The organism is Streptomyces sp. H27-H5 (genome assembly GCF_026627505.1).
Taxonomy (GTDB): Bacteria; Actinomycetota; Actinomycetes; order Streptomycetales; family Streptomycetaceae; genus Streptomyces.
The window spans coordinates 1-56,023 of record NZ_JAPNLK010000051.1 but is presented as its reverse complement, the minus strand read 5'-3'; the positions used below and the strand labels follow the sequence as shown (position 1 = coordinate 56,023).

The following is a 56,023-nucleotide window of genomic DNA, read 5'->3' as shown; positions in this document are numbered from 1 at the left end:
AGTTCATCGGACACGCACGACCGGGGTTGGGGGCGGCCAGCAGGCGGTCGAAGGAGCCACCGGTGGCTTTGAGGGCCGTACAGGCGGCCTTGGGGTCGGGGTGCGTGCCCTGCGCGCTCGGTGCGCAGCTGAGGGTGGCCGCCCGGACGACGGTCGCCGCGGAGTCGTCTCCCTGGGCGAGGGTGAAGACCATGGCGGACGGGGCGTACAGGCTCGCGGGCTGCGCCTCTGCCGCGCCGGCGGCGCCGGCAAGGCTGAGGAGGGCAGCGGCAGAGACAGCAGCGAAGCGGTGACGCACGACTAGCTCACTTTCGATTCAAAGGTTGAGCACGACGATTATTTGCACTATCGCGCTTCGATGAGGTCAACCCTGTCTGATCTGAAGGGCCATTGCACATCGATGGCCGCTTTACGGACACACCGTTCGAATACCGGAGACCGAATGACCGTTCGGGCAGCTCAGGGGGGATGTGCGCGCTCCGTAGTGGTGCGTCAACACGGGGTGACCATGGGCATGACGTGCCGTCCTGAGGCTTCTGACCTGCTGCCGGCCGCGCGCGGTTCATCGGACGGTCATTCAGCTTGGCCGGATCGGGACGATCCGAACACCCGGCCGGGCCCGCGACTCCTCGTCGGGGCGCGGCCGGGCAGGGCGTGGGGCGGGCGGTCAGGGCGTCGTGCGGCCCACGTGGGCGCCCCTTCTCGCCGCCCCGGGTGTCCACCCCCTGCACCCCTCCGGGCGATATCCGGTCCCAGGGCGAGCACACGGCTGTGACCAGCCACGACATCGGCCGACGGGATCGCCGTGGACGGCGGGGTGTGGGCCGTTCGGAGGCAGGACGAGATGTCGCCCCGCCGCGTCGGGGCTACGTTCCGCTGGTATGACGTACGCACCACCCCACCACGAGTCCGGTCCCACTCGCCGTGCCCTCCTCGTCGCCGGCGCGGGGGCGGGGGCGGCGCTCGCCGCGGGCTGCGCTCCGGGGGGCGAGAGCGGCGCTCCGGCGGCCACGTTCAGCGGCTCCGCCTCGCCCCGCCCGGCCGCGGAGGACCCCACTCCCGGTGCGATGACGCTCTTCAAGGACCCGGCGTACAACTTCAACGGTCTCCTCGCGCTGGGTGCCGCCGGGGCCGGGGCCAGTGAGGTCGGCGAGGTCCTCACCGCCGTGAACGCGATCAACCAGGCCGGCCTCTCCGCGCAGACGTACGTCGACACGTTCCGCAAGCTCGGCGACAAGCTCCTGAAACCGCCGCCGGGCGCTCCGGCGGACGACCAGACCAAGCGGTTCCGGGCCTTGCGCGCCGCCCAGTACTACGGGCAGGCGCTGTTCTTCGTCCTCGGTTCGAAGGATCCGGGGTCCGAGGAGCAGCTGTACACGTCGGGACGCGGTGCCTGGGACGCCTTCTGCGACCGGTGCGAGCCCGCCCCGGTCAAGGCCTCGGTCCCGTACGGCACGACGCCGCTGCCGGTGTGGTTCTTCCGCCCCGACGAGTCGAACGCTCCCCGCCCCACCGTGATCCTCACCAACGGGAGCGACGGGCAGAACGTCGACATGTGGACCTACGGAGTACCGGCCGCGCTCGCACGCGGTTGGAACGCACTCGTCTACGACGGGCCGGGGCAGGGACAACTGCTCTTCGTCGACCGGGTGGTGTTCACCCCCACCTGGGAGAAGGTCGTCACCCCGCTCGTCGACTGGCTGTCCGCCCGCCCCAACGTGGACCCCGGCAAGATCGCTCTGACCGGTCTGAGCATGGCGGGCGATCTCGCTCCCCGGGCGGCGGCCTTCGAGCACCGGATCGCCGCGCTCGTGGCCATGCCGGGCTGTGTCGAACCGTGGCTGGGTTTCCCGCCCGAGATCCGGGAGATCCTCACGGGCGACAAGGAGGAGACGAACGACATCTGGAACAAGAAGGTCGTTCCCGAGCTCCCTCCGGACGCCGCCGCCGTGATGAAGAAGCGCTTCGAGCCCTTTTCGATCCCGGCGATGCTCCAAGCCCGGCAGGGCAAGCTGTTCACCGACTTCTACACCCCCGCGACCCGCATCCAGGCACTGGCGATCACCTCGGTCGTCAGCCGGATCAAGGCACCGACCCTGGTCCTGGACTACGACGACGAGCAGTTCTACCCCGGCCAGCCGCGCCAGATGTACGACAAGCTCACCTCGCCCAAGGACTACCTGAAGCTGACCGCCGCGGAGGGCGCGCAGCTCCACTGCTCCCCCATGGCCCCACAGCTGCACTGCGAGGTCGTCTTCGACTGGCTCCAGGACACCCTGTCGGGCAACTGACCCCGCCCCCGACCGGCCGGGTGGCCGGTGGTACCAATTCCTACGTGAAGGAACAGACTCAGGGCTCGACCGTCCGCGTGTTCATGGCGCTCGCCCCGCCCGACGAGGCGAAGGACGAGCTGGCGCGGGAACTGCGGCCCGCCTACGAGGCGTACCCGCGCATGCGGTGGAACCGCATCGAGGACTGGCACATCACCTTGGCGTTCCTCGGGGAGCTACCGGCCTCGACCGTGCCGCTGCTGCGGCCGCCGCTCGCCGCGTTGGCCGCTGTGCGTCGACCCCTGCGCCTGGCCATGCGCGGCGGCGGGCACTTCGACGAGCGGGTGCTGTGGAGCGGGATCGAGGGGGACCTGGAGGGGCTGCACGGACTCGCCACCGAGGTGCGCGCCCTGGCCCGGGAGTGCGGCGTGGACTTCGAGGAGCGGCCGTTGCGGCCTCATCTGACGCTGGCCCGATCCCGCCGCGACGACCCCTCCAGCGTCGTGAAGGTGGCCGCCGAACTCGCCGGGTTCACCGGTCGTCCCTGGCAGACGGAACGCCTTCACCTGGTGGGCAGCAACATCGGGCGCGGCCCGGGGGCGATCCACTACCGCGACATCGAGTCGTGGAGCTTCGACGGGCACTGACCGGTCCCGGGCGACGTTCTCGGCCGATGCGGGGTGCCGTCGGGGCGCGGGTCGCGCCGCGCCCCGACGGTGGAGGTGGGGGCCGGTTCCAAGAGCCCCTCACGGCGTGATTCGGAGCTCGACCGCGGTCGGATGGGTGTGTGTCGCGGGCTCTTTAGCCGGCGAGCATTCCGGTGCGCAGGCGGGTGAGGGTGCGGGTCAGGAGGCGGGAGACCTGCATCTGGGAGATGCCGAGTTCGGCGCCGATCTCGGCCTGGGTCTTCTCCTGCCCGAACCGCATCGACAGGATCTGCCGATCCCGCGGCGCCAGGTCCTTCAGGAGCGGAGCCAACGTGTGGAAGTCCTCGAACAGCTCCATCGCGGGATCCACGTCACCCACGGTGTCGGCCAACGAACGCGGCTGCGCGGACGGCCGGCTCCCCGAGGACGTCGACTCGTCGATCGACCCGCTCGTGTAACCGTTGGCCGCCACCATGCCCTCGACGACCTGCTCCTCCGACAACTCCAGATGCTCGGCCAGCTCCCGAACCGTCGGCGCCCGACCGAACACCTCCGTCAACGCCTCCTGGCTCTTGGCCAGCTCCGTCCGCAGCTCCTGCAACCGACGCGGCACATGCACCGCCCACGTCGTGTCACGGAAGAACCGCTTGATCTCCCCCGTGATGAACGGCAACGCCAACGTGGAGAACTCCACCTCACGCTCCGGATCGAACCGGTCGATCGCCTTGATCAGACCGATCGTCCCGACCTGGATGATGTCGTCCAACTCGATCCCACCACCCCCGGTGGCACGCCCCCGAAAACGCCGGGCCGCGAAGTTCACCAACGAGATGTTCATCTCGATCAACGTGTTCCGCGCGTACTGGTACTCGCGCGTCCCCTCCTCCAACGACCGCAACCGCACCAGGAACAGACGCGACAACTCCCGCGCGTCCGAAGGCGCCACCGCACGCGCGTCATCGATCCGCGGCAACACCGACGAACCGGAACCCTCGACCACCGACCCGACAGGCGGCACGACCTGCACATCGAGAGCGGGGCTGACAACTGCGGCGGCGTGGGACATGGAACCGTTCCTCCCCTGGACGGATGACTTGCAGGGCCCGTCTTCCCATGCGACGCGTTCTCACACCCCGCACTCGCGCTTTTTCTTTCGAGGGGAAGACGGGCCTGCGGCTCCCCGTCACCGGGGCCGGACGTCGAGGGTGGCCGCCATCTTCCGCAGAACGCGGTGCTGCCGAGTGGCGGTCCATGCCATCCAGCCCAGGAAGCCCGCCGCGAAGACCGCGAAGACCACGGTCTGAAGGCCACCGGCCGTGAACCCCACCAGGACCACGATGGCCGTGAACATCAGGGCCAGGAACGCCAGCGCCACACGACGGTGCCGGGTCGCCCGCAGCCTCTCCTGGACCAGGCGCCCCATGTCAGCCCGTTCGTCGGCCGATTCGGGGACCTCGCCGTGGCGCAGTCGGTCGTCCAGCGACGCGTACTCCTCGTTGGAGACGCCCCCGGCCGCACGGCGCTCGCGGCGGCGGGCGAGGAACAGGACGCCCAGCGCCCCCACGGCACCCACCGCGGCACGTACGACGGCCTCCATCGGGGACCGTCCGGGGCTGAGGAGCAGGATCACCCCCGCACCGATCGCGACCATGAACAACGCCTGGGCCCACAGGTGTGTGGCCAACCACTTGTTCAACGCTCTCACGCGTCTCCCCCAACCCTCTTGTACGGCAACGACTTTGAGCCTCGTGTGCCCATGGCCGGTGCGCCCATGCGAAGAGGTGTGGCGGCTGGTGCGTGGCGGCCGGCGGGCCGCGGAGGGTCGGCGTGCGGTGCGCGATCCGGCCCGTCACTGCTCGCGCATGCCCCACGGGGATCCGTAGGCGGTGAGCAGGTCCAGGAAGGGGCGGGCGGGCAGGGCCTCCGGGCCCAGGACGCCGGCGCCCTTCCAGACGCCCGAGGCGAGGAGTTCCAGGGCCACGACGGGGTTGACGGCCGTCTGCCAGACCACGGCCTGGCAGCCGTACTCGCCCATGGACCACTCGTTGTCGACGACGTGGTAGAGGTACACCTCGCGCGGGGCGCCGTTCCTGGTGCCCTTCACCCAGGTGCCGGCGCAGGTCTTGCCGGACATGCGGTCACCGAGGGTCGCCGGGTCGGGCAGGCAGGCGGCGACCACGTCCCGGGGGGAGACGCGGACGGGGCCGTCCGGGCCGGGCACGGTCACCGGTTCGGTGCTGTCCAGGCCCAGCGCGTGGAGGGTCTTGAGCTTGCCGATGAAGTCCTCGCCCAGGCCGTACTTGAAGGTGACCCGCCGGGCCTTGAGCCACCGGGGCATCAGCAGCACCTCCTCGTGCTCGACGTTGACGCACTCCACGGGCCCGATGCCCTCGGGGAAGTCGAAGACCTCGGCCTCGCTGAACGGTTCGGTGGTGAACCAGCCGCGCCCCTCCTCGTACACCACGGGCGGGTTGAGGCATTCCTCGATGGTGGTCCAGATGTTGAAGGAGGGGGCGAACTCGTATCCGTCGACGGTGAGGTTCGCGCCGTCGCGGACCCCGAGTTCCTCGATCTCGTCGAAGAGCTCGTCCGCGGCGTGGCGGGCGAAGACGTCCGACAGGCCGGGTTCGACGCCCATGCCGACCAGGGCGAGACGGTCCGCCGTGCGCCACGCGTCGGCCAGCTCGAACTGGGCGTCACCGAGGCGTACGCCGCACCGCTCGTAGGGGCGGTCCGGGTCCGGGTACGACAGGGACATGGCCATGTCCAGGTAGTGCGTGCCGGCGCCGAGGGCTGCCCGGAACAGGGGCATCACGAACCGCGGATCGGTGGCGTTGAGCAGGACGTCGTAGCCGCCGGAGGAGAGCAGGGCGGTCACGGCGGCCTCGTCGGAGGCATTGGCCCGGACGGCGTCGAAACGGGTCTCGGCCGGGTCGAGGGCGGCGACGGCCGCCTCGGCGCGGGAGAGGTCGTAGTCGGCGACGGTGACGTGGGTGAGGAACGTGCGGCGGGCGGCGATCCGGGAGATCGCGGTGCCGACGCCGCCGGCACCCATCAGGAGGACGCGCATGGTCAGACCCTTCTTGCGGGTGGGGAGGGGTGGAGGACGGCATCAAGGCCTTCCCTCGGGGGATCAAACCCGCGCCGCCGAGGTAACGTCAATGGTGTTGGCGTAAGGGTGCGCATGGGTGGAGGAGGAGTCGATCGTGGCCAAGCAGGTGGTGCCCGAGGAGGGGCGCAGGCGACGGCGTCCGACGCGCACGGGAACGGTGTTGTCAGAGCGGCTGATCGTGGAGACGGCGCTGCGGATGCTGCGTGAGCACGGCAGCGCGGGGCTGAGCGCGCGCAGGTTGGGGGCGGCGCTCGGCGCCGATCCGAGCACGTTGTACCGGTACTTCACGGGCATGGACGAGCTGACCCGGGCGATCGGCGAGGAGCTGATCGGGCGGGCGCTGGACGGCTGGGTCGCCGGCGGGGACTGGCGGGCCGACCTGCGCGAGCTGGGGCTGCGGATCCACCGTGCGTACCTGGCACATCCGCAGGCGGCGGTGCTGACCGCGAGCCGGGTGAGCGGACGGCCCCGGGAGATCGCCGCGGACGAGGCGGTGCTGGGAGTCCTGCGGACGGCCGGTTTCGAGGATCCGGCGGCCGTGCGGATCTATCACGCGTTCATCGACCAGAGCCTGGCCTTCTCCGCGCTGGACGCCGGGGCCCTGGCGCTGGCCGAGGAGGACCGGTCGGCGGACGAGGCGATGTGGGAGACGACGTACGCGGCCCTGCCCGCGGACCGTTACCCGCACATCGCTGCCACGGCGGGGCTGCTGGCGGCACGGATGGCGGACAGCGCGTATCCGGTCGCGCTGGAGATGCTGCTGGAGAGCGCGGCGGCGCGGCTGGCCGCAGGTGGACGGTGACGCCGGCGCCACGCGGAGCACCGACCACCGGCGGACCGCCGCGGCATTCGATCGGGGAAACGCGCGCGACGGGAGGCAACAACGGCTCCCCGCACGGAAGATTGGCCCCATGACCGTTATCGCGAACATCGACTCGACCCGTCCCGTGACGACGCTGATCAACGTCTTCACGGTCGCCCCCGAGCGCCAGCAGGAGCTGACCGACCTGCTGGCGCGCGCCACCGAGGAGACGATGAAGCACCGTCCGGGCTTCGTCAGCGCCACCTTCCACGCCAGCCAGGACGGGCGACGCGTGATCAACTACGCCCAGTGGGAGTCCGAGGAGCACTATCACGCGGTGCTGGCCGACCCCGAGGCCCGCGCCCACATGAAGGCGGCGTCCGCCCTCGCGACCGACATCCAGCCGCGACTGTTCCGCGTGACCTCCTCCCACCGCAAGGACGAGCCGACCCCTGGCGGGCACGTCGAGGCATGATCCGGCGATCGCCCGTCCGATCGTGGCGATCACCCCTCGCGTTTTCTACAAAGCTGTAGAAGCATGGGCGCGGACACCCGGACCGACCCCTTTGCTGATCCTTTACCATGGGGGCTGGGTGTCCCCGCCGGGTGGGCTCGCCGGCGATCACCGCGAGCAGTCCGACCGCATGACCCCCGATGAAGCCCGAGCACGCCCCGTTGAAGACCGATGAAGAAGAAGGAGCAGCAGACCCGCGATGGGTGAACCTCCCAGTCCGAGCCGTGCCACGTCCTGCCCGCGGATTCTCAGCCCGGGAGCGGGGGTGGCACGGTGACCCAGGTCCTGCTGCTGCTCCTGGCCCTCGCGCTGACGCTGGCGTGCGCGGTGTTCGTCGCCGCCGAGTTCTCGCTCACCACCGTCGAGCGCAGTGAGCTCGACCGCGCCGTCGCGGCGGGCGAGCGCGGCGCCGAAAACGCCTTGAAAGCCGCCAAGCGCCTCACCTTCCAGCTCTCCGGCGCCCAGCTGGGCATCACTGTGACCTCGCTGGTCATCGGCATGCTGGCCGAGCCGGCCGTCTCCGCGCTGCTGCGGGGGCCCCTCGAAGCGGCCGGCCTGCCCGCCGGCGCCGTGTCGACCACCGCGACCCTGTTGGGCGTGGCCCTGTCGACGGTGGTGTTGATGGTGGTCGGCGAACTCGTACCGAAGAACTGGGCGATCGCCCGCCCGCTCGCCGTCGCGAAGGTCGTCGCCGGACCCCAGCGGGCGTTCACCGCCGCGTTCGCCCCGCTCATCCGGCACCTGAACAACGCCGCGAACCGTCTCGTGCGGCGCTTCGGCCTGGAGCCCGCCGAGGAGCTGGCTTCCGCCCGCACCCCGGAGGAACTGGTCGCCCTGGTCCAGCACTCCGCCCGGGCGGGCGCGATCGAGGCCGACTCGGCAGAGCTGTTCGTCAAGACCCTGCACCTGGCCGAGCTGACCGCGGAGAACGTGATGACCCCGCGCGTGGACGTCCGGGCACTGGAAGCCCGCGCGACGGCCACCGACGCCGCGCGGCTGACCCTGGCCACCGGCATCTCCCGCTTCCCCGTCTACCGCGACACGCTGGACGAGGTCATCGGCACGCTCCACATCCGTGACGTGTTGGCCCTGGACGAGGACGAGCGCGGCAGCACCCCGGTCACCGACCTGATGACCTCCGCATTGCTGGTGCCGCACTCCCTGCCGGTCGACACGCTCCTGGGACGGCTGCGCAAGGCCCGCACCATGGCCGTGATCATCGACGAGTACGGCGGCACCGCGGGCGTCGCGACGGTCGAGGACATCGTCGAGGAGGTCGTCGGCGAGGTTCGCGACGAGCACGACCCCGTCGAGGTCCCCGCGCTCATCGAGGGACCGGACGAGGACGGCCGACGCACCTGGGAGGTGGACGGCGGCATCCGTGTCGACGAGCTGGAGGAGATCGGCTTCGACGTCCCCGAGGGTCCCTACGAGACGGTCGCCGGCCTCCTCGCCTCCGTGTTGGAGCGCATCCCCGTCGAGGGGGACATCGTCAGGTTGGACGGCTGGGAGCTGGCCGTCCTCGACATAGACCATCACCGGGCCGACCGGGTTTCGATCCTCGCGCCCGCCGATTCCGTCGTTGACCAGGAGCAGAGCCGATGACCGCGATCCAGCTGTTGATCGGCGCGTTCACCCTCGTCACCAACGCCTTCTTCGTCGGCGCCGAGTTCGCGCTGATCTCGGTGCGCCGCAGTCAGATCGAACCGGCGGCGCTCAAGGGCGACCGGCGGGCGAAGAGCACCCTGTGGGCGCTCGAACACCTCTCGGCGATGATGGCCACCGCCCAGCTCGGCATCACGGTCTCGTCGCTGGTCCTGGGTGCGGTTGCCGAGCCCGCCATCGCGCACCTGCTGGAACCGCCCTTCGAGGCCATCGGCATCCCCGAGGGTCTGATCCACCCGATCGCGTTCGTCATCGCGCTGACCGCGGCGACGTACCTGCACATGTTGATCGGCGAGATGGTCCCCAAGAACATCGCGCTCGCCGCGCCCGCGCCGACCGCGCTCCTGCTCGGGCCGCCCCTCGTCACCCTCACCCGGGCGCTCCGTCCGTTCGTCTTCGGCATCAACGCCTTCGCCAACACACTGCTGCGGCTGCTCAAGGTCGAGCCGAAGGACGAGATCGCCTCCGTGTTCAACGACGACGAGCTCGCCCGGCTGATCAAGGACTCCAGCGCCGCCGGACTCATCGACCCCGAGGACGGAGAACGCCTCCGCGACGCCCTCGAACTCGGAAGGCGAGCCGTCGGCGAGGTGATGGTGCCGCTCGGCGACACGGTCACCGTGGGGCACGAGATCACCCCTCGCGGGCTGGAGCGCATCGCGGCCGAGTACGGCTACTCCCGCCTGCCCGTCACCGGCCCCGGCGGGGCGATCCTCGGCTACCTCCACATCAAGGACGCCCTCGCGGCGCTCGACCGCGCGGCGCCATTCCCCCGCGGGGCGCTGCACCCGATCGTCAAGGTCTCCCTCGGTACCCCGATGGACGACACGATGACGGCCATGCGGGACGCCGGCACCCACCTGGCCGCCGTCACCGGTGGCGAGGGCGAGGTCCTCGGCTTCGTCACCATGGAGGACCTCTTGGAGGAACTCGTCGGCGCGGCCACGCACGAAGGCGACGCCTGACGCAGCCCGTCGGCCGGCGCCTCGTGGCGTCGGCCGGCGGCAGATGCGCCTCGCGGGCCGTTCCGTCACGACGGGGCGGCCCGCGAGGCGCATCTCTGCTTGTCGATCCCCCCGGCGGGTCCGATTCCGCACCGGGGTAGCGTCTGCCGGTGAATCCCCGTCCTGACGTTCTTCCACGGCTCCGTCGTACTTCCACGGCTCCGTCGACCGAAGGCGACCGCGCGACCTCGTGGACAGAGTCCCTGCCCGCCGTCGACCCGCGGGCCGACGGGGGCGTCGTACGGAGCGAGGGGCGGGCCCACATGAGCGGCATGGAACAGGCGGACGCGGCGGCATTGCGGCCGCGCGGTCTGGTGGACCTGCGGGGGCGTGACGTGGGAGCGGACCGCCTGTCCTATCCCCCGGGTGCGGTGGTGGTCATATCGGGTCTGCCGGGCAGCGGCAAGAGCACCCTGTTGCGCAACTGGTCCCCCGGCACGCTCACGGTCGATCCCCGTGACGTCCGCGAGGCCTGCCGGGCCCGGGTGCCGGCCCGCCTGCCCTACGCCGTGTACCGGCCGTGGGCCCGGGTCGAGTACGTACGGCGACTGCACGAGGCCCTCGGCACGGGCAGGCCGCTGCTGGTCCACGACTGCGAGAGCCGGCCCTGGATCCGCCGCTGGCTGGCGCGGTCGGCGGCGCGGGACGGCCGTGAACTCCACGTGGTGATGCTGGCCGTGTCCGCCGCCGACGCGCTCGCGGGCCAGGAGGCCCGCGGCCGGTGGGCGCCGGCGCGGGTCTTCGCCCGGCACCATCGACGGTTGGAGCGGCTGTTCCTGGGGCTGGAGGTGCCCCGGCGGCTGCCGCCGAGGCCGGGCGGGCCCGTGCCGGTCCCGCGCGGGTTGGCCGGAGCCGCGTCGTTGGTGGTCCTCGACCGCGCGTTGCGCGGGCGCTTCACCTCCGTCGACTTCGGCCGCACCGCGCCGGCCCACAACAGCCCGGCGGGCGTGCCCGTGGAGGCCGCGCGGCGCCCCGTGTCGTCACCGCGGCCGTGAGGCCGTGAAGGTCGGGGGGCGGCCGGGACGGCGCGGCGTTCCTCGTCGGGCCTGTTGCGGCCCTTGCCGCCGCCGAGCCGCCGAGCCTGCGCCGGCCCGCATCGCCGAGCCTGTTGCGGCTTTCGTCGCCGGGCGTCCCCCGGCGCGTCTACTGGTACGGGTCGAAGGGGATGCCCGCCGGCTTGGCCTTCGCGAGGTGGGACGCGAAGGAGTCGTCCTTCAAGCCGAAGTGCGCGCTGCCGAAGTCGGCCTGGCTGAGCTTGTCCCGCAGCGTCGCCGGGTAGCCCGACCAGCCGACGAGCGCGGGGAACTGCCAGGTGCCGCGGTGGTTCTCGGGCGGCTCGTCGTTCGTGTTCGCGGCGCGGAAGCAGTGGGTTCCCACGCCGTCCTTGTGGTAGACGACCTTGGCGTGGGTGCCGTCCCAGCGGATCTGGTCGCGCGTGTGGAGGTTGAAGTCGCCGTGGGCCGAGGTCGCCACGTACTTCGCCTCGTCGTTCTGGATCCACACCACGACGTGTTCCCAGTCGTGACGGTGACCGCCGAGCCCGATGCCGGGTATGGCCTGGTCCTTCTCGAAGTACAGCGCGTACACCACGGCGCACCACCCGTTGTTGCACTTGGCGCGGGAGTAGCTGTTGGTGTTGGCGAGGTCCGAGGCGTCGCGGCAGTTGCCGTTGAGGGCGCCGCTGGGGTTGAGGCCGCCGTTCAGGACTCCGGTCGGCCCTATGGCGGGTGTCGGGTAGCAGCCGTCCGTGTCGTAGTCGAAGGCCGGCTGGAAGGTCAGCTCGACGGCCTCGGCGTTGGTGGGGAGTGCCGGGGGCGGAGCCGCGAAGGCCGTCTGGGCGACGGCGAGGACCAGCGCGAGGGCGGTGCCGACGACGACGGATGATCTCCGAATGTGATGACTGGTCCGCACAACAGGCCTCCGGCCGTTCGGTTCGGGAGTGGCGCGTGGCTCCCGACCCTGTCGGTCGGCGCGCCGGGAGCATCATTGGCGAACCTCGACGGCACAGCAAGGGTCCCGACAACAGGTGTTCACCGCCCACCGGGGCACGCAACACGTCGATACACAGGGCGAGTTGGGACCGCCCCGTGCCGACGTCCGGCCTGCCGCACGGGCGACCGGCCGGACGTCGGCGACCCTCGACCCATGGGACAGCCGTCGACGCCGGAGCGGACCTGGCCCGAAAGTCGTCTCCGCCGATCCGGCGACCGGACCGACGCGCACGGGCGCGGGCGTGGCGTGCGGCCGCCGAACGGCGCGTGGTTCCGCTCGAAACAGTGACATGAGTCACGGGGCGCAGAGAGATCACGGAACCATTACGTCCGCTACCACCTCCCGGACATATCGACATTTGTCCGTTGGGGATCGACATTCCCCTCTCCACCGAAATGGGCGAATCGGCAGGTGAGACGGGAGGGGGCGATCGGCCCTGTCTGGCGGGATTCTGATGAGACGTCACCCGTCTCGCGCATCGCGTGGACCGGCCGGGCAGCACGACTGCGCATCCTTTTCAAGCCCGGTGATCGGCGCCGGCGTGCGAGCCGACGCCGAGACTTGCCAGCCCTGTACGGGGCTTCTAAGAATGGCGGCCCGCCCGGCGCTCCAGCAGCTCAGGCGCAGGACGCTTCGCAGAAACCAAGTGAGGTCACGCATGAAGCACCGTAAGAGGACGCACTACAAGAAAATATCGATCGCCGCCGTCACCCTGGGCATCGTGGGCATACCCACCGCCGCCATGGCGTGCCTGGACACCCAGGAGTCGGGTGCGGCAACCGCCACCGGCCGGCACGTGCGCCCCTCCCACAGTGTCCCCACCACCAGTGCCCCCACCCCCGACGCGTCGCTCCAGAACCTGGCGGGCGACACGAGCACTCCGATCGCGACGATCGAACCGTCGGCGCCCTCCACGCCGACCACCCCGGCCACGCACCGTACGCACAAGACGAAGCCGTCGACCGGCGCGAAGAAGCCCCCCACGGCGACGAAGCCCGAGAGGCCGTCGCAGCCGTCTCCGGTCACCCCGCCGGCCCCCGTCGCCACGACGGAGCCGACCAGCCCGACCGCGCCGTCCTCCGGTCCGGCCGCCGAGGTGGTGGCCCTCGTCAACCAGGAGCGCGCCAAGGCCGGCTGCTCCGCGCTCACCGTCAATGCGAAGTTGACGACCGCCGCGTTGAACCACAGCAAGGACATGGCCGCGAACTCCAACATGTCGCACACCGGCTCCGACGGCTCGGACCCGGGCGCGCGCATCACCCGCGCCGGCTACAGCTGGATGACCTACGGCGAGAACGTCGCCTACGGCTACAGCACGCCCGAGCAGGTCATGAACGGCTGGATGAACAGCCCCGGACACCGGGAGAACATCCTCAACTGCGCGTTCAAGGAGATCGGCGTCGGCCTCGCCGAGCCGAACTCGTACTGGACGCAGGACTTCGGCGCCGCGCGCTGACCAGCCGGCATCCGGGATCGGTGAGTCCCGGGCGCGCGGCCCCGCGGCATCGGGCCGAGGCGGGGGCGACCTGACACGGTCGCCCCCGCCTCCGGCGTGTCACGACCGGGCGGGCGTGCGCGGAGTCGCGTGCTCTCGTACTCATCCGGCGGGGTGGGCCCGTCCGTCCGTCACACGGTCGCCTCGAGCGGGGCGCTCGCTTCGGTGGGCCGTGGGCCAGTGCCATGTCCACACCGTGTTCCTCTTCTCGGTGACCGGGCCCTGGTCGGGTGCCGGGGTGTGGGTGGCGCGCGGGTGGACGGTCAGTACCGGCCCGGGTCCGTCGCGGTACGCGCGGTCCCAGGCGAGGAGGGACGTGGCCAGGGTGTCCGCGGCCGCTTTGGCGTCCGGACCGAAGGCGTGGACTCCGAACTCCCGTCGGGGAGTGCCGGTGGTCCCCTCGTCGGCGCGACGTTGGACGAGGTGGGCCGGCGAGCCGTCGGTGACGAGGGCCGCCGCGTCCGTGTCCTCGGGGAGGTGGAGCGGACCGGCCTGGGCGCGATCGCCGGTCAGGCGGCAGAACCCGGGCAGGGTGGAGGCAAGCCACACCTGGAGGCCGGCCTCCGAGGCGTCGCCCCGGACGGTGATCCCGGAGTCCACAGTTCGACACGGGTGTCGGTCAGGGCGCGGTCGAGGCCGTCGAGCGGGGCGGGAGCGGTGTCCTCCCAGCGGATCCCGTAGCCGGTGTTCCCGATCGGGATCGAGGCGTCCTGCCATCGCCCGGCGCTCCGCACGGGGGCGGAGGCGCACGCGTCGACAGCGGTGGAGACCAGCAGTCCGTCGCGCTTCCGGAAGGCGATGGTCCACGTGCCCGGTCTTGGTTCCAGCCGAGGAGGACCTCTCCGCGCGGGTTGGTGAGGACGACCGCGACACCCGCCGTGGCCGCCGGGTCGGGCCGCCCCTTCTCCCGATGGATGACGTCCGTCGTGGGCGCTCCGGTCAGCAGGAGCGTGGTCGTACCGTCCGTGTCGAGACGCTCGATGTGGTGCCAGCCGGTCGAGACCATGGCGATCTCGCTGCCGTCCAGGCAGATGGTGCGAAGCGTCTGGGGGTGGTGTTCGGCGTGCGGGGTGATGACGCACAGCCTCCCGCCGGGGGCCAGGAGGGCGGCCAGTTGCGCCAGGACCCGGGTGCGGTCGGGCAGGAGGGCCAGGGCCCGGCGCAGGGTGATGAGTGCGTACCCGCCGGCGGGGGCGAGGGGGGCGAGGTAGCCGGCGGTGATGTCGAGCCGGTGGAAGGACACGGTCGGCGGGGAGGCGGCGGCGTGGTCGACGGCGGCCGCGGCGAAGTCCACGGCGTCGACGCGGTAGCCGAGGGTGTCGAGCAGGCGGCCGACCTCGCCCGTACCGCACGCGACGTCCAGCGCGCGCGGGCTCCGCACGCCTTCGGGTGGGGTAAGCCGCTCGCGGGGGCGGTACAGGCGGAGGCACGGCCGGTCAGTGGTACGGGCCGGTCATCGGTTCCGTCCGGTCCGGCGCCTCCGTGAGGTGGGCGATCGAATCGCCGGGCTGCTGGAAGTGGAGCGCGAACGGGTGGCCCGCGCGGTGGGCTTCGAGACCGGCCCGGCAGTAGGCGACCATCGGTTCCGGGAGGTCGTCCACGTGGTGCCAGGCCATGGCGTCGCACAAGTGCGGCTCCGTGATGCGGGGTTCGCCCGTCCAGCGCCGTACCTCGAAGAACACACCGATCCGCGCACCGCCGAACGGGGAGCGGTGGTGCACGGTCACCGCGTGCGACACGTCCCCCCGATCGATGAGGACGCCCGTTTCCTCGCGTCCCTCCCGGATCACCGCCTCGACGAGATCCTCGTGCGGACCGTCCAGGTGCCCGGAGGGCAGGTGCCACATCCCGGCCGCGTACACCGCCCCGGCCCGCCGCGACAGCAGGACCTCCGGCCCCCGCACGCCGTCGCGGCGCAGCAGCAGGTGCGCGTCGACCGTCAGTTTGTACCTCGCTCCCCCGCTCACCGCGCGCCGCCCGGGCCGACCGCCGCCGAGGACGGGCGCCGGACCGGCTCCCCCGGGGCCGATCCGGCGGCCGGCCACTGCTCGGTGTAGGGGCGGCCCGCCCGGATCCCCTCGATCGCGGCCCGGGTGTACGGCACGATGGGCTCGGGCAGGGCGTCGAGGGGCCACCAGTCCCAGCTGACGCACTTGTCCGGCTCCCGGACCTCCAGGTCCCCTGCCCACGCGTCGGCGCGAAAGACGAGTTGCATGCGCGGGCGTCCGTCGCCGCCTTCGTCCAGGACGTGGACGACGTGGACCAGTTCGAGGTCCTCGGGTCGGATCCGCAATCCGCCTTCTTCCCATGCCTCGCGCACGATGCAGGCGGTCGCCGGCTCGTCCTCGCAGTGGCCGGCCAGGAAGTGGTGGGTCGAACCGGCGAACGCCGAATCCGGGTGGCGCAGGCCCAGGAGCACCTTGGCGTCCCGCTCCAGGTAGAGGTGCACGCCGACGATGTTGAGGCGGGTCCGGTCCACCGGCGCCCTCCGCATCTCGGCGGAACAAGACCGCGGTGGAAGCAAGACTCCTCCAAGGTGGACACGAAACCGTACGGTGCTCGAACAACAGGCGCGGTGGTGCCACCGACACGGTTCCCCGAGGGCGAATCGATCGAACGTGTCTGCGAGCGCCGGGCGATTCCCCGTATTGCCGGGGCGAAGGCCTCAGGGCTTCACACGACCGGGTGGAACATGCGCGGTGACACCCGTTGGGGGCATTGCGTCGCAGTCGTGAACGCATCGACCCTGGCACCCAGCGCCCGTCTTCCGCGGCTCGACGGGAGGTTCCGGGGTCTTCGTTTGCGAACGGAGGGTACACCGATCCGCCCCACCCGAACCGCGGGGCGACGTGCCCCTGCGCCATGCGGGTGACAAGCGGGGAATACGGACGAAGCGGGGCAGATTCCTCCCGTCGAAGGTCTCCCCCGCTGAAGGAGTGTGCCGTGGCCCTGTCCCGTACCGAGCGTGAGCAGTTCCTCGCCGAGCCCCATGTCGCCGCCTTCGCCGTGAGCGCGGGCGCGGACGGTGAGCGTGCCCCGCTGACCGTCCCGATCTGGTACCAGTACGCTCCCGGCGGCGACCTCTGGATCATGACCGGCCGGGACTCCCGCAAGGCCGAACTGATCGGTTCCGCAGGCCGGTTCACGCTGATGGTGGACCGCCTGAAGCCGACGATCCGGTATGTTTCGGTCGAGGGCCCGGTCATCTCGACGGCGCCGGCCCAACGAGACCAGCTGGTGGAGCTCGCCTCACGGTACCTGCCGGCGGAGAAGGGTCGACGGCTACGTCGACTTCGCCTGGAAGGACCACGGTGAGCAGCTCGTCTTCCACATGCGTCCGCAGCGGTGGGTGAGCTCGGACCTCGGCACGGTCTGACCGCGCCGGAGGAACGGCAGAACGGAAGAACGGCAGAGGGTGGAGAGGGGCGGCAACGTCCGGACGTGCGTCACGGCCGACCGCGTGGTGCGGCCGGCCGTGACGACGGGCATCCACTCAGGTCCGGTGCACTGACGGGCAGGACCGGGCGGAGTGGTTAAACGGGCGTGCCGGGGAGGGTCGTGAAGCCGGGGGCGCACGCCGTGGGGAGGGTCGCGGGCGTGAACGGCGTCGTGCTGTTGGTGACGCAGCGGGCCTGGTGCAGCTTCCCGTTGCTGCCCAGCAGGGTGATGAAGAGGTGGCCGGGGTCCTCCTCCGTGACCGAGACGGCGGTGCCGCGCGTGCACTTCGGGGCGCCGTCGAGCAGACCGAGGTTGATCCAGACACCGGGGTTGCGGCTGTCGTTGAGGAACGCGTGGCCCTGGCGGTCGGTCGCCGCGCGGAACACGGTCTCGAACAGACCACTGCTGGAGTAGTCGACCACGGCCGAGCTGACGTCACGGTCCGTCTGACACTTGTGGCTGTCGGCCGAGGCGGGGGCGCCCTTGGATTCCGGGCCGTCGGCGACCGCGGACGGCACTGCCAGCGCTCCCAGGAGCATGGCCCCCGATACTGCCGCGACACTGCGTGCAGCCCAAGCGAGCTTCCTCATGTGCATCCTTCCGGTGAGTGCGAACCCGCCTCCGATGACACGAAGGCCGGGCGTTCGTGGACAGGAGCGATCGACGCCCGATCCGCGCGCCACCGCCCCCCGCCCCGTACCGGGAGGCCGAAGTCTCCGTACACGGGGCGGGCCACGGCCCTGTCCGGGAGAGAACCTCGCACGCCCACCCCGCACACATCCGCACACCATTCCGAACCGTCACCCGCAAGGGTGTGGTGTAGCACCGAATGGAAGGGAGCCCCCCTGAGGGCCCGCCGGTCCTCTCGTTCGCGGAACCGGTCACCGCGTCGGAGATCACCGCGTCGGAAGTCACCGCATCGGGGAACCCGGCGTGGGCGGTGCCGGCGTCCGGGTGACGACCCGGGCCGTGGCGGATCAGGACGGTGACGGTGGCCGCCAGGGAGACGGCGGGCCCGCTGCTCCTGCCGGCGACGGCTCAGCGGCCGGAACGACGTGGTCCGGTCCCGGGGACCGCAGGCCGCCGGACGTGACCCGGCGGCAGTGCCCCGGAGGCGGTGACCCGCAAGCGGCCCGAGTTCCGAAGGGCCCGACGGTGAACGAGCGCCGAGGACACGCGGAGGAGTTCGGCCGGTCCGGTGGCCGCTTCGACATCGCGCGTGGCAGGGCGGGCGCTCCTACCATGGGGGGAGACACCGTCGGGGGCTCGGGAAACGCTTGTCCGATCGACCCGGACCAGAGGTGAACGACCATGGGCAGGTATCGCCCGGCGCATGTTCGACGGTCCACCCGGGCCGCCATACCCGCCGTGGCGGCCGTCCTGCTCGCCGCCCTCTGCGCGGGCACCGCCCCCGACCGGGCGGTCGCCTCCGCGCGGCAGGACCTCGATCCCGCCACCGTACGGAAACTGGACGCGGCGATCACGAAGATCATGGACGAGGCCGATGTACCGGGTCTCAACGTCGGTCTGTGGATCCCCCGGCGCGGCACCTACGAGAAGTCCTTCGGTGTCGCGGACAAGAAGACCGGGACTCCCATGAAGTCCGACCTCTACACGAGGATCGGAAGCATCACGAAGACGTTCACCATCACAGGCGTCCTCCAACTGGTCGACGCGGGCAAGGTCGGACTCGACGACCCGATCTCCCGGTACGTCACCGGTGTCCCCGGCGGCGACTCCATCACCCTGCGCCAGCTGGCGGGGATGCGCAGCGGCCTCTTCAACTACACCGAGGACAAGGCGTGGTTGGCGCAACTGCGCGCCGACCCGCATCGGACCTACACCCCGCGCGGGCTCCTGGACATCGCCTTCAGACAGCCGCCGGACTTCGCCCCCGGCACCAAGTGGCAGTACAGCAACACGAACACCGTGCTGCTCGGAATGATGATCGAGAAGGTCAGTGGGCAGAACCTCGGCGACTACCTCAAGGAACACGTCTTCACCCCGTTGAAGTTGAACGACACCTCGCTGCCCGACGACAGTGCCGTCCCCGACCCGCACGCCCACGGGTACACGGACTTCACGCCCAACGGGAGCGTCGCCGACGCCACGAACTGGAATCCCTCCTGGGCCTGGGCCGCCGGTGGGGTCATCTCCGATCTCGACGACCTGCACACCTGGGCTCCGGCGTTGGCGGACGGCACACTCCTCACCAAGGAAACGCAGGCCGAGCGGTTGAAGACCCGATCGGTCGGCGTCGCCGGGGCCTCGTACGGTCTCGGCATCCTCGATTTCAACGGCTGGCTCGGCCACAACGGGGAGTTGCCCGGCTACGAGTCCATCGCCGCGCAGCTCCCGGCCGAGGACGCGACCCTCGTGGTGCTGGTCAACACGGACATCGACTACAAGGGCAAGAGCCTGTCCTCGATGATCGGGAACGCGGTCACCTCCATCGTGACGCCCGACCACGTCTGGCCCGTCCCGCCGGCCCAACCGTCGGCGACCCCGAACCCGAGCACGCCGAGCGGGCCGACCACACCGAGCACACCGAACAGCGGCGGCCCCGGCACGACCTCGGCACGGTAGGCGTGGTTCGGGCACGGCGGCTGCGAGCGTGACAGGTGGCAAGGGGCAGGGGGCAGGGGGGCTGGGGCGCCCGCCTCCACCCGGCCGCATCCTACCGGCGGGGCCGGGGGCCGCGCGGGGGCGAAGGGGGGCGTGTGACCATGGCACTTCGGCACATCAGCACCTCATGGGGGGACCATGCGCACGCGTACCATCGCCGTCTCGACCGGCCTCGCCGCGCTCACGGCGTTGCTCGTCCTGGCCGGTTGCACCTCGCCCGGCGGGAACCCGGGCGAGAGTCCTCGCGGGAGCGGGAGCGGGAGCGGCGCCGCCACTCCCCCTCCGGTGGCGTCCACCGCGCCGGGCGGCGCCGGCGGGTACGAGGGGCCCCGGCCGCAGGACCAGAATCTGCTGGCCTGGACCGGTGACCCCAACGACGCGGGGCACGTGACGGCGCAGTCCGTCGCGGGCGTGGCCGGACGGGTCACGCTGGTGCGGATCGTGCTGCGCGAGCGGACGGCATGGTCCAACATCTGGCTGGGGTTGGCCGGCATCGACCCGAACGCCCGGCTCTCCGAGTGCCACCTCGGTGTCTACGACGCCCGGGGGACCCTGCGCGCGTCGACCGCGGACATCTCGCCGCAGCTCATGACCGACGCGATAGCCAAGCCGCTGCCCCTGTCCAAGCCCTTCACCGCCGAACCCGGCACCTACTTCGTGGCGCTGCTCCTCAACGGGAACTGGGCCACCAACGCCCTCACCCTCAAGTCGACGGGGGCCGGGATCTCGGTGAACGCGGGCCTGACCCCGCCGAACCTCCGCTACAGCACCGTCTTGACGGGACAGACCTCGCTCCCGGCCACCTTGAACCTCGCCGAGCAATCCACCAGCACGATCAACACCGGCTGGGGCAGCCAGTGGTACGCCGTCTCCTGAGGCGGCGTACCTCGTGACGTGGGCGCCGGCCACGCCCACGTCACGGGTGCGGCGGGGGCCCGAGGATGAGGTCGATCAACCGCCGTGCGGGAGCGGTGGGGTTGGCGGGGTGTACGAGTTCGGTGCGGTGGATCAGGCGCGGTGCGCGGATCGGCACCGCCGCGACGGCCGGGAGCGAGGTGGCCGACGACAGGGGCAGTGCCGCGAGTCCGTGGCCGGCGGCGGCGAGCGCGGCGAGGCCGAAGAGGTCGGTTCCGCGGTGGCGGATCCGCGAAGGGAATCCGTCGGCGCGGCACACGGTACGCAGTCGTTCGAGGGGAACGGCGCTGTCGGGGGCGTCGATCCACTGGGCCTGGGTGAGGTCGGGCAGCCGCAGCGATCGGCGCTCCGCCAGCGGGTGGTCGAGGGGAAGGATCACCGCCAGGGGTTCCTCGGTCGCGGCCAGGGTGGTGGTGGGGCCGAGGTCCGGCAGGGGCAGGGGGTCGCTGGGGGCGGTGATGCCGTCGACGAGGCCGAGGTCGGCCCGTGCGGTGAGGACGTCCTCGATGACCGCTTCCCGGCTCAGGACGCGTACCTCCACGTCCACGCGCGTGCCGGCCCGCAGTCGGGCGAGGGCCCGCGCGACCGGCGTGCCGAGGGCCGCGGGCGAGCACGCGAAGGTGAGTCGGGTGGTGGGGACCTGGTTCAGGCGGGCGATGTCGGCGCGGGCGGCGTCGAGGCGCAGCAGCAGGGCGGGGACGTGTTCCATCAGCCGGGCACCGGCCGGCGTGGGGGTCACGGGCCGACGTTCGACCAGCCTGGTGCCCAGGTCGGATTCGAGTGCGGCGATGTGCTGGGACACCGCGGACTGGGTGTAGCCGAGGGCCGAGGCGGCGGTGGAGAAGGAGCGGTGGTCGAGGACCGCGACGAAGGTGCGCAGCAGATGCGGATCCATGGGCATCAGTATCACTGATGAGCGCACCGCACATCATCGTTGGACCTGATGACCGGTTGTTCCGCAGGATGGTTGTCATGAACCCCACCGCACGTGTCGCCCTCGTGGGCGACCGTTCCGACTCCGTCCACTCCCATGTTCGCGTCCCCGGCCTGATCGAGGCGCTGCGCCTGCGCGACGGGCTGGACCTGGACGCCTACTGGATCCCCACCGAAGAGGCTGGGCTGGGGGTGGAGGGCTTCGACGCGGTCTGGGTGCTGCCCGGCAGTCCGTACCGCAGCGAGAGCGGTGTCCTGACGGCGATCCGTTCGGCACGCGAGTACGGCGTTCCCTTCCTGGGCACCTGCGGCGGTTTCCAGCACGCCCTGTTGGAGTTCGCACGGAACGTCTGCGGTCTGGAGCGTGCCCGACACGCGGAGAACGATCCGACGACCGCGCCCGAGGATTCCGTGGTCGTCGCCTTGGCCTGTTCACTGATGGGTCACGAGGGGACCGTACGCGTGGCCCCGGACTCGCGTGCGGCCCATCTGTTGGGGTCTGCTCGGACCCGGGCGCGCTACCACTGCGCCTACGGACCCAACCCGTACCACCTCGAACTCCTGCGGGCACACGGGCTGACCTTTCCGGGCACCGACGAATCCGGCGAGGTCCGCATCGTCGAACTGTCCACGCACCCGTTCTTCCTGGCCACGCTCTTCCAACCGGAACTCGACGGGGACGGCACCCGCGCCCACCCGCTGATCAGCGGATTCGCCGCTGCCGCCGTCGAGCGTGCACGAATCCGCACCTACGCGATCTGACGGTGCGTCCGATCAGGCGCGTCCTGTGTGTCCGCGTGCGCGAGGGGCTGTTCTCCCGGCCGGGCTCCGCCCTGCCGGTGGAAACAGCCCCGACGCACCACGCGTGGTTCGGATCAGACGGCGGTCGCGGCCACTGCCTTGTCGGCGGTCACCGCAGGAGCCTCGGCGGCCACGGGCCGGGTGGCCGTGTAGTAGACCGTGGAGCCCTGCTTGGCACGCTCGGCCAGGCTGCGGGCGACCAGACGCTCGGTGCTCGTGCGCACCAGGTTGTCGTTGAGGCTGCGGTCCGGGTGCGCGATCGCCAGGGCCTGGGAGATCTCACCGGCCGTCTTCGGCTCCGTCTGACCGGTCAGGTGCTGGTGGATGAGTTCCGTCAGCGGGACCTGGTTCTTGTCCGACGCCGCCGCCTTCTTGGCCACGGGCTTCTTCGCGGCCGGCTGCTTCGCGGCGGCCGGCTTCGCGGCGGACTGCTTCGGCTCGGCGGCCACGGCGGCCGCCTTCGTCTCGGCGGACTTCGTCGCGGTGGCCTTGGTCGCCGTGGACTTGGCCGTCGTGGACTTCGGCGCGGCCGACGTCTTCGTCGCCGTCGCCTTCTTCGCGGAGCCGGTGGCCGTGGTCTTCGCTCCCGCCTGCTTCCTCGTGGACGTGGCGGCCGGCGCGGCCGTCGCGGGCTTCTTGCCGGACCGCGGTCCGGGCACCGCGAGCGCGTTGTCGCCGAGGGCGGAACGCATCCCGACGAGGAGTTCGTGGTCCTGCTCCAGGCCGGCCAGACGCTCCTGGAGGGAGGTGATCTCCTCGCGAATGCGGCCCTGTTCGGCGGTGTTCAGATCAAGGTCGGCGGTGACCTTCTCGGCGTACTGGGACTTGAGAGTGGGAATCTCCTGCGCGGGCATGAGGGCTCCTCGATCGATGTGTGTGGTGCGGACTCTACCCACGCTGCCTGTGAAGTGTGTGGGTGTGGGCAATTCCGATGAGCAGAGACCGGTTGACTGCTAGCGGTTCTCGAACGCCCTACGCCGACGCCCCGTTCGACTGAGGGGACACCTCGGGGGGTCGTGCCACTCATCGTCCCGCCGTCATGGGGAGCGGCTTCGTGTGCCACCGACGTGACCAACTCGCCCTGACGGAGGCCGGGTTGTTCCAGTCGGACCCGGTACCCACCGGCTTCCCGAAACGGCGACGGCCCCGCCGCATGCCGACGGGGCCGTGGGTCAGTGACCCGGTAGGGCGGGTCAATGGGAGACGGTGACCACGATCTTGCCGATCTGGGCGTTCGACTCCAGGTACCGGTGGGCCTCGACGATCTCGTCCAGTTCGAACGTCCGGTCCACCACCGGCCGGAAGGCGCCCGAGCGCAGACCGGACGCCACGAAGGCCTGCGCCCGTCGCAGTCGCTCGGGCCGGGCGGTCGTCTCCAGCATGGTGTACGTCCGCATGTTCAGCGCGGGCATGCCCAGATCGAGGCCCGGGTAGGGGGTCGGCAGGCCACTGAGGGCGCCGTACACGAGGAGCATCCCGCCGGCGGCGACCACCTTCCCGAGTTCCAGTACACCGGGACCGGCGACGGCGTCGAAGACGTACTCCGCGCCGCGGCCGTCGGTCGCCGCGAGCACCCGCTCGACCACGTCCTCCTCGTCGGTCACGATCACCTCGGCCGCGCCCTGTGCGAGCAGGGCCTCCCGCTTGGCGGCGGTGCGGGTGAGGGCGATCGACGTGGCACCGATGCGCTCGGCGACCTGGATGGCGGCGAGTCCCACGCTGCTGGACGCAGCGTTCAGTACGACCGTGTCGCCGGGACGCATCCCACCGACTTCCACGAGCGCACCGTAGGCCGTCACGTAGGGCATCCACACCGCGGCGCCCTCGACGGCTCCGAGGCTTTCGGGGCGGCGCAGCACCGCCGAGGCGGGCACGATCGCCCGTTCCGCGTAGACCCCGTGGTCGTTCTGCGAGAAGCCGGGAACGGTGCTCACCGGCTGTCCGGGCCGTAATCCGGTGACGCCCTCGCCGACCGCCTCGACGACTCCGGCGGCCTCGGAACCCAGGCGCGCGGGGAAGCGCTTCACCGGCTCGATGTAGAGGCCGCTGCGGAACAGCGCCTCCGCCCGGTTCAGGCCGATGGCGTCGACACGGATCCGCACCTCACCCGGTCCCGGCTCTCCGACCTCCGCGTTCTCCACCCTCAACACCTCGGGCCCGCCGAGTTCGTGGAACAGCACCGTCCTGGTCATCGGGTTCGTCATCGGGTCGTCCTTTCACCTGGGGAAGGGTCGTCCATTCACCCCATCCCAAAGTGCGATGACTGTCAAACTTTTATGACCGTCGTACGATGGGGGCATGGACACCGACCGCGTCCCCTCACACCCCGACCTGCGGACGATCACCCTCCAGCAGGTGCTCGAAGCCGTCGTCGAGCCCGTGCGGCGGAGCATCCTCATCCAACTGCGCGACTCCCCCACCGACATCAAGTGCGGGGCGTTCGACCTTCCCGTGAGCAAGTCCACGGCGACGCACCACTTTCGGATCCTGCGCGAGGCGGGCCTCATCCGGCAGTACTACGCGGGCACCTCACGGATGAACGCCCTGAGGCGCGCGGAGACGGACGAGGCCTTCCCCGGCCTCCTCGACGCGATCGTGGCCGCCGAGGCCACGAGGTCATAGGGGCGGGACGACGCAGGGGCGGGACGGCGTAGGGGCGAAACGAGCGGCCCCCGTTGCTCACACCTTCGCAACGGGGGCATCGCGCGCCGCCCGACCCCGCGATCGAGGCCGGGACGGCGGCGTGGGCGGGTCAGAGGAAGCGGCGGATGGGCAGCACCGCGGTCTCGCGGGCGCGCTGGCGCAGCGAGCGGCGCTTCCACCGGCCGGCCTTGATGCGGTCACTGACGTCCAGGTCCTGGTCGTAGTGTGCGTCGAGCACCTCTGTGAACTCGACGTCCATGACCGCGAGCATGACCTCCTCGTCGTGGTCGAGGGAGCGCCGGTTGAAGTTCGTCGAGCCCACCAGGGAGACGACGCCGTCCATGGTCATGACCTTGGCGTGCATCATCGTCGGCCGGTACTGGAAGATCTCCACGCCCGCGGCGGTCAGGGCCTCGTAGTGGTGCTGTCCCGCGAGCTGGCACACGCGCTTGTCGGTGTGGGAGCCGGGCAGCAGGATCTGGACCGCCACGCCCCGGCGCGCCGTCGCGCACAGCAGGTCCACGAAATAGGTGTCGGGGGCGAAGTAGGCGGTGGCCAGACGGACCCGTTCCTCCGCCGATTCGAGGACGACGCGCATCAGCGTCTGCATGTCCTGCCAGCCGAAGCTGGCCGAGCCGCGGACCACCTGGACGATGGCCTCGCCGGCGGGCTTGTGGTCCACGAACCGGTCGCGGTCGTCGAAGAGGTCATCGTGGCACTCCGCCCAGTTCTGGGCGAAGGCCGCCGCGATGCCGTCGACGGCCGGTCCGCGGAGTTCCACGTGGGTGTCGCGCCACTCCTTGGGGTTGCGCGCGTCGCCGCACCATTCCTCGGCGATGCCGACGCCCCCGGTGAACGCCACCTCCTCGTCCACCACCAGCACCTTGCGGTGGCAGCGGTGGTTCTGCTTCAGCGGCGAGAGGTAGAGCGGCTTGCGGAACCAGGCGACCTCGACGCCGGCGTCGCTCATCTGCTCCAGCAGCTCGCCCTCTATGAGGCGGCTGCCGAAGCCGTCCAGCAACAGGCGCACCCGGACGCCCGCGCGGGCCCGACCGGCCAGCGCCTCGGCGAATCGGCGCGCGATGTCGCCCTTCCAGTAGACGAACGTCATCATGTCCACCGTGTGGCGGGCCGAGTCGACCCGGTCCAGCATCGCCGTGAAGATCTCGTCCCCGTTCCGCAGGGGGAGCACGCTGTTCCCCTCGGTCGCGGCCACGCCGATCAGGCGTTCGAGGCGCCTGCGGATGCGACGAATGCGCCGGTCGGCGAGGGAGGCGGGGTCCGCCATGTCCGGGCTCGCCACGTCCGCGCCGCCGGGGTGCTGCGCCAGATCTCGATCCGTCATGTCCATGCTCCTCAAAGTCGCCCCAGTATGGCGGCTCGTATCACCCCTGTCGGCACCAGGTCCGTCCGCGACACCCGGCGCGGTGATCGCGGCGGGCCTGTGCTTGAAGCGGGGTGGTCGGGGCAGACGCCACCAACGATCTTGAACACGACCAGGGGGCGCGCGCCGATGACCATACCCGTCCGACCCGAGTACACCGCCAGACCTCGGTACCGGTTCAGCACGCGCTCCACCGCCCGCTGGTTCGTCATCGCCGCCCTGACGGTGTGCGGCGCGGGCCTCACCCTGCGGGTCCTGGCCGACGCCGCCCGGGAGCACCCCCTCGTCGCCGCCCTGGTCGTCCTGGCGTGCGTGGCGGTGGCCGGGTGCTCGGCTCCCGCGCGGCGCAGCCTGCGGATCCGCAGGGCGGCCCGGCGCACCGCGCGCACCCTGCGGTGCGCCGCGGCCACCGCCGTCGAGACGGCCGAGACGGCGGAGGTCGAAGCGGCGGCAGCCGCCGCGGAGGCCGAGGCCGTCGCGGCGGCGGAAGCGGCTGCGACGGCTGTGGAAGCCCCGGTATACGAGGTCCGCGGGGGCGACTACACCCTGCTGGACGCCTACGAGTTCGAGCAGGCCGTCGCCGACCTCTGCGAGCGGGACGGGTGCCGCGATGTCCAGGTCGTCGGCGGGGCCGGGGACCTGGGGGCCGATGTCCTCGCCACCGCCCCCGACGGCCGCCGCGTCGTGATCCAGTGCAAGCGCTACGGCCCCACCAACAAGGTGGGTTCCCAGGACATGCAGCGTTTCGGCGGCACCTGCTTCGCCGTGCACGAGGCCCAGCTCGCGGCGGTGGTGACCACGAGCGAGTACACCCAGCCCGCCGTCGAGTACGCCGAGCAGTGCGGGATCCTCTGCTTCGACCGGCAGGCGCTCGACGACTGGTCGGCCGGCACGGGTCCGGCGCCGTGGGACACCGCGTACGGCGTGGACGACCCCGCGGTCGTGGCCTGACCCCCGGCGGACTGTCCCGTACCGGTGGGACACCCACCGGTAAGGCCCACCGGTACGGCCCACCGGTAAGGCCCGTCCTGTCGGCCCCGTCCGGAATGCCCGGGCGGGGCCGACGCGTGTCCCCGGGGCCTCCCGTTCAGATGCGTCGTACGTCGACGGGCGGTTCGGGGTCGGCGCCCACGATCTCGGGTTCCAGACCCTCCGCGGGCGTGGTGCGGTCGCGACCGACGTCGGACCGCCAGGCCTCGAAGGCCAGCGTGGTCGCGGTGACCACGGCCAGACCCAGCAGCCAGCCCCCGAGCACGTCGCTCACCCAGTGCACGCCGAGTGCGATCCGCGTGTAGCCGACGCCCAGCACCGTGAGGCCGGCGAGCAGCCACGGCAGCGGCCGCCACGTGCGGGGCACCAGGGGCAGGAGGGCCAGCAGCAGCACGGCGCAGGAGGTCATTGCGGTCATGGCGTGCCCGGAGGGGAAGGAGAAGCCGGGCGCGTCGGCGACGGGGTCGGGCAGATGGGGGCGGGCGCGTTCGACCACGTTCTTCGTGAGCAGGCCCAGGAGGCCGCTCCCGATCGCGGTGACGGCCGCCCACACGGCCAGGCGTCGGGCGCCCCGGAGGAGGAGCCACACCACCAGGGCGGCCACCAGCAGGCGCATCGTCAACGGCCCCCACACGACGTTCGTGAGGAAGTCGAGCACCCGCACCCATCCGGGGCGGCCGAGGGCGGAGTGGTGGAGCTGTTCGGCGGTGTGCCGGTCCAAGCGGTACAGGGGCGCCCACCCGGACTCGACGAGGACCAGGGCGAGGGCGAAGGGCACGGCCACGACGGCGGTGACGACCACCGTCGCCAACAGCCGCACGCCGAACCTCGTGTCGGGTCCGAAGTGGCGGGACATGAGTCCCTCCAGGAGTCGCCGCGGTCGGCCGGTGCGCTGAACCATCGTCGGGGTGTTCCTTTCCGTGGGGGGAGATGGGCGGGGGGTCTCGTCAGACCCCGGGGTCGTCGGTGATCGGGGCCGCCACCCCGGCCCGTACCGCTTCCAGTTGGGCGGCGAACGCGAGGCCCAGGAAGAGGGCGAGCGAGGTGAGGTAGGACCAGAGCAGCAGCGACATGAAGGCGCTGAGGGGTCCGTACACGTTGCTGAAGGAGCCGCTGGCCCCGACGTAGAGGCTCAGTCCCCACGTCGCCACCAGCCACAGCGCCAGGTAGACGCCGGCGCCGAAGGCCAGCCAGGTGTAACCGGGCTGGGTTCGCCGCGGGGAGCGGCGGAAGATGGCGCTGGTGGCGATCACGGCCAGCAGGATGCCGACGGGCCAGCGCAGGATCTCCCACACCCGGGTGGTGGTCGGACTCAGCTGGTAGACCTCCGCGACGGCCCGGGTGAGGTCGGCGCCGAGGACGGTGACCGCGAAACTCAGCCCCAGGGGCAGCCCGGCCAGCACGGCCATCATCAGCCCTCGGGTGTACTTGCGCAGGAACGGGCGGTCGCGTTCCACTCCGTAGATGCGGTTGGCCCCGCGTTCCACCTGGCACAGGCTGGTGGTGATGTTGACCACCGAGAACAGCAGTCCGAGCCAGAGCGCGGCCTGGCTGCCGTCGCCGACCTGGCGGCGGCTCTGTAGCAGGGCGTCGTCCACGACGTCCTGGCTGGGTCCGCTCGCGAGCCGCCGGATCGTCAGTTCGGCGATCCGGCCTATGTCCTCGGTGTGCAGCACGCTGGAGAGGCCTATGACGGCGATGGCCAGGGGGACGATCGACAGGACCGTCTGGAGCGCGAGCGCCCGGGAATGGCTGAACCCGTCGGCGTAGCGGAACCTCATGAAGGCGTCCCGTACGAGTCTCCACCCGCCGTGGCGGCGCAACGCGGCCCACGCCTCCTCGGCGGACAGTTCCTCGCCCTCCATCCGCAGCTCCGCCTCCACCGCCATCACGTCGCGGCGCTGTGGTACCCGAGTCGCTGTGCCCATGCTGTCCCAACCCCCCGTTGCAGGTCCGTAGGTCTTCGTTCCGCGCGCACGTTCAGCCGGCGGTGGTGACGGCGCTGCCTTCCGGCACGCCCGCGGCGACGCGCGGTCGCGGTGTCGGCAGGCACAGCCGCAGCGCGCCCGGTTCGACCTCGGCGGTCAGGTGGGCACCCGACGTGACGGCGTCGCCGTCGAGCTCGCGCGGGTGCGGCCGGGTGAAACGGATGTCGATCCGCGCGGCGTTGAAGTACTCCAGTGCGCCGCCGGCCACGGCGCCGGCGGGTGTGCCGGGCGCGGCGGATGCCCGACCGGGCAGGGTGCGGGACAGGACGTGTCCCGCCGCGACGAGCCATCCGGCGGCGCCGCGCGGGTCGAGGAGCACCATGTCCAGGCGGCCGTTGTCGGGTCGGGCGTCCGGCAGGAGCGGCAGCCCGCCCTGGAGGGTGCCGACGTTGCCGATGACGACCATGCGGGCCCGTCGTTCCAGCGCGGCGCCGTCGTCGAGCCGGATCGAGAGCCGCATCCTCGGGTCGCGGAGGTGGCCGACGGCCGACACCACGTACGCGGCCCAGCCCACCCGGTCCTTGAGCCGGTCCGATGCGTCCCGGACCATGGCCGCGTCCAGGCCGGCGCCGGCCATCACCGTGAAGCGGGCGGGTTCGAGCCCGTCGCCGCTCAGCCTGCCCATGTCGATGCGGGTGGTCCTCCCGGACAGGGCGGCGTCCAGTGCCTCCGCGGGATCCGCGGGGAGCCGCAGGTTGCGGGCGAGGAGGTTCCCGGTGCCGCAGGGGACGACGGCCAACGCGATGTCCGTGCCGGCGAGCACCTCGGCGCAGGCGCGTACGGTGCCGTCGCCGCCGCAGGCCACGACCAGGGTGGTTCCGCTGTCGCCGATCCGCGCGGCGAGCCCGCCGCTGGGGTCGTCGGCCGAAGTCGGCGTCCACACCTGGTCGGTGTGGCCCCGGTGGTGCAGGACGGAGCGCACTCGCTCGGCCAACTCCTCGTCGCAGGAGTGGGGATGACGGACCACGACGACCCGACCGGCCCCGAGGCCCTCGGGGTCCGCGTCGACGTCGGCATCGGCCGGGGTGCGGGTCGTGGGGAGCGCGGCGCCGCGGGCCGCGGCGGAGCGGGCGTCGTCCCGTCGGGCGTGGGCGGGGAGGAGCAGCGCGTACCCCACGACGAACAGCGTGCAGGCGCCGTTGAGCAGGCCGCCCAGTACGTCGGAGGGGTGGTGCATTCCCCGGTACAGCCGGGACAGGGCCACGGCGACGGGGATCAAGGCGAAGGCGCCGACCGCGAGAACGCGTCGGACGCCGTGCAGTCGGGTGGCCGCGAGCACGGCCAGTCCTCCGAACAGCGCGGTGGCGGCCCCCACGTGCCCCGAGGGGAAGCTCGACGTCGGCGGAGCCGGGTCCAGATGGGGCACGTCGGGTCGGGAGCGCTCGACGACGAGGGTCACGAGGAGGAAGACGGCCGATTGCGCCGCGACGGACAGGGCCAGGAACGCCGCTTCCCTCCGCCACGCCACACGGGGCAGCAGCAACAGCGCCGCGACGAAGAGGAGGGTCAGACCGATCACGCTCTGGGTACTGGCCAGCAGGGACAGCCACTCCGAGAGCTCCGTGAAGGGTTCGCCGCGATGCGCGGCGAAGGCACGGTTGACGCCGTCCTCCGCCGACAGCGGCCACCGACCCGCCAGGGGAACGGTGATCAGCAGGCCCAGGCCCGTCATCAGGGCGACTTGCACGGGGAGAAGCAGCAGCATGCCGCCGCGTCTGGCGGCATCGTCGCGTTCGTTGCTCATTGACGCCGTGTTACCCGGCGGGGCCGAGTCATGCGCCCTGTGGGCGCCGGTCGGATCACCGGCGCCGTCGGTCGATGCGCGCCGTCGGCGCGGTGTCCGGTCGAGGCGCGCGTACTTCCTCTTCCGGGCGGGCGGCGCGCACCCGGAAGGGGGTCAGCGCGGGAGTCGGGTGGGGCCGCCGTAGCGGGGGCGGCGGCGCTTGACGGTCGATTCGGGTGCCGGTTCCGGGTTGGAGAATCCCCCCGGCACGACGGGCCGGGCCGGTGCGGGGCCGGGTGCACTCGCGGCGGCGGCCGGCGCGGTGAGGGGACGCTCGGCCCGCCCGAGCACGACGACATGGGAGATGAGGGGGGCGCAGGCCTGGCAGATCTCGGCCAGCGTCCAGACCTGGCCGATGGCCGGGTTGTGGACCAGCAACAGCATGGGGGCGCCGAAACAGCTCGCCCGGGTGTCCTCGTGGAGCGAGCACTCGGCCGCGCGGCAGGCACAGTCCGCCTGCGGCTGGACGGTGACCAGCCGGGCGTGAGCCCGGGCGTGCTCGGCGGCGAAGCGGCGCATGGCGTTGGTGTCCCGCGACCGGGGAGGCATGCGGCAGGTGGGGGTGCTGCAGGTGAGGGTGACGGTGTGGTCGGCGTGGCCGGTGAGGCGGATCGTCCAGGTTCTACCGGGGACGCGCGAGCCAGGAATGATCGTCAAGTCAGACGTCCGTTCGGTGATGCGGTGAAGTCGGTCGGGGTAACTATTCCCGTGTCCGGGCCTGTCGGCACAAATGGATTGCGCGCGGTCTGTCAGCACGGGCGGACAGGGCGCGCACGGCGTCTCGCGCGGTGCGCGACGGAGCGTCTGCCGGGTCCACGACCAGGGCTCTTTGTCGCACGCAACCCGGTCGGATGTCAACGCCGCCCGGCCGGGAGGGCATCGTGCAAGAGCCGGCCGGGGCGCGCGCCGCGGTCGGTCCGGTCAGTACAGGAGGATCCGGGTGACGACCACCTGCGGCGGTTCCGCGTCCTCGGCGATGACGTACTCGACGATGCCCAGCGTCCCGTCGTCACCCAGCGGCAACAGCCGACACTCCGGCCACTCCTCGGCTGTCGTGCTGCCCGGCACGAGCCCGCGGGACTCCCCGATGCCGACCATCGCCGCGATGATCGACCCCATGGCCCACGGGGGCAGATTCGGGTCGATCATGAATCGGGCGACGTCCTCGGAGAGCACGCAGGGCAGGCCTACGGGGTCGCTCTCGCCCTCGTGGGTGTCACTCAACTGGCCGTCCCATCGCCCTTCGACACGGTCGTGTGGTTCGAGTGTGCCCTGTGGGACTCCGCGGTGGGCCCTTGCCCGACGTACCGCCGTCCGTGACCCGTACGTGGCGGCCGGATTGACGCATGGCCGGGCACGACAACCATCACACGCTCGCCCCCGAACGGCTTCGGCCGTCAAGTACGGCGCGGGAGAACGGCTTTGCTCCAAGAGGGGGTTTACCTCACGCCGGGCGGGTCATACGCGTCGTGCGGCGGGTTGCCACTTCGAGTGGTGCGGCGACCCGTCGAGATCGGTAGGCGCGCGTGCCCGTCCCCCCGGCCGCGCGCCCGCCGACCGGCACGATGCTGCCGTCCCGTCGCACGCGGCGCCGGGCTCGGGTGTTCCCCCCACCCGGAGCCCGGCCGAGCCCCCGGCGGCCACTGCCCGAACCAGCGGCCCTCGGGCACGGACGGGACGGCAGCACGTCATCGGCCTCCACCCGGCACCTGTGCGGGGCACCCAGCACCTGTGTCGGGTGCCCCGCACCCCGTACCCGTGGCTTCGCCGGCCTCGGGGCACCGTGGCGAGAGGCGGGCCGTGCGTCGCGTACAGTGGGGTTTACCGACGCGGGGTGGAGCAGCTCGGTAGCTCGCTGGGCTCATAACCCAGAGGTCGCAGGTTCAAATCCTGTCCCCGCTACTGAAGGTCCGGCCCCCCGACGCCCAGGCGTCGGGGGGCCGGACTGCTTTCCCCCGGGACTGCCGCATCGGCGGTCGGCGTCGGCGGTCGGTTCAACCGCTGCACGATCGATGCGATGTGCGTGGCGGAGTCCACGCGTCCATGGTGGAGACAAGGACGACACCCGGGACCTCAGTCACCGGTCCGTCCTCGTCTGGACAGGAAGATGCCATGTCCGATCGACGCGTCCCGCCGGGAGAGACCCCTCCCGGTGAAGGTTCCATCGCCGAGGCCCACCAGGAACGGGCCGATGGCGGGATCTTCGAACACCCTCGGGCCCTGCTGGCCCTCATCGCCTTCGGGGCGGTGCTCTTCGCGGCGTTCTTCGCCGCCCGCATCGCGGGCTTCTGACCACTCCCGCCGACCGTCCGGCGCTCGGCGGTACCCGCGCGGCCCGGGACCGACGCGGGGTCTCGGCACGCCCGATCGGACCTGATCGGACAAAATTAGGCACAATCGATGCAAGTGGACGCTCCCCCGCACGCGAGAGGCGAGGAACCATGCAGCTCAAGGACGAACTACCCGTGGATCACAAGCTCGCCGGGATCTACCGCTACGGCGCGCTCGTCTGTGGCCTGATCCTGCTGGCCTTCAGCGCCCTCGGTTTCGCGGACGCGCTGAGTCCGTTCGACACCTCGGGCGGGCGGATCGCCGGCATGACGACGAACTCCACGCTCAGCGCGATCTCGCTGGTCGTGGGGCTGGCACTGGTCGTGGGCGCCTTCATCGGGGGAAACTTCGCCTCGATGCTGAACATGATCGTCGGCGGGCTGTTCGTGCTGAGCGGCTTCGCCCACCTCTTCGTGCTCGACAAGCCGGCGAACGTGCTCGGCTTCGGCATGAGCAACGTCGTGTTCAGCTTCCTCATGGGACTGCTGATCATGACCTTCGGGATGTACGGGCGGGTCTCCAGCAAGCTGCCGCACGACAATCCGTACTGGCGACAGCGCCACACGGCTGAGGGCGGTCCGGAGCGCGCCACCCCGGCCACAGCCCTGCGTGAGCTGGGGAAATAGGCCGGGCGGGGTCACCCGTCGGCCCGGGCGGCGGTCCGGTCGGTACTCCGACCGGACCGCCGTTCGAGTGGTAGCGGCACCGGGTGGCGCAGTGCCGCGCTGCGCGGACCGCCGCAGTGGGCATGCATCGCCGTGGCCGTTCCCGGACCGAAGGAGCACGCATGCACGGGCAGATGCTCGGGATCTACCTCAACGACCACCTGGCGGGTTCCACGGCCGGCGTGGGCCTCGCCCGACGCATCGCCCGCGCACACCGACGCACACCCCGCGGGCCGGAACTGGCCCGTCTGGCGAACGAGATCGCCCAGGACCGGCACGACCTCCTGGCCATCATGCACTCCCTCGGTCACGCCCCGCGCCGTCACAAGGTCCTCGCGGGCTGGGCCGGAGAGCGGGCCGCCCGCTGGAAGCTCAACGGCCGCCTGGTGCGGCGTTCGGGCCTGAGCCGGCTCGTCGAGCTGGAGACGTTGCGGCTGGGCACCGAGGGCAAGGCGTGCCTGTGGGCGACGCTGCTGGTGGTGGCTCCGGGGCAGACCGGACTCGACCAGGAGCGTCTGCAAGGGTTGCTGGACCGCGCCCAGGAACAGATCGACACGTTGGAGGGCCTGCGCCTGACCGCGTCGGCCAAGGTGTTCACCGCCGGCCGCGCGACGGCCTGAGCCGTCACGCGGCCGGCGGTGAACCGGTGGGGCATCGGGCGGTCCGCGCGAGGCGCGGCGCCGACCCGGTGAAGTCAGCGGGCCCGGTGCCGGGCTCGACTGCCGCCCTGGTAGGCCAGGACGGCGGCGAGGATCATCGGTGCGACAAGAAGAGCCACCACACTCATTGCGCTTCCCTTTCTCCTGGGGTCCTCCTCCGTCTCACCCGATACGGCCGGGCCAAACCCGTACGACTCATCCGCAATGCGCCTTCGTTCAGCGCCGCGCCGGTGCCGCGAAGGGGATCGAGGTCTCCTGCCGGTCGCCGAGGCAGTTTGTCTTGCGGACAGAACAGCTGGAATACATCACGGCCGTGACCCGGCTCGGATCGCTGCGCCGCGCGGCAGAGTCCCTGCACGTCTCCCAGCCGGCCCTGAGCGAGACCGTCCGCAATCTGGAACGCGAGCTGGGTGTCGACCTCCTGGACCGCCGCCGCTCCGGTGCCCGGATCAGCGACGCCGGCCGTGAGCTGTTGCCGCACATCGTCGGGGTGCTGGACGCGGTCGACACGCTGCGCCGCGCCGCCGACGCGCGGCACCGCACCACCCGCATGATCCGGCTGGGCACCGTGAACGCGGCGACGGTGCCACTGCTCGTGCCCACCCTTCAGGCGTTCCGCCGCTCCCATCCCGGCCGTACTGATGGTGATCCAGCGCCCGCGGTCGACCACGACGACGAGGTCGGTGCACGCCCTGCACACGATGTTCGTGCGGAGCGCCGCGGCCTACACGGGGGCGGGTCCGGAGCGTGGGGATGCGACGGCGGCCGTCGGGTGGCCGTAGGGGGTGTTCGCGCACCCCGATCGGGCGATGTGCCGTCCCAGGGCGTCTCGAATCCGGCCGGCCGGCGTTACACGACCCGGAACATGATCATCGCCCCGGCATCCGTCGCGACACGACGCGGTGGGCGGCCGGGGCCGCCGGATTGCACGAGGGAGCACGATGACCGACCTCACCGCGGTGGACGCGGGACGCACGAGACTGGCCGCGCGGTGCCGTGAGGTGTGCGAGGCGCCGCCGTTCTCGATCGGCGTGTTCGCGGCGATCCTCCTCAACGCCGCGCTGCTGGGCGTCGAGACGTACAGCGGCCTCGCCGTCGACTACGGGCCCCTACTCCACCTGGCCGAACGATTCTGCGTGATCGCGTTCACCCTGGAGATGCTGGTCCGCCTGGGCGCGCACGCCGATCGACCGAAAGCTTTCTTCCGGGATCCCTGGAACGTGTTCGACCTGCTGGTCGTCTCCTCCGCCTTCGTGCCGTTCCTGCGGGAGAACACCACCCTGTTGAGGCTCCTGCGGCTGGCGCGGGTCCTGCGCACCGCGCGGTTCATGCCGCAGTTGCGCGTCCTGTTGGTCGCCGTGGGCCGCAGCCTGCCCGGCACCGTCAGCTTCCTGTTCGTCGGTGCGCTGATCCTCTACGTGTACGCGATGATCGGCTGGATCTGCTTCGCCGCGCACGACCCCCAGCACTACGGCTCCCTCGGCCGCGCCGGGCTGACCCTCTTCCTCCTGATGACGCTGGAGGGTCTCGGCGACGCCGTGCACGCCGGGCTGGCCGTCTCCCCCTTCAGCATCCTGTACTACGCCTCCTACGTCCTGCTCGCCTCGTTCGTACTCGTCAACGTGCTGATCGGCGTCGTCCTCAACTCCCTTGAGGAGGCACGTGAGATGGAGGCGGCCGAAGCCCTTCGGGAGAGCGCCGCGCACGCGGCCGACGCACCCGCCCCACCGGTCGGGGTCGGCGCCGCGGGGGAGGAACCGGAGCCGGCCGACGCGCTGCGTCTGCGCATCGCCGCGGTGCGCAGTGCGCTCGACGACATGGAGGCCCAACTCGACGTCCCACACGTCCCGGACGCGGCCTCGATCGGCGGTTCCCCTCCCCCGGCCCACGCCTCGGCCGGCGCTGTGTGAGGGATTGCGCCCGAGAGCGGGGTCGTACGGCGCGCGCGTGGTGGCCTGGCACCGGGGTCGCGGCGTGCGCGAGGATCTCCCCATGGACGACTCGGCACACTTCACGCGCACCTGGCAGGTCACGGCCTCCGGCGGATACGACACCGCGTGGGGGCGGTTCGAGGAGGACCGCCTCCAGGCGCGGGGCCGGGCGCTGGGGCTGGAGGACGGCCCGTACTGGGTCACGTACCGGCTCGTGACCGGTCCCCGCTTCGTCACGCGGGAGCTGCACGTCACCGTCGACGGTCCCGGTGCGGTGAGGCGTGAACTCGACCTGCGCCGGGACGAGGCGGGACGGTGGACGGTCGACGGGCAGCCGCGGGAGGAGTTCGAGGGCGCCCTCGACTGCGACCTCGGCCTGTGCCCGCTGACGAACACGATGCCCGTGCTGCGGCACGGGCTCCACCTGAGGGACGCGGGCGCACCGGAACGGCCGTTCCTGATGGCCTGGGTGTCCGTTCCCGATCTCGTCGTGACGCCGTCGGAGCAGGTGTACACGCCGCTGGGCGGCCACCGGGTCCGCTACGCCTCCGGCTCGTTCACCGCCGACGTCGAGTTCGACGCCGACGGTCTCGTCCGCCACTACCCGGGTCTGGCCACCGGCCTGCACGCCGGGCCCGAGGGGTCGGCGTCATGAAGGTGGTCCTGACGAGGGCGAGCGTCGCGACGGGCCTCGCCGCACTCGCCGGGCCCGGAACGCCGCGGGGCGTCTGACGCGGGCCCGCGGGACCGTTCGCCGTTCCGTACGCGATGCGGCGCCCCGGTACACGTCGCGGCGCCCCGGTACACGTCGCGGCGTACTCAGAAGGCGTTGCGGCGTCGGAGCCCGAACGGGCGGCCGTCGGGGTCGACGAGCAACCGGTACAGCGGCATGACGACCCCGCGCGTGGTGCGCGGCAGATCGGGCGGGCGGTAGGTCCGCAGGCGGCCCGCCGGCCGGGGGCCCCGGCACCCGCCGTCGTGCCACGCGTCGAGTGCGGCGGCGCTCGACGCGAACGCGTCGAAGGCGGCGACCGGGTCGCACACGAGGTCGGCCGGGTACCGTGAATCGGGGGCCGCGGCATCGAGGTGTTCGAGCGAGAGTTCCAGCCGCAGGTCCCTGGCGTGGCGGCGGGCACCGTCCCCGAGCCCTCCGGGGTCGAGCGGCGGGCGGACGTCGGCGGTCTCGTCCAGCACGGCGCAGTTGAGTTCCGAGTCGTGTGTCCAGGAGCGGAGGTTCACGTTGTCCGATCCGACCGAGGCCCAGACGTCGTCGATCACGCAGACCTTGGCGTGCACGTACACGGGAGTCCCCGCGTGGTTCTCCAGCCCGTAGACCGCGACGCGGTCGGCGCTCGCACGCCGCAGCGCCTCCAGCGCGGTGAGCCGTCCGACGAGGTTCATCGGCAGCGTGACCCGTCCGTCCTGTTCGGGGACCGTGGGGATCACGGCGATCAGGCGCAGTTCCGGGTTGTCGCGCAGCGCCCGGGCGAAGGACTCGACGACCTTCGGGGACCACAGGTACTGGTCCTCCAGGTAGATCAGCGCCTGTGCCCGTCGCAGCGCCTTGAGGTAGCTGCGCGCGATGCTGCGTTCGCCGTCGGGCGCGAAGGGGTAGCCGCGCCACAGCCGGTTGGGGTAGGTGCGCAGGATCTGTACGGCCTGGCTTCCGCACGGTCGGGGGTCGGGCAGCTGAGGGGGAAGGCGGTCCGCGACCGTGTCCTCCCGGTCCAGGAGCGCGCGCAACCGGACCATCGGGCTGCGGCTGAGGGGTCCGGGGTCGCACCAACGCTCCCGGAACCCCGCCTCGATGTCGCCGACGGCCGGGCCTCGGACGGCCAGTTGCACGTCGTGCCACGGTGGGCGGTCTCCGTAGGCGGAGGCGAAGGGCGGCGCCTGGGGGTCGCCGCGGTGCGAGGCGTCGTCGTTGCGGCCGTGGCAGAGGTCGATGCCACCGACGTACGCGACGTCGAGGTGGGGGCGCCCGGGATGGCGCAGGACGACCAGTTTCTGGTGGTGGGAACCCCCGGGGCGCACGCGCATGTCGAGCAGGCACTCGCCGCCGGCCTCCTCGATCTCCTCGCCGAGGTGGCGGTTCTCGCTCTCGCTGAACTGGAGCCCGTCCAGGTGGGAGCGCCAGATCAGCCCTTTGACGATGACTCCGCGCCGCGCCGCCTCGCCCAGTACGGCGCCGATCTCCGTGCCGGGGCCGTCGAGCCGCTCGTCGGGGTCGCCGCGCCAGTCCGTGAACAGCAGGAGGTCGCCCTCGCGCTGCGCCCGGATCCCTTCCAGCAGTTCGGCGAAGTACGTCGCGCCGTGCACCAGGGGGCGCACCTGGTTCCCTCGGGTCCAGGCGGCTCCGTCAGGGTGGCGCGCGTCGAGCCGGGTCGCGGCGTTGCCGCGTTCATCGGCGGTGATCATCCAGTCACTGAGCTTCACGGGTGTGGGCCTCCGCCCTGGCGTCTACCCGCTCGGGGCGCCGTCATCCGGCGGTGTGCGGGACCGGTGGGGACGGAGTGTCGTGTTCACCGTGCGGACGTGCGGCGGCCGGGTCGCGTAGGTCGCCGCTTCGTGTCGCCGTTCGACCCTCGCCCTGTTCATGTACCTGACAGTCTGGAGTTCCCGTGACCCCCCCGCGCCGTCTGCACGCGGCATCCGTCGTCGCTGCCGCGCTCGTCGTCCTGACCGCGGCGGCGCCGCAACAGGCACAGGCCGCGCGCCCGCTGCCCTCCGTCACCCCGCGGTCGGAGACGGCGACGCTGTACGACGACGAGGCCGGAGGCAACGCCAACGCCGACGATCCCGCGATCTGGCGCAACGCCGCCGATCCCGATCGCAGCCTGGTCATCGCCACCGCGAAGGAGGGCGGGCTGCGCGTCTATGACCTCGACGCCCGCCAGGTCCAGGCGGTCGCCGCGCCGTCCACGGGCGCGCCCGACGACGCCCCCGGGCGCTTCAACAACGTCGATCTCGTGCACGGTCTGCGCCTGTCCGGCGGACGGGCCGACGTGGCCGTGACCACGGACCGCGGGAACGACCGGCTGCGGGTGTACCGGGTGCAGGCCGGCCGGCCCGGTGGGCCGCTGGTCGACGTGACCGATCCGAGCGCTCCGCCGGTGTTCTCCGCCGACCAGGCCGAGATCAACGAGCAGCGGACCGCCTACGGTCTCGCCACCTGGACCGATGCCCGTACCGGTCGCTCGTACGCGCTGGTCAGCCGCCGCAACCAGACCCGGCTCGCCCTCCTGGAACTCACGCCGACGGCTGCCGGCACCGTCACCTACCGCACGGTCCGCACGCTCGACCTGCCGTTCTCGTTCCGGCTTCCGAACGGCAGGACGTGGAGCCCCTGCGCCGAGCCCGGGGAACTCCCCCAGGTCGAGGGCATGGTCGTCGACCCGGCCAACGGTGTCCTGTACGCGGGCCAGGAGGACGTGGGCATCTGGCGGCTGCCCGCCGACCTCACCGGCACGCCGAAGCTCATCGACAAGGTCCGCGAGTACGGCGTCCCCGGGGTGTACGACGAGAAGACCGAGGAGTGCGCCGCGGGCGCCGACCCGGGCTTCGGCGGCCGCAGGCTCGCCGCGGACGTCGAGGGACTGACCCTGGTCACGGGGCGTGGCGGCGACGGCCACCTGCTCGCGTCCAGCCAGGGCGACGACACCTTCGCGGTCTACGACCGGGAGGTCGACGAGCACAACGCGTACGAGGGCGGCTTCCGCGTGTCGGCCGCGAACGCCACGCTCGACGGCTCGGAGCAGTGTGACGGGGCGGCCGTGCTCAACGCCCCGCTGGGCAGGCGCTTCCCGCGCGGTCTGCTCGTCGTCCAAGACGGCCGGGACACCCCGGCGGACACGGAGCGGGAGGCCACCGGCTTCAAGTTCGTGGACCTGGGCAGCGTGCTCGACCGACTCTGACCCCATCGGGCTCCGCGCATGCGGAACCCCGCCGAAGCCCCGCGGCGCCGAACGTTCGGCGCCGCGGGGCTTCCGGCTCCCCGGGCCCGTTCGACACCGCCGGCCGGGAGCGGGACGATGAAAAGCGAAACCGCCACACGATCCGGTTCGGCTATCTGATGTCACTGTGTGTAAAGGATCTCACTCGGGGAACACGAAGGGTCCGACGGTCGAACCGACAAGGTGGGTGTGCGCGCATGAACGACATTCAGGCGACAGACACGTCAGTCCCCGCTGATCTGGTGATCGAGGACGATTGCGCGGCCGGCATCGCCCGGGCCCGCGACGTCGCCCGCGTCTACGCCGCCAGTCTCGATCCCGCCGCTCCGGCCGACACCTCGGACGCCCTCCAGCTCGTGGTCTCCGAGCTGACCACCAACGCCCTGCGGCACGGTGGCGGCCACTACACCCTCCACCTGAGTTCCGGACCCGACAGTGTGAGCGTCGCGGTGAGTGACAACAGCTCCGTACTCCCCCAGGAGCGCACCCCCGACCTCGCCGGACGCGCCGGCGGTTTCGGCTGGCACATGGTCCGCCACTACTGCCGCAGCCTGGCCGTCACCCTTGTGCCGGGGGAGGGAAAGACCATCCTCGCCGTCCTGCCCCTGTGACCACGAGGACCGTGGCCGCTCCCCCGTTCACCCGTGACCCGTTTCCCCGTTCACTCGTTCACCCGTTTCCCCGTATGCCGGATCGAGAGTTAAGCGAGATTGCGAAATGGCCGATGACGCCTACCTGTTCCTGCTCCCCGAACGCCATCCGCGGCTCGGGGCGGCCCTGGCCGCCGTGATGCCCCTGGAATGCGCCGAGACTCCCGCCGTCCACGGATGGCTGCAGGCCCACGGCACGTCGGAGTCGTCGGAACACGTCAGGATCCTGCCGGCCGGGTCGGACGTACTCATTCCCGAGGGCGCGGAGCGGCTTCCCGTCCCGCTGAGCGACGACGAGACGGCTCGCGTGCACCAGGAGTGCGCGTCCCCGTCGGTCACGCACATGGAAGCGGAACTCCTGGAGTACAAGCACACGACCGAGGACTGGGAAGCGCTCGTCCACCGGGCTCTGACCGCCGGCATTCCCGCGCCCCGGATCGTCCAGCTGACCGGACTGGACCCGCAGAACGTCGCCCACCTGATCCAGGCGTGAGCGGTGGCGGCCCGCGTCCCTCGGGACGGCGGGCCGCTCACTCGTCCGAGTGAACACGACGGGTGACGCGCGCCAGGCCGCCCCCGCTGTACCGCGCGGCCCCGCCCGGTACCGGGCCACGCCCGTGGCGTCGCCCGCCGCCCGACCGCCCGGCAACCGGCCTTCCGCGGCCCCCCGCCCGGCTTGCCGCGGACCACAGGCCTCCGCAGGCTGTTCTCGCTGATCTTCGATGACAGCGCTCAACCGTGGGAAAGGAATCCGTCCCGTGTCAGAGGCACTCTCCGACGACCTCAAGAAGCTGATCGACGACACCCCCGTCTTCGCGACGGTGGCCACGATCCAGCCCGACGGCAGCCCGCAGCTCTCCGTCACCTGGTTGGCCCGTGACGGCGACGACCTGTTGATCTCCACCACCGTCGGCCGTCGCAAGGAGGCGAACCTTCGCCGCGACCCGCGGGCCACCGTCATCATCAATCCGCCCAACGCCCCCTACACGTACGCCGAGGTGCGGGGCACCGTCTCGCTCACCACCGAAGGCGGGCAGGAACTGATCGACGCCCTCTCCCGCAAGTACACGGGCAAGGAGTACGCCGATTTCAACCCGGCCTCCAAGGACGACGCCCCGCGCGTGGTCCTCCGCGTGACGCCGCGCAAGGTCGTCGGCTCGCTCTGAGCCCCCCGTTCGACGGCGGGACGAGCTGCTGAGGCACGGGGCCGGAAGCCCCCCACCACCGGCCCCACCTTCTTCCGGGGGGTCGGCAGCAGCTCGCCCGGCAGCCCCTGTGCGCGGGGCTGTTCCTCGTCGCTGTCCGCTTGTTACTGTCGCGCCGTGTCGCGCATAGAGATCGATCTACTGACCGCCGAGTTCTTCGCCGCCTTCGACAACCGGGGTGGCAAGCGCGCCGACGTGGAGCGGATCCGTCGGCTCCTCCTCCCGGGCGGGGTGATCGTGAAGACCGGACCGGAGTTCACCGTCTACACCGTCGAGGAGTTCATCGCACCCCGTCGAGCCCTGCTGTCCGACGGCCGGTTGCTGGAGTTCACCGAGTGGGAGACCTCCGAACGGACCGAGATCGCCGGTGACATCGCGTCACGGTTCGGCGAGTACCGCAAGTCCGGGATCCTGGACGGCGAACCGTTCGAGGGTGGCGGAACCAAGACCATTCAGTTCGTGCGCACCCCGGAGGGCTGGCGGATCTCGGCGCTCTCCTGGCACGACCGACCCTGACCGCACCCGCGTTCGCGGGGACAGCGGGTCGGCCGGCTCTACGTCAGGCCGCGCGGAAGGCGGTGGCGCGGACGCTGTTGCCGCAGATCGCGAAATTGCCGCCGTCACTCGGGGCGATCTGGGTCTTGGTGCCGGCGACGCCGACGACCATCGTGGGTGCGGCGATCGGCTTGGCGCCGGAGGCGCAGTAGCCGTCGGCCTCGCCGAGGACCGGCGGGAAGGTGAGTTGGGACGCCGCCCGGCCACCGACCGCGAGTTGTACGGGCTTCGCGCTGCCCGTCCGGGACACGCTGAGCGGCTTGTTCCGGTCGGGTGAGCCCTGGCCGGCGAGTGCGACGGTGGGGAAGCCCGCCAGCACGCACGCCTTGGGGCCCTTGTTGACGACGGTGACCCGCGCCTGACCGGTTCCCGAGGTCCCGCTGACCGTCAGTTGGCCGCCCTTGCACTGAGCGGCGGGAGCCCGCTGAGGCGTCGCCTGGTCGGCCGCCACGGCCGATCCGGCGCCGGCCAGCGCACCACCCGACAACACCAGGGCCGCCAAGAGCGAACGGCAGGCCCGGGCACGGCTCCTCTTCTTCGCTGCGCATTTCATCGTTGGTTCTCCCGCGGTGTCAGGGAACGTCGTGCATGACCCCCTCGACGGGGCTCCGCGGCCGGCGGACGGCGACATCATGGGCGTACGGCCGGTGCACCGGGCGGTGAGACACCCGTCTCCCTCATCGTCCTCCGGGTCCCCCGGGGTGTCGACCGGGGCGCGGCAGGCCCCGGGGGACGCGGCGACTGGGCGGGCAGTCCCGCAGGGTGTCAGTGGGCGCCGCCCTCCGTGAGGAGGATGTGCCGTACGTCGAGGTAGCGGGAGCGGAACCCGGCCTCGGAGTAGGCGAGATACAGCTCCCACATGCGCTGGAAGACGTGGTCGAAGCCGAGTTCCGTCACCCGGGCGGTGTGGCCGGTGAACCGTTCGCGCCACAGCCTCAGGGTTTCGGCGTAGTGCTCGCCGAATCCGTGGTCGGCGGTGACGCTCAGGCCCGCCCGCGCCGCCTCGGTGCGGATGGCCTCGCGGGAGGGGATGAGGCCGCCGGGGAAGATGTACTTGCTGATCCAGGTGTGGCTCTGGGCGGTGGCGAGCATCCGGTCGTGGGCCATGGTGATGGCCTGGAGCGCGATGCGGCCTCCGGGGGCGAGTGCCTTGCGCAGCGCGTCGAAGTACGCGGGCCAGTACTCGGCGCCGACGGCCTCGATCATCTCGACGCTCACGATGGCGTCGTACTCGCCCCGGACGTCGCGGTAGTCACACAGTTCGACGCTGACGCGGTCGGTGTGGCCTGCGGCGTCGACGCGGCTGCGGGCGAGGTCGCGCTGCTCGGTGGAGAGCGTGATCGTCACGACGTCGGCGCCCCGGGCGGCGGCCCGCAGGGCGAGTTCGCCCCAGCCGGTGCCGATCTCCAGCAGGCGCGTCCCGGGGCCGACGGAGGCGAGGTCGAGCAGGCGGTCGATCTTGCGGTGTTGGGCGTCCTCCAGCGATTCCTGCCGGGCCGGGAACGCGGTGAAGAGCGCCGAGGAGTAGATCATGCTCGGGTCGAGGAAGAGTTCGAAGAGGTCGTTGGAGAGGTCGTAGTGCCGCTGGATGTTCCGGCGGGCGCCCACGGGGGTGTTGCGGTGTGCGTGGGGGCGGCGACGTATCCACGCGCGGCGCAGTTCGGCCAAGGGCGCGGGCACCAGTGCGTCGACGTGCGAGGCGAGCACCGTCAGGGCCCCGACGAGATCGTCGCTGTCCCATTCACCGGCCATGTAGGACTCGCCGAATCCGATGAGCCCGTCGGCGCCGATCCGGCGGTGGAAGGCGTCCGGGTCGTGCAGGACGAGCGAGGGTTCCCCTCCCCGGGGGGCACGGGCGTCGCCCCCCGGGGAGGCGTCGCTCCTGAGGGTGAGGGGCATGCGATCGAACGCGCGACGCAACAGGGCCCTGGCCACGGCCGTGCGCGCGGCCGAGGCCGGTGGCAGGCGATGGACGTCCGGCCACAGGGAGGGTTCGCCCGGTCGCTGCTGCGGGGCGTCCGCCGCGTGCCGGCCCGGGGCGGGGGCCGCGATGGGGTGAGCGGGCGCGGGGTGACCGGGCGCGGTGCCGCGGACGGAGGTGGTGGGGCGGGGCGTCGAGGTCGTCATGGGAGGCCTTCGCGGGTGCGGACGGATCGGGGTGGGGGCAAGTGCCGTGACGGGGCGGACGGGTGGAGGCCCCGCTGCCGCCGCCTCTTCACGTCGATGCACGGTTGTCCCCCTCACGACAGTCGACATGCCGTGTGCCACGGCCGGTTCACCCGTTCTTCGGAGGCCCGGGCGGAGCGGATTGGTACGGACGTCCCGCATGTTGCGCTCGGTCGTCGCGTTCCGGTTGTCACGTCCCGGTTGCCGTGTTCCGGTCGTTGTGTCCCCGCTGTCGCGTTCCGGTTGTCGTGCCGGTCCGCCCGGCCGAGGCGCGGGTCAGGCGGGGAGGTCGAGCAGGAGCAGCGGACTGCCGGTGGGGAGGGGGGAGCCGCCCGCGGGTTCCAGGGTGACGCCGACGGCGGTGGCCGCGCCGATGTCACCCGTCAGCAGGACGGCGCCGCTGTGGTCGAGGAGTCCGGCCGGCCGCATGGTGACCCCGTCGGAAAACCAGAGTTGGTACGTCCTGCCCTGCGGGGGCGGGGGCAGCCGATCGGCGATCACGACGGCTCGGCCGCGTTCACGGGAGGTCACGAGCGTGGCGGAGGCCCCGGTGGCGAAGGCGCCGCGCACGGTGCGGGCGTCGGACGCGGTGATGACCGCGCTCAGGTCGCGGGTGCGGGAGTCCAGTCGCAGCGCCTGTTGCTGCACCTGCTCCGCCTGCCGGCCCTCCCACACCGTGATTCCCCCGAGGACGGCCGCGGCGGCGATGCCCGCGGCGATCCCGAAGCCCCAAGCCTTGCCCCGGGCCAGGGCGAAGACCCCTGTGGGCGCGACGGGTTCGGGTACCCGAGGGGGAAGCCGGCGGACCGAGTCGATGCGCTGGAGCACCGCCTCCTTGAGGTGTTCGGGAGGGGTGTGCGCCACGGCCGTCGCGAGGCGACCGGCCGTGTCCAGGTAGCCGGGCAGTTCCGTTCGACACGCCTCGCAGTCCCGCAGGTGTCGGGTGAAGCGGTCGTGTTCGTCACCGGTGAGTGCGTCGAGGGCGTAGGCGCCGATGAGGGCGTGGAGCTCGTCGTCATGTTTCACGTGGTCACCCCCATGCGGTCGCTCGGTGGATACGTTTCGCCGGGTATCCGGTTCGTACTGGCGCGAAGACGGGAGGAAACGTCACTGCCGGGGCTCCCTCATCGGACCGTGTCCGGTCCGGCGTCTCGCTGCTTGTTCGTCGCCGGACCCCGTACGGATTGGCCGGAAACGGTGCGCATGCCCCGGACGGGGCATCCGTGTGCGGACCCATCCGGCGGAGCCACGGCCTCGAATGCAGGACGTGAGGATCTACCGAAGGACCGTCAAACGCGGCGCGCTCGCCGCAGCGAGCGGACTGCTCGCCGGCTACACGGCTCTGGCCGTGGGCGAGCTGGCCGCCTCCCTCGTACGGCCGCAGGCCGGCCCCGTCACCGTGGTCGGCGGAGCCGCCATCGACCGGACACCGGCCTGGCTCAAGGACTACGCGATCCGCACGTTCGGACAGAACGACAAGCTGGTGCTCCAGCTCGGGATCCTGGCCACCATCGGCCTCCTGGCCGCCCTGCTGGGCCTGTTCGCCCTGCGCCGTCGACGTACGGGATCCGTGGGCATCCTGCTGTTCGGGCTCGTCGGCGCCGGCGCCGCGCTGACCCGGCCGGACTCGGCCGGAGTGGGCGACGTCCTGCCCTCGCTGCTGGGCGCCGTGGCCGGGGCGCTCGTCCTGTACGTACTGATCGGCAAGCTGAACGGGGCGGACGGGACCGCCTCCGCGGATCCGGGCGCCGACGGCCGGGCCGCCGAGGACGCCGGGCCGGGCACCGGATGGAACCGGCGCGGCTTCCTGATCACGGCGGGCATCACCGCTCTGGCCTCTACCGGAGCGGGGGCCCTCGGCAGGGCGCTGACCGGCCGCAGCGGTCAGGGGGCGTCCGCCTCCCGGGCGGCCGTGCGGCTCCCCGCCCCGGCCTCGGCGGCCGCCGCGACCCCTGCCCGTGCGGCGCTGCGGATCCCCGGGATCAGCGCCTTCACCACCCCGAACAAGGACTTCTACCGCGTGGACACCGCTCTGGTCGTCCCCAAGGTGGACGCGGACACCTGGCGGTTGCGGATCCACGGCAAGGGCGTGCCGCGCCCGCGCACCTACACCTTCCAGGACCTGCTGGACCGACCGCTCATCGAGCGGAACATCACCTTGACGTGCGTGTCGAACGAGGTGGGCGGCCCGTACGTGGGCAACGCCCGCTGGCTCGGCGTACCCCTCGCCGACCTGCTGAGGGAGGCGGGGGTCAAGGCGCCGTCGAAGGGCGGCCCGGCCGATCAACTGGTGGCCCGGTCCGTGGACGGCATGACCCTGGGCACGCCGGTCGAGGATCTGCTGGACGGACGGGACGCGATGCTCGCGGTCGGGATGAACGGCGAACCGTTGCCCTTCGACCACGGTTTCCCCGTCCGCATGGTCGTCCCGGGCCTGTACGGCTACGTGTCCGCCTGCAAGTGGCTCCAGGACATCGAGCTGACCACCTTCGACTCCTACGACCCGTACTGGGTCAAGCGGAAGTGGGCGCGGAAGGCACCGATCAAGACCCAGGCGCGCATCGACACGCCCAAGCCCTTCGCTCAGGCCGGGGCGGGCACCGTGATGGTCGCCGGTGTCGCCTGGGCCCAGCACCGGGGCATCGAGCGGGTAGAGGTCCGGGTCGACGACGGCCCGTGGCAGGAGGCGCAGCTCGCCGAGCAGGACACCACCGACACCTGGCGCCAGTGGTCCTACCCCTGGAAGACCACGCCCGGTGGTCACAACCTCACCGTCCGCGCCACCGACGGCACCGGTCAGGTGCAGACCGAGCAGCGCGCCCGGACCATCCCCGACGGCGCCAGCGGCTGGCACAGCGTGTTCGTCACCGCCACCTGACCCCGCCTGACCCGCCCCACGCCCGCCAGGCCGTCGTTCGCCCGGCTGCACGCCGTGTCGGCCGTACGGCCCGCACCGCCCCCACGACCACCCGACCCGACACGCGGGGCGGCCGACCACACCCTCGGCCGACCCGGGTGTCGGCGCGCCCCCCTCACCTCACCCGGCACGGGCTCGCTGCCCGACGTGCGCGGGCGACCACGGAGCGTCCGATTTAACCCCACATTGACACAGAAGCGTGCCAATTCCCGATGCGCACCATCTTTTCTCCCGTCGGCATCGAATAAGAGTCATGACGTCGGGCTGTGGCCCGTACGGGGATCGGAGCCCGCGAAGCCGGTCCGTCCCCGATGAGCCGGCCGAAGGTGCGATCCGCGTGACGCGGTCCACGGGAGCCCGATGAGCGCGCCGGCCGGATGCCAGGAGCACCGGACCGTGGCCGTCGGAAACCGAGGGAGCCCACCATGACGGGAAGGCCCACCGAGGCGTTGACCCCCGATCGGGAGGACCGGGCGTCCGCCCGGGGCGATCCCCACGCCCCGCACGCCGCCGTCGAAGGGATGCTCGCCTCGATCCTGGCGGACGTCACGCACGTCGAGCGGGTGCCGGTGCGGAGCCACTTCTTCGAAGAACTGGGCGCCGACTCGATGGTGATGGCGCACTTCTGCGCGCGGGTCCGCAAGTCCGAGGGCCTGCCGCCCGTGTCGATGAAGGACATCTACCGGAATCCGACGATCCGAAGCCTTGCGACGGCGCTCTCGGCGCCCGTTCCCGAGCCCCCCGGCGGGTCGATCGAGGCCGTCGAGCCGCTGCCGCCGGTGTTCCCTCCCCCGGTCGGCGTGCCGCGTCACCTGCTGTGCGGCGTGCTCCAGGTGCTGGCCTTCCTCGGCTACTCCTACCTCGTCGCCCTCGCGGGCGTCCTGGGGTACGAGTGGGTCTCCGCGGGGTCGGGAGCCGTCGAGGTGTACCTGCGGTCGGTGCTGTTCGGCCTGGTCGTCTTCGTGTGGCTGTGCGGCTTCCCGGTCCTGGTGAAGTGGGTGCTCATCGGCAGGTGGCGACCGTCCCAGGTCCGCGTCTGGAGCGTGCGCTACGTCCGCTTCTGGGTGGTCAAGACGCTCGTCCGGTCCGACCCGTTGGTGCTGTTCGTCGGCTCGCCGCTCTACGTCCTCTACCTCAGGGCGCTCGGCGCCAGGATCGGACCCGGTGCCGCGCTCTTCTCCCGGATCGTGCCCGTGTGCACGGACCTGCTGACCGTCGGCGCCGGAGCGGTGGTCCGCAAGGACGCCTACTTCACCTGTTACCGGGCTCACCGCGGTCTGATCCAGACGGGTCCGGTCACGCTCGGCGCGGACTCGGTGGTCGGCGACGCGAGCGTCCTGGACGTCGCGACCGCCGTGGGCGACCGCGCCCGGCTCGGCCACGCGTCCAGCCTGCACAGCGGGCAGACGATCCCGGCCGGCGCGCACTGGCACGGCTCCCCCGCGCAGCCGGCCCCGGTGGGCTTCACGATGGTCGACCCGGCCGACTGCGGTACCTGGCGCAGGGCCCTGCACGGCGTCCTCCAGGTCCTGGCCGTGCTGCTCGTGTACCTGCCGCTGACGTTCGGCGGTGTGGGCCTCCTGCTGGCCGAGGCCCCGCAGCTGGCCTCGGTCCTGGCGCCGGGCCCCACCGCGCTCTCTTCCTGGACGTTCTACGTCGAGGCGCTGACCGCCTCGGCGGTGGTCTTCTTCGGGGCCGTTCCCCTGGGTCTCCTGGTGATCGCCGTCGTTCCCCGGCTGCTCAGCCGGACCCTCACCGCGGGCCGGGTGTACCGGCTGTACGGATTCCACCACGGGGTGCACCGGGTGATCACGCTGATGACCAACAGGCGTTTCCTGAACCGCCTCTTCGGCGACAGTTCCGCCGTCGTCCACTACCTGCGGTGGTGCCTCGGGTACGACCTCTCGCGCGTCGAGCAGACCGGCTCGAACTTCGGCACGGAGGTGAAGCAGGACTCCCCGTACCTCAGTTCCGTGGGCAGCGGAACCATGATCGCCGACGGTCTGTCGATCAACAACGCCGAATACTCGGGGAGTTCGTTCCGCGTGTCCCGGGTCGCGATCGGCCCCCGCAACTTCCTCGGGAACAGGATCGCCTACCCCGCCCGGGGCAGGACGGGCGACAACTGCCTGCTCGCGACGAAGGTCATGGTGCCCGTCGACGGGGCGATCAGGGAGGGCGTGGGCCTGTTGGGTTCGCCGAGCTTCGAGATTCCCCGATCGGTGCTGCGGGACAGCGGCTTCGACGAGCTGCGGAGCGGTGCGGACCTGCGTCGCCTGCTGCCCGCCAAGAACCGGCACAACGCCGCCACCATGGCGTGGTACCTCGGTGTGCGGTGGCTGTACTTCTTCCTGGTCACCCTGCTCTTCGCGGTCGCGGCGGAACTCTACGACGTGCTCGGCGCGGTGGTGATCGCGCTGGCCAACGTGCTCGTGGTGCTCCTCGGCACGCTGTACTTCGTGCTCGTCGAGCGGGCCGTCACGGCGCTGCACTCCCCCGGCCCGCTGTTCTGCTCGATCTACGACGTCCGCTTCTGGCGGCGCGAACGGTACTGGAAGGTGCCGTCGGACGCGTACCTGCGGCTCTACAACGGCACTCCGTTCAAGGGCCCGCTGTGGCGTCTGCTGGGCGCGCGGATCGGCCGTGAACTCTTCGACGACGGCTGCGGTCTGAGCGAACGGCCGATGGTCACCATCGGGGACCACTGCACGCTCAACGCGGGCAGCGTGGTCCAGTGCCATTCGCAGGAGGACGGCGCCTTCAAGTCGGACACCACCACGCTCGGTTCGGACTGCACGGTGGGCGTCGGCGCCCTGGTGCACTACGGCGTGACGCTCGGCGACGGTGCGGCGCTCGCTCCCGATTCCTTCGTCATGAAGGGCGAGACGGTGCCGCGGTACGCGTACTGGGGTGGGAATCCGGCCCGACAGATCGGCCCGGACGACGACGGGCAGCAGCGGAGGTGGGAGTGATGGGAACGACGGAGAGGGCGGACGAGCGGTTCCCCGACCCCACGGAGACCGACCCTGCCACGGGCACCCCTGCCACAGGCTCGGGCACTGACCCTGCCACAGACTCGGACTCGGACTCGGACTCGGACTCGGACTCGGCGGGAGGGTTCACGACCGTCCCGCGATGGACCCGTGCACCCCTACCCGGCACGGCCGAGTACCGCGCGGTGATCCCCGACGCCCTCCTGGCCGCCCTCGACCACCTCGCCGACCACCTCGGCGTGAGCCCGGCGTCGGTGCTGACGGCCGCGCACCTCAAGGTCCTCGGCGCGCTGTCCGGGGAGTCCGAGGTCGTCGGGGCCTGCGTCACCGCGCCGGGCGGCGCCCCACGGCCCTGCCGCCTGGCGCTCACGACCGGTGCCTGGCGAACGCTGGTGCTCGACGTACACCGGGCGCTGTCCGCCCTGCCCGGGCCGCCGACCGGCCACCGAGAGCCGTCCGTCGACTCCACCGGCTCCGCCGCGCCCGGCCCGCACCTCCCCGGTTCCGCACCCGTCGTCGTGTTCGATCCGTACGGTGAGGACGACGGGCCCGCCGACCGCCCCGACGGCGGCGGCCCGGCCCTGCGGATGTCGGTGACGCGCCGGGAAGACGGTCGGCGGGTGTGGCGGCTGCGCCACCGGACGGACGCGTACGACGAGGACTTCGCCGCACGGGTCGTGGGATACCACCGCACCGCGCTGGAACTGCTCACCGCCGACCCGGACGCCGCACCGGGGCCACAGAGCCTCCTGGACACGGCCGAACTCCACCATCAGATCGAGGAACTCGCCGGACCCCGCCGGGAGCTGCCGGCGCTGCGGGCCCACGAGGTCTTCGCGCAAGAGGCCCGGGCGCATCCGAACGCGGTCGCCGTCGTGCGGGGCGCGCGGCAGTGGACGTACGGGGAACTCGACGCACGCGCCAACCGGCTGGCCCGCGCCCTACTGGCCCAGGGCCTGCGCCCGGAGGACGTGGTGGCCGTGGTCGGTGAGCGCGACCTCGGCTGGACGGCCGCCGTGCTCGGGGTCCTCAAGGCGGGCGGTGTCTACCTGCCCGTCGAACCGCGCTTCCCGGCCGAACGCGTCGCCGCGATGCTCGACCGGGCCGCGTGCCGGTTCGCACTGGTCGGGCCCGGTGACACCGGCCCGCTCGACCGGGCGTTGGCCTCGATGCCGGAGGTCCGGGTCCTGCCCGTCGAGGCGGCGGACGACGAGAGCCTGGATGCCACGGACCCCGGCGTGCACGTCCCCCCGGAGTCGGCGGCGTACATCTACTTCACCTCGGGTTCCACCGGCGAACCCAAGGGGGCGCTGTGCGAGCACGCCGGTCTGCTCAACCACCTCTACGCCAAGATCGACGACTTGGGGATCGACCGGGGAACGGTCGTCGCCCAGAGCGCGCCCCAGTGCTTCGACATCTCCCTGTGGCAACTGCTCGCCGCGCTGCTCACGGGTGGACGGACGCTGCTGGTCGAACAGGAGGCCGTCCTGGACGTCCCGCGCTTCCTGGACACCCTCGTCCTCGGTCGGGTCAATGTGCTCCAGGTGGTGCCCTCCTACCTCGAAGCGGTCCTGTCGTGTCTGGAGCGCGCCCCCCGCGAACTGCCGGACCTGCGCCGCGTCTGCGTCACCGGCGAGGCGGTCAAGCGGGAACTCGTCCAGCGCTGGTTCGCCACCGTGCCCGGTGTACGGCTGGTCAACGCGTACGGGCTCACCGAGACCTCCGACGACACCAACCACCACGTCATGGACCGGGCACCGGACTCCGATCGCGTCCCCCTCGGCCGGCCCGTGAACAACGTGCGCGTCTACGTCGTCGACGCCGACCTGTCGCCCGTGCCGCTCGGCGCTCCCGGCGAGATCGTCCTCTCGGGCGTCTGCGTGGGCCGCGGGTACGTCAACGACCCGGAGCGCACCCGGCTCGCCTTCGGCCGCGACCCGCACCGGCCGGGCAACCGCCTCTACCGCAGCGGCGACCACGGCCGCTGGCTGCCGGACGGAGCACTGGAGTTCCTCGGGCGCCGCGACCACCAGGTGAAGATCCGCGGTTTTCGCATCGAGGTGGACGAGATCGACATCGCCCTGCTGCGGGTGCCCGGGATCCGCGACGGTGCGGTGGTGGCCGCGGGGCGCCCGGGCCGCGGCCGGTACCTGGCGGCCTTCTACACGGGACGCGGCCCGCTCGCGGCGGCCGACGTGCGGGACCGGCTGAGCGCGAGGCTCCCCGCGTACATGGTGCCGTCGGTGATCCAGTGGCGTCCGGACCTGCCGCTCACCCCCAACGGCAAGATCGACAAGCGGGCCCTGATCGCCCTGGCGTCCGCACGCGACCCGGCGGTCGAGGACCGTCACCGGCCACCCGGCACCCCCACGGAACGGCGCATCGCCGCCGCCTGGGCCGGCGCGATGGGCATCCCGGCGGAGCGGATCGGCCGCCAGGACGGCTTCTTCGACCTCGGGGGCACCTCGCTGGCCGCCCTCAGGGTCGCCGTCTCCCTGGACCGGGCGATCTCCCTCAAGGACCTGACCCGACACCCGGTACTGGCCGACCTGGCCCGGCTGGTCGAGAGCCGCACCGCGCGACCCGACCCGCCGGCCGAACGGCGGCCCGACGCGATCGACAGGAGAATCCGATGACCGTCACCCTCCCGTCCACGCTCCTCGACACCCGCCCCCGACCGGACGAGCTCCCGATCCTCCGGGTCGAGACCGCCGACCCCGCCGGCTGGGTGGCCCTGCACCGGGACGCGCTGCGCGCGGCGACCGTCGACCACGGGGCCGTCCTGGTACGCGGTCTGGACATCGACGACGCGACGCGGGTCGGCGCGATCCTGCACCGGCTCGGTGCGCCGCCGGTGACCGAGAGGGAGGCCTTCGCACCCCGCCACACGTACGCGGGAGGCGTCTACTCCTCGACGAAGTGGCCCACGAACCAACCCATGTGCATGCACCACGAACTCAGCTACGCCTACGCGTTCCCGTCGCTGATGCTCTTCGCATGCGTCCAGGCGCCCGAGGAGGGCGGGGCGACCACGGTGGCCGACTCGACGGCGGTCCTCGAAGCCCTGCCGAGCGAACTGACCGACCGGTTCGAACGCGAGGGGTGGCTCCTCACCCGCAGCTACAACGACGAGATCGGAGCCTCCGTCGCGGAGGCCTTCGGCACCGAGGACCGGGACATGATCGCACGCCACTGCCGGGACAACGCGATCGACTTCGACTGGCTGCCGGACGGCACGCTGCGCACCAGACAGCGTCGCAGCGCCGTGGTGCGCCATCCGATCGGCGGACAGCGGTGCTGGTTCAACCAGATCGCCTTCCTCAACGAGTGGACGCTCGACCCCGAGATCCGCGAGTACCTCGTCGACGAGTACGGCGCCGACGGACTGCCCTTCAACACCCTTCACGGCAACGGCGAACCCCTCGCCGAGGACACCGTCCAACGGATCAACTCCGTGTACGAGGCCCACACCGTCCGCCGGCCCTGGCAGACAGGAGACCTGCTGCTGCTGGACAACCTCCGTACCGCTCACGCCAGGGAACCCTTCCGGGGTCCGAGGAACGTGGTCGTGGCCATGGCCGACCCGCTGCGGCTGCCGGACTGCGCGCCGACCATCGAGGTGACCGTCCCATGACCACCACCGCCCGCCCGCCGGCCACCCCGACGCAGGCACCGGCACAGGCGCCCGCACCGGCTCATGCCCCGGACCCGGACGCGGTGCCCCGCCGGACCGCGTCGCCCGAGCCGCTCTCCGTCCCCCCGTTCGCCGTGATCCCGGGAGAACAGGTCCAGCGGGCCCTCCAGGGGCGCGAGGAACACCTGGTGAAGGTGGTCGAGGAGACGTACCGGTTGCACGGCGCCGGCCGATCGGTGAACCCGCCCTCCGCGTTCCTGCGCTTCACGGACCGCCCGTCGTCCCGGATGATCGCCCTGCCCGCCTCCATCGGCGGAGCGGAACCCGTGGACGGGCTCAAATGGATCTCCAGCTTCCCGGGGAACGTGTCGGCCGACCTGCCCAGGGCCTCGGCCGTACTGATCCTCAACGACCCCGTCACGGGCTACCCGTTCGCCTGTCTGGAGAGCTCCATCATCAGCGCGAGCAGAACCGCGGCCTCCGCCGCCCTGGCCGCCGACTGGCTCACCCGCGGCCGGCCCCGGCCGCCGCGCGTCGGGTTCTTCGGCACGGGACTGATCGCGCGCTACGTGCACACGTTCCTGGCCGCCACCGGCTGGACCTTCGACGAGATCGGGCTCCACGACCTCAGCGCCCGCAGTTGCGCGGGCTTCCGGCTCTACCTGGAACAGTCGGGCGCGCCGGGCCGGATCACCGTCCACGAAGACCCGGAGGACCTGGTCCGTCTCAGCGACCTGGTGGTCTTCGCGACCGTCGCCGACCGGCCGCACGTGGAGGACCCCGCGTGGTTCGCCCACGATCCGGTGGTGCTGCACATCTCGCTGCGCGACCTCGCGCCGCGGGTCCTGCTGGCCTCGACCAACATCGTGGACGACGTCGATCACTGTCTCAGGGCCGCCACGTCCCCGCACCTGACCGAACAGCTCACGGGCGACCGCCGGTTCATCCACGGGACGTTGGACGACGTGATGGCCGGTCGGGTGACGGTGGCCGGGGATCGACCGACCGTGTTCTCCCCGTTCGGCCTCGGCGTGCTCGACCTGGCCGTCGGCAAGTACGTCTACGACGAGGTGAACCGCTCCGGAGACCTCCAGGTCATCGACCGCTTCTTCCACGAAGTGCGAAGGTACGGATAGAGGAGACCATCGTGCACGTCATATCCGTTCCCCAGGACTTCAACGAGGAAGAGCTGTACGTGGACCTCCGACCCACCCTCGGATGCCCGCTGTTCCTGAACCTGGATCCACCGCGTAGTGGTCGGGCTGTGGATGGAGAAATCAGAAGAGGTGCCCGCTGACCTGGGATGATGGGAGTTTCTACGCTTCCATCAGACCCGAGCAAGAGGGCACCTCGTAAGTGAAAT

Annotated in this window: 52 protein-coding genes, 1 tRNA gene and 2 pseudogenes (1 of these 55 cut by a window edge); 32 read left to right on the top strand and 23 right to left on the bottom strand. The window is 71.6% G+C overall.

Going from position 1 to position 56,023, the window contains the following annotated elements; translation table 11 throughout:
• A protein-coding gene (locus tag OTB19_RS24720; RefSeq protein WP_267800582.1) for a subtilase-type protease inhibitor crosses the window boundary here: on the bottom strand, positions 1-298 show its 5' portion. The gene continues 125 nt to the left of window position 1, outside the view; 298 of the gene's 423 nt are visible here — the first part of the coding sequence; the start codon lies at positions 296-298; its stop codon lies beyond the left edge, outside the window.
• Between the two features lie 583 nt (positions 299-881).
• On the opposite strand from OTB19_RS24720, the gene OTB19_RS24715 reads away from it, so the two are divergent.
• Complete coding sequence (locus tag OTB19_RS24715; protein WP_267800581.1) at positions 882-2,291, top strand: alpha/beta hydrolase family protein; 1,410 nt, start codon at positions 882-884, stop codon at positions 2,289-2,291.
• Positions 2,292-2,374: 83 nt separating this feature from the next.
• Entirely contained in the window at positions 2,375-2,917 is a 543-nt protein-coding gene (gene thpR, locus OTB19_RS24710) for an RNA 2',3'-cyclic phosphodiesterase (RefSeq protein ID WP_420716901.1), read from the top strand.
• Between the two features lie 154 nt (positions 2,918-3,071).
• Here the strand turns inward: thpR and OTB19_RS24705 are convergent, their stop codons facing one another.
• The 3 genes from OTB19_RS24705 to OTB19_RS24695 all read right to left on the bottom strand — a co-directional run bounded on the left by OTB19_RS24705 (position 3,072) and on the right by OTB19_RS24695 (position 5,987).
• Positions 3,072-3,983, bottom strand: coding sequence for a SigB/SigF/SigG family RNA polymerase sigma factor (locus OTB19_RS24705; RefSeq protein WP_267799194.1), 912 nt, complete (start codon positions 3,981-3,983; stop codon positions 3,072-3,074).
• Positions 3,984-4,100: 117 nt separating this feature from the next.
• Positions 4,101-4,622 carry a hypothetical protein gene (locus OTB19_RS24700; protein WP_267800579.1) on the bottom strand — a complete coding sequence of 174 codons (522 nt, stop codon included), beginning with the start codon at positions 4,620-4,622 and terminating at the stop codon, positions 4,101-4,103.
• A 144-nt stretch (positions 4,623-4,766) separates the two neighbouring features.
• Entirely contained in the window at positions 4,767-5,987 is a 1,221-nt protein-coding gene (locus OTB19_RS24695) for a saccharopine dehydrogenase family protein (RefSeq protein WP_267800578.1), read from the bottom strand.
• A gap of 136 nt (positions 5,988-6,123) precedes the next feature.
• Between OTB19_RS24695 and OTB19_RS24690 the strand changes: the two genes are divergently transcribed.
• The 5 genes from OTB19_RS24690 to OTB19_RS24670 all read left to right on the top strand — a co-directional run bounded on the left by OTB19_RS24690 (position 6,124) and on the right by OTB19_RS24670 (position 11,009).
• Positions 6,124-6,831 carry a TetR/AcrR family transcriptional regulator gene (locus OTB19_RS24690; protein WP_267800577.1) on the top strand — a complete coding sequence of 236 codons (708 nt, stop codon included), beginning with the start codon at positions 6,124-6,126 and terminating at the stop codon, positions 6,829-6,831.
• A gap of 109 nt (positions 6,832-6,940) precedes the next feature.
• The gene (locus OTB19_RS24685; RefSeq protein WP_267800576.1) at positions 6,941-7,306 is read left to right on the top strand and encodes an antibiotic biosynthesis monooxygenase family protein; all 366 of its coding nucleotides are present in this window, start codon (positions 6,941-6,943) and stop codon (positions 7,304-7,306) included.
• A 312-nt stretch (positions 7,307-7,618) separates the two neighbouring features.
• A complete protein-coding gene (locus tag OTB19_RS24680; RefSeq protein ID WP_267800575.1) occupies positions 7,619-8,950 on the top strand; it encodes a hemolysin family protein in 1,332 nt (443 codons plus the stop codon).
• On the top strand, positions 8,947-9,975 hold the full coding sequence (locus OTB19_RS24675; RefSeq protein WP_267800574.1) for a hemolysin family protein: 1,029 nt from the start codon (positions 8,947-8,949) through the stop codon (positions 9,973-9,975). The genes OTB19_RS24680 and OTB19_RS24675 overlap by 4 nt, the downstream gene beginning before the upstream one ends.
• A 302-nt stretch (positions 9,976-10,277) precedes the next feature.
• Positions 10,278-11,009, top strand: a complete 732-nt coding sequence (locus tag OTB19_RS24670) for an AAA family ATPase (RefSeq protein WP_267800573.1) — start codon at positions 10,278-10,280, stop codon at positions 11,007-11,009.
• Positions 11,010-11,157: 148 nt separating this feature from the next.
• Here the strand turns inward: OTB19_RS24670 and OTB19_RS24665 are convergent, their stop codons facing one another.
• A complete protein-coding gene (locus OTB19_RS24665) occupies positions 11,158-11,925 on the bottom strand; it encodes an NPP1 family protein (RefSeq protein WP_267800572.1) in 768 nt (255 codons plus the stop codon).
• A 739-nt stretch (positions 11,926-12,664) separates the two neighbouring features.
• On the opposite strand from OTB19_RS24665, the gene OTB19_RS24660 reads away from it, so the two are divergent.
• Positions 12,665-13,462 (top strand): CAP domain-containing protein, encoded by a 798-nt coding sequence (locus tag OTB19_RS24660; protein WP_267800571.1) that lies wholly within the window; start codon positions 12,665-12,667, stop codon positions 13,460-13,462.
• A gap of 141 nt (positions 13,463-13,603) precedes the next feature.
• On the opposite strand, the gene OTB19_RS24655 is transcribed toward OTB19_RS24660, so the two are convergent.
• Genes OTB19_RS24655 through OTB19_RS24640 form a run of 4 tightly spaced genes read right to left on the bottom strand, consistent with a single transcriptional unit; the run spans position 13,604 to position 15,980 of the window.
• Positions 13,604-14,101, bottom strand: coding sequence for a hypothetical protein (locus tag OTB19_RS24655; protein WP_267800569.1), 498 nt, complete (start codon positions 14,099-14,101; stop codon positions 13,604-13,606).
• Between the two features lie 19 nt (positions 14,102-14,120).
• Entirely contained in the window at positions 14,121-14,921 is an 801-nt protein-coding gene (locus OTB19_RS24650) for a methyltransferase domain-containing protein (protein WP_267800602.1), read from the bottom strand.
• Between the two features lie 16 nt (positions 14,922-14,937).
• Entirely contained in the window at positions 14,938-15,468 is a 531-nt protein-coding gene (locus tag OTB19_RS24645) for an NUDIX hydrolase (RefSeq protein ID WP_267800567.1), read from the bottom strand.
• Positions 15,465-15,980 carry an NUDIX hydrolase gene (locus OTB19_RS24640; RefSeq protein WP_267800566.1) on the bottom strand — a complete coding sequence of 172 codons (516 nt, stop codon included), beginning with the start codon at positions 15,978-15,980 and terminating at the stop codon, positions 15,465-15,467. Before OTB19_RS24640 ends, OTB19_RS24645 begins: the two co-directional genes overlap by 4 nt.
• A 464-nt stretch (positions 15,981-16,444) precedes the next feature.
• Between OTB19_RS24640 and OTB19_RS24635 the strand changes: the two are divergent.
• Positions 16,445-16,877 (top strand): annotated as a pseudogene (locus OTB19_RS24635) (pyridoxamine 5'-phosphate oxidase family protein).
• A gap of 157 nt (positions 16,878-17,034) precedes the next feature.
• Here OTB19_RS24635 and OTB19_RS24630 read toward each other — a convergent pair.
• Entirely contained in the window at positions 17,035-17,478 is a 444-nt protein-coding gene (locus tag OTB19_RS24630) for a hypothetical protein (RefSeq protein WP_267800565.1), read from the bottom strand.
• A gap of 772 nt (positions 17,479-18,250) precedes the next feature.
• On the opposite strand from OTB19_RS24630, the gene OTB19_RS24625 reads away from it, so the two are divergent.
• Both OTB19_RS24625 and OTB19_RS24620 read left to right on the top strand, forming a co-directional pair.
• Positions 18,251-19,525, top strand: coding sequence for a serine hydrolase domain-containing protein (locus OTB19_RS24625; RefSeq protein WP_267800564.1), 1,275 nt, complete (start codon positions 18,251-18,253; stop codon positions 19,523-19,525).
• A gap of 177 nt (positions 19,526-19,702) precedes the next feature.
• Positions 19,703-20,440, top strand: coding sequence for a hypothetical protein (locus OTB19_RS24620; RefSeq protein ID WP_267800563.1), 738 nt, complete (start codon positions 19,703-19,705; stop codon positions 20,438-20,440).
• Positions 20,441-20,480: 40 nt separating this feature from the next.
• Here OTB19_RS24620 and OTB19_RS24615 read toward each other — a convergent pair whose 3' ends face one another.
• Complete coding sequence (locus OTB19_RS24615; RefSeq protein WP_267800562.1) at positions 20,481-21,374, bottom strand: LysR family transcriptional regulator; 894 nt, start codon at positions 21,372-21,374, stop codon at positions 20,481-20,483.
• A gap of 77 nt (positions 21,375-21,451) precedes the next feature.
• Between OTB19_RS24615 and OTB19_RS24610 the strand changes: the two genes are divergently transcribed.
• Positions 21,452-22,174, top strand: a complete 723-nt coding sequence (locus tag OTB19_RS24610) for a glutamine amidotransferase-related protein (protein WP_267800561.1) — start codon at positions 21,452-21,454, stop codon at positions 22,172-22,174.
• Positions 22,175-22,287: 113 nt separating this feature from the next.
• Here OTB19_RS24610 and OTB19_RS24605 read toward each other — a convergent pair whose 3' ends face one another.
• Both OTB19_RS24605 and OTB19_RS24600 read right to left on the bottom strand, forming a co-directional pair.
• Positions 22,288-23,067, bottom strand: a complete 780-nt coding sequence (locus OTB19_RS24605; protein ID WP_267800559.1) for a hypothetical protein — start codon at positions 23,065-23,067, stop codon at positions 22,288-22,290.
• Between the two features lie 339 nt (positions 23,068-23,406).
• Positions 23,407-24,405: a zinc-dependent alcohol dehydrogenase family protein gene (locus OTB19_RS24600; protein WP_420716900.1), complete on the bottom strand. Its 999-nt coding sequence runs from the start codon at positions 24,403-24,405 to the stop codon at positions 23,407-23,409.
• A 106-nt stretch (positions 24,406-24,511) separates the two neighbouring features.
• Between OTB19_RS24600 and OTB19_RS24595 the strand changes: the two genes are divergently transcribed.
• Positions 24,512-24,835: an ArsR/SmtB family transcription factor gene (locus OTB19_RS24595; RefSeq protein ID WP_267800556.1), complete on the top strand. Its 324-nt coding sequence runs from the start codon at positions 24,512-24,514 to the stop codon at positions 24,833-24,835.
• A gap of 130 nt (positions 24,836-24,965) precedes the next feature.
• Here OTB19_RS24595 and OTB19_RS24590 read toward each other — a convergent pair whose 3' ends face one another.
• On the bottom strand, positions 24,966-26,144 hold the full coding sequence (locus tag OTB19_RS24590; protein ID WP_267800601.1) for a phospholipase D-like domain-containing protein: 1,179 nt from the start codon (positions 26,142-26,144) through the stop codon (positions 24,966-24,968).
• A gap of 225 nt (positions 26,145-26,369) precedes the next feature.
• Between OTB19_RS24590 and OTB19_RS24585 the strand changes: the two genes are divergently transcribed.
• Positions 26,370-27,191: a restriction endonuclease gene (locus tag OTB19_RS24585; RefSeq protein ID WP_267800555.1), complete on the top strand. Its 822-nt coding sequence runs from the start codon at positions 26,370-26,372 to the stop codon at positions 27,189-27,191.
• 136 nt (positions 27,192-27,327) lie between these two features.
• Here OTB19_RS24585 and OTB19_RS24580 read toward each other — a convergent pair whose 3' ends face one another.
• From OTB19_RS24580 to OTB19_RS24560, 5 genes are all read right to left on the bottom strand, one after another.
• A complete protein-coding gene (locus OTB19_RS24580; protein ID WP_267800600.1) occupies positions 27,328-28,086 on the bottom strand; it encodes a phosphatase PAP2 family protein in 759 nt (252 codons plus the stop codon).
• Between the two features lie 91 nt (positions 28,087-28,177).
• Positions 28,178-29,158: a YihY/virulence factor BrkB family protein gene (locus OTB19_RS24575; RefSeq protein WP_267800554.1), complete on the bottom strand. Its 981-nt coding sequence runs from the start codon at positions 29,156-29,158 to the stop codon at positions 28,178-28,180.
• A gap of 52 nt (positions 29,159-29,210) precedes the next feature.
• Positions 29,211-30,962, bottom strand: a complete 1,752-nt coding sequence (locus OTB19_RS24570; RefSeq protein WP_267800553.1) for a diacylglycerol kinase family protein — start codon at positions 30,960-30,962, stop codon at positions 29,211-29,213.
• A 153-nt stretch (positions 30,963-31,115) separates the two neighbouring features.
• Positions 31,116-31,658, bottom strand: a complete 543-nt coding sequence (locus OTB19_RS24565; protein ID WP_267800552.1) for a hypothetical protein — start codon at positions 31,656-31,658, stop codon at positions 31,116-31,118.
• A 264-nt stretch (positions 31,659-31,922) separates the two neighbouring features.
• Complete coding sequence (locus OTB19_RS24560; protein ID WP_267800551.1) at positions 31,923-32,225, bottom strand: hypothetical protein; 303 nt, start codon at positions 32,223-32,225, stop codon at positions 31,923-31,925.
• 604 nt (positions 32,226-32,829) lie between these two features.
• Here OTB19_RS24560 and OTB19_RS24555 point away from each other — a divergent pair.
• The 7 genes and pseudogenes from OTB19_RS24555 (at position 32,830) to OTB19_RS24525 (ending at position 37,242) form a co-directional block, all read left to right on the top strand.
• Positions 32,830-32,903 (top strand) — tRNA-Met (locus tag OTB19_RS24555).
• A gap of 210 nt (positions 32,904-33,113) precedes the next feature.
• Entirely contained in the window at positions 33,114-33,293 is a 180-nt protein-coding gene (locus OTB19_RS24550) for a DUF6480 family protein (protein ID WP_267800550.1), read from the top strand.
• 149 nt (positions 33,294-33,442) lie between these two features.
• A complete protein-coding gene (locus OTB19_RS24545) occupies positions 33,443-33,958 on the top strand; it encodes a DUF4383 domain-containing protein (RefSeq protein WP_267800549.1) in 516 nt (171 codons plus the stop codon).
• Between the two features lie 161 nt (positions 33,959-34,119).
• On the top strand, positions 34,120-34,617 hold the full coding sequence (locus tag OTB19_RS24540; RefSeq protein ID WP_267800548.1) for a hypothetical protein: 498 nt from the start codon (positions 34,120-34,122) through the stop codon (positions 34,615-34,617).
• Positions 34,618-34,936: 319 nt separating this feature from the next.
• Positions 34,937-35,287, top strand: a pseudogene (locus tag OTB19_RS24535) (LysR family transcriptional regulator); the annotation flags it as partial.
• Between the two features lie 310 nt (positions 35,288-35,597).
• Positions 35,598-36,566 carry an ion transporter gene (locus OTB19_RS24530; RefSeq protein WP_267800547.1) on the top strand — a complete coding sequence of 323 codons (969 nt, stop codon included), beginning with the start codon at positions 35,598-35,600 and terminating at the stop codon, positions 36,564-36,566.
• Positions 36,567-36,648: 82 nt separating this feature from the next.
• On the top strand, positions 36,649-37,242 hold the full coding sequence (locus tag OTB19_RS24525) for a putative glycolipid-binding domain-containing protein (protein WP_267800546.1): 594 nt from the start codon (positions 36,649-36,651) through the stop codon (positions 37,240-37,242).
• A gap of 164 nt (positions 37,243-37,406) precedes the next feature.
• Here OTB19_RS24525 and OTB19_RS24520 read toward each other — a convergent pair whose 3' ends face one another.
• Complete coding sequence (locus tag OTB19_RS24520; protein WP_267800545.1) at positions 37,407-39,023, bottom strand: phospholipase D family protein; 1,617 nt, start codon at positions 39,021-39,023, stop codon at positions 37,407-37,409.
• Between the two features lie 185 nt (positions 39,024-39,208).
• Here OTB19_RS24520 and OTB19_RS24515 point away from each other — a divergent pair, with 185 nt between their 5' ends.
• The 5 genes from OTB19_RS24515 (at position 39,209) to OTB19_RS24495 (ending at position 42,911) form a co-directional block, all read left to right on the top strand.
• Positions 39,209-40,501, top strand: a complete 1,293-nt coding sequence (locus OTB19_RS24515; protein ID WP_267800543.1) for a phytase — start codon at positions 39,209-39,211, stop codon at positions 40,499-40,501.
• A gap of 236 nt (positions 40,502-40,737) precedes the next feature.
• A complete protein-coding gene (locus OTB19_RS24510) occupies positions 40,738-41,151 on the top strand; it encodes an ATP-binding protein (RefSeq protein WP_267800541.1) in 414 nt (137 codons plus the stop codon).
• A gap of 106 nt (positions 41,152-41,257) precedes the next feature.
• On the top strand, positions 41,258-41,683 hold the full coding sequence (locus tag OTB19_RS24505; protein WP_267800540.1) for a DUF6003 family protein: 426 nt from the start codon (positions 41,258-41,260) through the stop codon (positions 41,681-41,683).
• Positions 41,684-41,948: 265 nt separating this feature from the next.
• Positions 41,949-42,356, top strand: a complete 408-nt coding sequence (locus tag OTB19_RS24500) for a PPOX class F420-dependent oxidoreductase (protein WP_267800538.1) — start codon at positions 41,949-41,951, stop codon at positions 42,354-42,356.
• Between the two features lie 156 nt (positions 42,357-42,512).
• Positions 42,513-42,911 carry a DUF4440 domain-containing protein gene (locus OTB19_RS24495; protein WP_267800537.1) on the top strand — a complete coding sequence of 133 codons (399 nt, stop codon included), beginning with the start codon at positions 42,513-42,515 and terminating at the stop codon, positions 42,909-42,911.
• A gap of 43 nt (positions 42,912-42,954) precedes the next feature.
• Here OTB19_RS24495 and OTB19_RS24490 read toward each other — a convergent pair whose 3' ends face one another.
• The 3 genes from OTB19_RS24490 to OTB19_RS24480 all read right to left on the bottom strand — a co-directional run bounded on the left by OTB19_RS24490 (position 42,955) and on the right by OTB19_RS24480 (position 46,142).
• Entirely contained in the window at positions 42,955-43,503 is a 549-nt protein-coding gene (locus tag OTB19_RS24490) for a DUF4232 domain-containing protein (RefSeq protein WP_267800536.1), read from the bottom strand.
• A gap of 212 nt (positions 43,504-43,715) precedes the next feature.
• Positions 43,716-45,077 (bottom strand): SAM-dependent methyltransferase, encoded by a 1,362-nt coding sequence (locus OTB19_RS24485; protein WP_267800535.1) that lies wholly within the window; start codon positions 45,075-45,077, stop codon positions 43,716-43,718.
• Between the two features lie 315 nt (positions 45,078-45,392).
• Positions 45,393-46,142, bottom strand: a complete 750-nt coding sequence (locus OTB19_RS24480) for an anti-sigma factor (RefSeq protein ID WP_267800533.1) — start codon at positions 46,140-46,142, stop codon at positions 45,393-45,395.
• A gap of 232 nt (positions 46,143-46,374) precedes the next feature.
• Between OTB19_RS24480 and OTB19_RS24475 the strand changes: the two genes are divergently transcribed.
• From OTB19_RS24475 to OTB19_RS24450, 6 genes are all read left to right on the top strand, one after another.
• Complete coding sequence (locus OTB19_RS24475) at positions 46,375-47,994, top strand: molybdopterin-dependent oxidoreductase (RefSeq protein WP_267800532.1); 1,620 nt, start codon at positions 46,375-46,377, stop codon at positions 47,992-47,994.
• Positions 47,995-48,458: 464 nt separating this feature from the next.
• Positions 48,459-51,005, top strand: a complete 2,547-nt coding sequence (locus OTB19_RS24470) for a Pls/PosA family non-ribosomal peptide synthetase (RefSeq protein ID WP_267800530.1) — start codon at positions 48,459-48,461, stop codon at positions 51,003-51,005.
• 206 nt (positions 51,006-51,211) lie between these two features.
• Positions 51,212-53,662, top strand: coding sequence for a non-ribosomal peptide synthetase (locus OTB19_RS24465; RefSeq protein WP_324290539.1), 2,451 nt, complete (start codon positions 51,212-51,214; stop codon positions 53,660-53,662).
• Positions 53,659-54,660 (top strand): TauD/TfdA family dioxygenase, encoded by a 1,002-nt coding sequence (locus tag OTB19_RS24460; RefSeq protein WP_267800528.1) that lies wholly within the window; start codon positions 53,659-53,661, stop codon positions 54,658-54,660. The genes OTB19_RS24465 and OTB19_RS24460 overlap by 4 nt, the downstream gene beginning before the upstream one ends.
• A complete protein-coding gene (gene sbnB / locus OTB19_RS24455) occupies positions 54,657-55,796 on the top strand; it encodes a 2,3-diaminopropionate biosynthesis protein SbnB (RefSeq protein ID WP_267800527.1) in 1,140 nt (379 codons plus the stop codon). Before OTB19_RS24460 ends, sbnB begins: the two co-directional genes overlap by 4 nt.
• A gap of 11 nt (positions 55,797-55,807) precedes the next feature.
• The gene (locus OTB19_RS24450) at positions 55,808-55,957 is read left to right on the top strand and encodes a hypothetical protein (RefSeq protein WP_267800526.1); all 150 of its coding nucleotides are present in this window, start codon (positions 55,808-55,810) and stop codon (positions 55,955-55,957) included.
• Positions 55,958-56,023: the final 66 nt, after the last annotated feature.

What these genes read in the sequence shown, in the direction of transcription:
- OTB19_RS24715 (WP_267800581.1), top strand. Translation starts at nt 882, where the DNA reads ATGACGTACGCACCACCCCACCACGAGTCCGGTCCCACTCGCCGTGCC.
- thpR (WP_420716901.1), top strand. Translation starts at nt 2,375, where the DNA reads ATGGCGCTCGCCCCGCCCGACGAGGCGAAGGACGAGCTGGCGCGGGAA.
- OTB19_RS24705 (WP_267799194.1), bottom strand. Translation starts at nt 3,983, where the DNA reads ATGTCCCACGCCGCCGCAGTTGTCAGCCCCGCTCTCGATGTGCAGGTC.
- OTB19_RS24695 (WP_267800578.1), bottom strand. Translation starts at nt 5,987, where the DNA reads ATGCGCGTCCTCCTGATGGGTGCCGGCGGCGTCGGCACCGCGATCTCC.
- OTB19_RS24685 (WP_267800576.1), top strand. Translation starts at nt 6,941, where the DNA reads ATGACCGTTATCGCGAACATCGACTCGACCCGTCCCGTGACGACGCTG.
- OTB19_RS24675 (WP_267800574.1), top strand. Translation starts at nt 8,947, where the DNA reads ATGACCGCGATCCAGCTGTTGATCGGCGCGTTCACCCTCGTCACCAAC.
- OTB19_RS24670 (WP_267800573.1), top strand. Translation starts at nt 10,278, where the DNA reads ATGAGCGGCATGGAACAGGCGGACGCGGCGGCATTGCGGCCGCGCGGT.
- OTB19_RS24660 (WP_267800571.1), top strand. Translation starts at nt 12,665, where the DNA reads ATGAAGCACCGTAAGAGGACGCACTACAAGAAAATATCGATCGCCGCC.
- OTB19_RS24630 (WP_267800565.1), bottom strand. Translation starts at nt 17,478, where the DNA reads ATGCTCCTGGGAGCGCTGGCAGTGCCGTCCGCGGTCGCCGACGGCCCG.
- OTB19_RS24625 (WP_267800564.1), top strand. Translation starts at nt 18,251, where the DNA reads ATGGGCAGGTATCGCCCGGCGCATGTTCGACGGTCCACCCGGGCCGCC.
- OTB19_RS24620 (WP_267800563.1), top strand. Translation starts at nt 19,703, where the DNA reads ATGCGCACGCGTACCATCGCCGTCTCGACCGGCCTCGCCGCGCTCACG.
- OTB19_RS24615 (WP_267800562.1), bottom strand. Translation starts at nt 21,374, where the DNA reads ATGGATCCGCATCTGCTGCGCACCTTCGTCGCGGTCCTCGACCACCGC.
- OTB19_RS24610 (WP_267800561.1), top strand. Translation starts at nt 21,452, where the DNA reads ATGAACCCCACCGCACGTGTCGCCCTCGTGGGCGACCGTTCCGACTCC.
- OTB19_RS24605 (WP_267800559.1), bottom strand. Translation starts at nt 23,067, where the DNA reads ATGCCCGCGCAGGAGATTCCCACTCTCAAGTCCCAGTACGCCGAGAAG.
- OTB19_RS24600 (WP_420716900.1), bottom strand. Translation starts at nt 24,405, where the DNA reads ATGACCAGGACGGTGCTGTTCCACGAACTCGGCGGGCCCGAGGTGTTG.
- OTB19_RS24595 (WP_267800556.1), top strand. Translation starts at nt 24,512, where the DNA reads ATGGACACCGACCGCGTCCCCTCACACCCCGACCTGCGGACGATCACC.
- OTB19_RS24590 (WP_267800601.1), bottom strand. Translation starts at nt 26,144, where the DNA reads ATGGCGGACCCCGCCTCCCTCGCCGACCGGCGCATTCGTCGCATCCGC.
- OTB19_RS24585 (WP_267800555.1), top strand. Translation starts at nt 26,370, where the DNA reads ATGACCATACCCGTCCGACCCGAGTACACCGCCAGACCTCGGTACCGG.
- OTB19_RS24580 (WP_267800600.1), bottom strand. Translation starts at nt 28,086, where the DNA reads ATGTCCCGCCACTTCGGACCCGACACGAGGTTCGGCGTGCGGCTGTTG.
- OTB19_RS24575 (WP_267800554.1), bottom strand. Translation starts at nt 29,158, where the DNA reads ATGGGCACAGCGACTCGGGTACCACAGCGCCGCGACGTGATGGCGGTG.
- OTB19_RS24570 (WP_267800553.1), bottom strand. Translation starts at nt 30,962, where the DNA reads ATGAGCAACGAACGCGACGATGCCGCCAGACGCGGCGGCATGCTGCTG.
- OTB19_RS24550 (WP_267800550.1), top strand. Translation starts at nt 33,114, where the DNA reads ATGTCCGATCGACGCGTCCCGCCGGGAGAGACCCCTCCCGGTGAAGGT.
- OTB19_RS24545 (WP_267800549.1), top strand. Translation starts at nt 33,443, where the DNA reads ATGCAGCTCAAGGACGAACTACCCGTGGATCACAAGCTCGCCGGGATC.
- OTB19_RS24540 (WP_267800548.1), top strand. Translation starts at nt 34,120, where the DNA reads ATGCACGGGCAGATGCTCGGGATCTACCTCAACGACCACCTGGCGGGT.
- OTB19_RS24530 (WP_267800547.1), top strand. Translation starts at nt 35,598, where the DNA reads ATGACCGACCTCACCGCGGTGGACGCGGGACGCACGAGACTGGCCGCG.
- OTB19_RS24525 (WP_267800546.1), top strand. Translation starts at nt 36,649, where the DNA reads ATGGACGACTCGGCACACTTCACGCGCACCTGGCAGGTCACGGCCTCC.
- OTB19_RS24510 (WP_267800541.1), top strand. Translation starts at nt 40,738, where the DNA reads ATGAACGACATTCAGGCGACAGACACGTCAGTCCCCGCTGATCTGGTG.
- OTB19_RS24505 (WP_267800540.1), top strand. Translation starts at nt 41,258, where the DNA reads ATGGCCGATGACGCCTACCTGTTCCTGCTCCCCGAACGCCATCCGCGG.
- OTB19_RS24490 (WP_267800536.1), bottom strand. Translation starts at nt 43,503, where the DNA reads ATGAAATGCGCAGCGAAGAAGAGGAGCCGTGCCCGGGCCTGCCGTTCG.
- OTB19_RS24485 (WP_267800535.1), bottom strand. Translation starts at nt 45,077, where the DNA reads ATGACGACCTCGACGCCCCGCCCCACCACCTCCGTCCGCGGCACCGCG.
- OTB19_RS24475 (WP_267800532.1), top strand. Translation starts at nt 46,375, where the DNA reads ATGCAGGACGTGAGGATCTACCGAAGGACCGTCAAACGCGGCGCGCTC.
- OTB19_RS24470 (WP_267800530.1), top strand. Translation starts at nt 48,459, where the DNA reads ATGACGGGAAGGCCCACCGAGGCGTTGACCCCCGATCGGGAGGACCGG.
- OTB19_RS24460 (WP_267800528.1), top strand. Translation starts at nt 53,659, where the DNA reads ATGACCGTCACCCTCCCGTCCACGCTCCTCGACACCCGCCCCCGACCG.
- sbnB (WP_267800527.1), top strand. Translation starts at nt 54,657, where the DNA reads ATGACCACCACCGCCCGCCCGCCGGCCACCCCGACGCAGGCACCGGCA.